The organism is Massilia oculi, from assembly GCF_017582745.1.
Lineage (GTDB): Bacteria > Pseudomonadota > Gammaproteobacteria > Burkholderiales > Burkholderiaceae_D > Telluria > Telluria oculi_A.
Genome location: NZ_JAFVIM010000014.1, coordinates 56,541 through 112,668 on the forward strand (window position 1 = coordinate 56,541; position 56,128 = coordinate 112,668).

At 66.5% G+C, this 56,128-nt stretch carries 58 protein-coding genes (2 of these 58 only partly in view); 39 read left to right on the forward strand and 19 right to left on the reverse strand.

Annotation, left to right across the window (positions count from 1 at the left end; all coding sequences use genetic code 11):
* From J3U95_RS16835 to J3U95_RS16875, 9 genes are all read left to right on the forward strand, one after another.
* Positions 1-14, forward strand: partial view of a WbqC family protein gene (locus J3U95_RS16835; RefSeq protein ID WP_208279831.1) — the 3' portion only. The gene continues 769 nt to the left of window position 1, outside the view; the window shows 14 of its 783 coding nt (coding positions 770-783); its start codon lies beyond the left edge, outside the window; the stop codon is at positions 12-14.
* Position 15: 1 nt separating this feature from the next.
* On the forward strand, positions 16-978 hold the full coding sequence (locus J3U95_RS16840; RefSeq protein WP_208279832.1) for a glycoside hydrolase family protein: 963 nt from the start codon (positions 16-18) through the stop codon (positions 976-978).
* A gap of 4 nt (positions 979-982) precedes the next feature.
* Entirely contained in the window at positions 983-1,939 is a 957-nt protein-coding gene (locus tag J3U95_RS16845) for a glycoside hydrolase family protein (RefSeq protein ID WP_208279833.1), read from the forward strand.
* Entirely contained in the window at positions 1,936-2,373 is a 438-nt protein-coding gene (locus tag J3U95_RS16850) for a GNAT family N-acetyltransferase (RefSeq protein ID WP_208279834.1), read from the forward strand. The genes J3U95_RS16845 and J3U95_RS16850 overlap by 4 nt, the downstream gene beginning before the upstream one ends.
* On the forward strand, positions 2,370-3,155 hold the full coding sequence (locus J3U95_RS16855) for a class I SAM-dependent methyltransferase (RefSeq protein ID WP_208279835.1): 786 nt from the start codon (positions 2,370-2,372) through the stop codon (positions 3,153-3,155). Before J3U95_RS16850 ends, J3U95_RS16855 begins: the two co-directional genes overlap by 4 nt.
* A complete protein-coding gene (locus tag J3U95_RS16860; RefSeq protein ID WP_208279836.1) occupies positions 3,152-5,338 on the forward strand; it encodes a tetratricopeptide repeat protein in 2,187 nt (728 codons plus the stop codon). The genes J3U95_RS16855 and J3U95_RS16860 overlap by 4 nt, the downstream gene beginning before the upstream one ends.
* Positions 5,335-6,537, forward strand: a complete 1,203-nt coding sequence (locus J3U95_RS16865) for a DegT/DnrJ/EryC1/StrS family aminotransferase (protein WP_208279837.1) — start codon at positions 5,335-5,337, stop codon at positions 6,535-6,537. Before J3U95_RS16860 ends, J3U95_RS16865 begins: the two co-directional genes overlap by 4 nt.
* 183 nt (positions 6,538-6,720) lie before the next feature.
* On the forward strand, positions 6,721-7,572 hold the full coding sequence (locus J3U95_RS16870) for a flagellin N-terminal helical domain-containing protein (protein ID WP_208279838.1): 852 nt from the start codon (positions 6,721-6,723) through the stop codon (positions 7,570-7,572).
* A gap of 88 nt (positions 7,573-7,660) precedes the next feature.
* Positions 7,661-8,521 (forward strand): hypothetical protein, encoded by an 861-nt coding sequence (locus J3U95_RS16875; RefSeq protein ID WP_208279839.1) that lies wholly within the window; start codon positions 7,661-7,663, stop codon positions 8,519-8,521.
* On the opposite strand, the gene J3U95_RS16880 is transcribed toward J3U95_RS16875, so the two are convergent.
* Genes J3U95_RS16880 through J3U95_RS16910 form a run of 7 tightly spaced genes read right to left on the reverse strand, consistent with a single transcriptional unit; the run spans position 8,518 to position 14,863 of the window.
* Positions 8,518-10,620 (reverse strand): flagellar biosynthesis protein FlhA, encoded by a 2,103-nt coding sequence (locus J3U95_RS16880; RefSeq protein ID WP_229519888.1) that lies wholly within the window; start codon positions 10,618-10,620, stop codon positions 8,518-8,520. The genes J3U95_RS16875 and J3U95_RS16880 overlap by 4 nt on opposite strands.
* Complete coding sequence (gene flhB / locus J3U95_RS16885) at positions 10,617-11,753, reverse strand: flagellar type III secretion system protein FlhB (RefSeq protein ID WP_208279840.1); 1,137 nt, start codon at positions 11,751-11,753, stop codon at positions 10,617-10,619. Before flhB ends, J3U95_RS16880 begins: the two co-directional genes overlap by 4 nt.
* Positions 11,743-12,534 (reverse strand): flagellar biosynthetic protein FliR, encoded by a 792-nt coding sequence (fliR, locus tag J3U95_RS16890; protein WP_208279841.1) that lies wholly within the window; start codon positions 12,532-12,534, stop codon positions 11,743-11,745. Before fliR ends, flhB begins: the two co-directional genes overlap by 11 nt.
* Positions 12,535-12,804, reverse strand: coding sequence for a flagellar biosynthesis protein FliQ (fliQ, locus tag J3U95_RS16895; RefSeq protein WP_109344744.1), 270 nt, complete (start codon positions 12,802-12,804; stop codon positions 12,535-12,537).
* Between the two features lie 21 nt (positions 12,805-12,825).
* The gene (gene fliP, locus J3U95_RS16900; RefSeq protein ID WP_208279842.1) at positions 12,826-13,590 is read right to left on the reverse strand and encodes a flagellar type III secretion system pore protein FliP; all 765 of its coding nucleotides are present in this window, start codon (positions 13,588-13,590) and stop codon (positions 12,826-12,828) included.
* On the reverse strand, positions 13,587-13,937 hold the full coding sequence (locus J3U95_RS16905) for a FliM/FliN family flagellar motor switch protein (protein WP_123069102.1): 351 nt from the start codon (positions 13,935-13,937) through the stop codon (positions 13,587-13,589). Before J3U95_RS16905 ends, fliP begins: the two co-directional genes overlap by 4 nt.
* Before the next feature lie 5 nt (positions 13,938-13,942).
* On the reverse strand, positions 13,943-14,863 hold the full coding sequence (locus tag J3U95_RS16910; protein ID WP_208279843.1) for a FliM/FliN family flagellar motor switch protein: 921 nt from the start codon (positions 14,861-14,863) through the stop codon (positions 13,943-13,945).
* A gap of 329 nt (positions 14,864-15,192) precedes the next feature.
* Here J3U95_RS16910 and fliE point away from each other — a divergent pair, with 329 nt between their 5' ends.
* From fliE to J3U95_RS16995, 17 genes are read left to right on the forward strand one after another with little or no spacing between them, the layout of a single operon-like run.
* On the forward strand, positions 15,193-15,546 hold the full coding sequence (fliE, locus tag J3U95_RS16915) for a flagellar hook-basal body complex protein FliE (protein WP_208279844.1): 354 nt from the start codon (positions 15,193-15,195) through the stop codon (positions 15,544-15,546).
* Positions 15,547-15,568: 22 nt separating this feature from the next.
* Complete coding sequence (gene fliF, locus J3U95_RS16920) at positions 15,569-17,272, forward strand: flagellar basal-body MS-ring/collar protein FliF (RefSeq protein WP_208279845.1); 1,704 nt, start codon at positions 15,569-15,571, stop codon at positions 17,270-17,272.
* A complete protein-coding gene (locus tag J3U95_RS16925; RefSeq protein ID WP_208279846.1) occupies positions 17,256-18,281 on the forward strand; it encodes a FliG C-terminal domain-containing protein in 1,026 nt (341 codons plus the stop codon). The genes fliF and J3U95_RS16925 overlap by 17 nt, the downstream gene beginning before the upstream one ends.
* Positions 18,278-18,952, forward strand: a complete 675-nt coding sequence (gene fliH, locus J3U95_RS16930) for a flagellar assembly protein FliH (protein ID WP_208279847.1) — start codon at positions 18,278-18,280, stop codon at positions 18,950-18,952. The genes J3U95_RS16925 and fliH overlap by 4 nt, the downstream gene beginning before the upstream one ends.
* The gene (fliI, locus tag J3U95_RS16935) at positions 18,949-20,265 is read left to right on the forward strand and encodes a flagellar protein export ATPase FliI (RefSeq protein WP_208279848.1); all 1,317 of its coding nucleotides are present in this window, start codon (positions 18,949-18,951) and stop codon (positions 20,263-20,265) included. The genes fliH and fliI overlap by 4 nt, the downstream gene beginning before the upstream one ends.
* The gene (locus tag J3U95_RS16940) at positions 20,262-20,744 is read left to right on the forward strand and encodes a flagellar FliJ family protein (protein WP_208279849.1); all 483 of its coding nucleotides are present in this window, start codon (positions 20,262-20,264) and stop codon (positions 20,742-20,744) included. The genes fliI and J3U95_RS16940 overlap by 4 nt, the downstream gene beginning before the upstream one ends.
* A gap of 32 nt (positions 20,745-20,776) precedes the next feature.
* Positions 20,777-22,171 carry a flagellar filament capping protein FliD gene (gene fliD / locus J3U95_RS16945; protein ID WP_208279850.1) on the forward strand — a complete coding sequence of 465 codons (1,395 nt, stop codon included), beginning with the start codon at positions 20,777-20,779 and terminating at the stop codon, positions 22,169-22,171.
* A gap of 15 nt (positions 22,172-22,186) precedes the next feature.
* Complete coding sequence (gene fliS, locus J3U95_RS16950) at positions 22,187-22,576, forward strand: flagellar export chaperone FliS (RefSeq protein ID WP_109344753.1); 390 nt, start codon at positions 22,187-22,189, stop codon at positions 22,574-22,576.
* Positions 22,569-22,886: a hypothetical protein gene (locus tag J3U95_RS16955; protein WP_208279851.1), complete on the forward strand. Its 318-nt coding sequence runs from the start codon at positions 22,569-22,571 to the stop codon at positions 22,884-22,886. The genes fliS and J3U95_RS16955 overlap by 8 nt, the downstream gene beginning before the upstream one ends.
* 8 nt (positions 22,887-22,894) lie before the next feature.
* Positions 22,895-24,091, forward strand: coding sequence for a flagellar hook-length control protein FliK (locus J3U95_RS16960; protein WP_208279852.1), 1,197 nt, complete (start codon positions 22,895-22,897; stop codon positions 24,089-24,091).
* A 3-nt stretch (positions 24,092-24,094) separates the two neighbouring features.
* Positions 24,095-24,547: a flagellar basal body-associated FliL family protein gene (locus J3U95_RS16965; protein WP_208279853.1), complete on the forward strand. Its 453-nt coding sequence runs from the start codon at positions 24,095-24,097 to the stop codon at positions 24,545-24,547.
* A gap of 28 nt (positions 24,548-24,575) precedes the next feature.
* Positions 24,576-25,307, forward strand: coding sequence for a FliA/WhiG family RNA polymerase sigma factor (locus tag J3U95_RS16970; protein ID WP_208279854.1), 732 nt, complete (start codon positions 24,576-24,578; stop codon positions 25,305-25,307).
* Between the two features lie 35 nt (positions 25,308-25,342).
* Positions 25,343-26,254 (forward strand): flagellar motor stator protein MotA, encoded by a 912-nt coding sequence (motA, locus tag J3U95_RS16975; RefSeq protein ID WP_208279855.1) that lies wholly within the window; start codon positions 25,343-25,345, stop codon positions 26,252-26,254.
* 3 nt (positions 26,255-26,257) lie between these two features.
* Positions 26,258-27,205 carry a flagellar motor protein MotB gene (locus J3U95_RS28755; RefSeq protein WP_208279856.1) on the forward strand — a complete coding sequence of 316 codons (948 nt, stop codon included), beginning with the start codon at positions 26,258-26,260 and terminating at the stop codon, positions 27,203-27,205.
* 29 nt (positions 27,206-27,234) lie between these two features.
* Positions 27,235-27,498 carry a flagellar biosynthesis anti-sigma factor FlgM gene (flgM, locus tag J3U95_RS16985; protein WP_109344760.1) on the forward strand — a complete coding sequence of 88 codons (264 nt, stop codon included), beginning with the start codon at positions 27,235-27,237 and terminating at the stop codon, positions 27,496-27,498.
* Positions 27,499-27,500: 2 nt separating this feature from the next.
* Entirely contained in the window at positions 27,501-27,929 is a 429-nt protein-coding gene (gene flgN, locus J3U95_RS16990) for a flagellar export chaperone FlgN (protein ID WP_208279857.1), read from the forward strand.
* On the forward strand, positions 27,916-28,677 hold the full coding sequence (locus tag J3U95_RS16995) for a glycoside hydrolase family 73 protein (protein WP_208279858.1): 762 nt from the start codon (positions 27,916-27,918) through the stop codon (positions 28,675-28,677). Before flgN ends, J3U95_RS16995 begins: the two co-directional genes overlap by 14 nt.
* Positions 28,678-28,681: 4 nt before the next feature.
* On the opposite strand, the gene flgA is transcribed toward J3U95_RS16995, so the two are convergent.
* Positions 28,682-29,344, reverse strand: coding sequence for a flagellar basal body P-ring formation chaperone FlgA (gene flgA, locus J3U95_RS17000; RefSeq protein ID WP_229519889.1), 663 nt, complete (start codon positions 29,342-29,344; stop codon positions 28,682-28,684).
* A gap of 113 nt (positions 29,345-29,457) precedes the next feature.
* Between flgA and flgB the strand changes: the two genes are divergently transcribed.
* The 13 genes from flgB (at position 29,458) to fliD (J3U95_RS17065) (ending at position 40,710) form a co-directional block, all read left to right on the forward strand.
* Positions 29,458-29,817, forward strand: coding sequence for a flagellar basal body rod protein FlgB (gene flgB, locus J3U95_RS17005; RefSeq protein WP_109344764.1), 360 nt, complete (start codon positions 29,458-29,460; stop codon positions 29,815-29,817).
* A 10-nt stretch (positions 29,818-29,827) separates the two neighbouring features.
* Complete coding sequence (gene flgC, locus J3U95_RS17010; protein ID WP_109344765.1) at positions 29,828-30,232, forward strand: flagellar basal body rod protein FlgC; 405 nt, start codon at positions 29,828-29,830, stop codon at positions 30,230-30,232.
* A 2-nt stretch (positions 30,233-30,234) separates the two neighbouring features.
* Positions 30,235-30,918, forward strand: a complete 684-nt coding sequence (locus J3U95_RS17015) for a flagellar hook capping FlgD N-terminal domain-containing protein (protein WP_208279860.1) — start codon at positions 30,235-30,237, stop codon at positions 30,916-30,918.
* Positions 30,919-30,928: 10 nt separating this feature from the next.
* Positions 30,929-32,107: a flagellar hook protein FlgE gene (locus J3U95_RS17020; RefSeq protein WP_208279861.1), complete on the forward strand. Its 1,179-nt coding sequence runs from the start codon at positions 30,929-30,931 to the stop codon at positions 32,105-32,107.
* Positions 32,108-32,118: 11 nt separating this feature from the next.
* Entirely contained in the window at positions 32,119-32,844 is a 726-nt protein-coding gene (locus J3U95_RS17025; protein WP_208279862.1) for a flagellar basal body rod protein FlgF, read from the forward strand.
* Positions 32,845-32,872: 28 nt separating this feature from the next.
* Positions 32,873-33,658 carry a flagellar basal-body rod protein FlgG gene (flgG, locus tag J3U95_RS17030; RefSeq protein WP_205289096.1) on the forward strand — a complete coding sequence of 262 codons (786 nt, stop codon included), beginning with the start codon at positions 32,873-32,875 and terminating at the stop codon, positions 33,656-33,658.
* Complete coding sequence (gene flgH, locus J3U95_RS17035; RefSeq protein WP_208279863.1) at positions 33,658-34,311, forward strand: flagellar basal body L-ring protein FlgH; 654 nt, start codon at positions 33,658-33,660, stop codon at positions 34,309-34,311. The genes flgG and flgH overlap by 1 nt, the downstream gene beginning before the upstream one ends.
* 10 nt (positions 34,312-34,321) lie before the next feature.
* Positions 34,322-35,431 (forward strand): flagellar basal body P-ring protein FlgI, encoded by a 1,110-nt coding sequence (locus J3U95_RS17040; protein ID WP_208279864.1) that lies wholly within the window; start codon positions 34,322-34,324, stop codon positions 35,429-35,431.
* The gene (locus J3U95_RS17045; RefSeq protein ID WP_208279865.1) at positions 35,431-35,775 is read left to right on the forward strand and encodes a rod-binding protein; all 345 of its coding nucleotides are present in this window, start codon (positions 35,431-35,433) and stop codon (positions 35,773-35,775) included. The genes J3U95_RS17040 and J3U95_RS17045 overlap by 1 nt, the downstream gene beginning before the upstream one ends.
* Before the next feature lie 115 nt (positions 35,776-35,890).
* Positions 35,891-37,270 (forward strand): flagellar hook-associated protein FlgK, encoded by a 1,380-nt coding sequence (flgK, locus tag J3U95_RS17050; protein ID WP_208279866.1) that lies wholly within the window; start codon positions 35,891-35,893, stop codon positions 37,268-37,270.
* Positions 37,271-37,280: 10 nt separating this feature from the next.
* The gene (flgL, locus tag J3U95_RS17055) at positions 37,281-38,192 is read left to right on the forward strand and encodes a flagellar hook-associated protein FlgL (RefSeq protein ID WP_208279867.1); all 912 of its coding nucleotides are present in this window, start codon (positions 37,281-37,283) and stop codon (positions 38,190-38,192) included.
* Positions 38,193-38,197: 5 nt separating this feature from the next.
* Positions 38,198-39,244, forward strand: a complete 1,047-nt coding sequence (locus J3U95_RS17060; RefSeq protein WP_208279868.1) for a hypothetical protein — start codon at positions 38,198-38,200, stop codon at positions 39,242-39,244.
* A 137-nt stretch (positions 39,245-39,381) separates the two neighbouring features.
* Positions 39,382-40,710: a flagellar filament capping protein FliD gene (gene fliD, locus J3U95_RS17065; RefSeq protein ID WP_208279869.1), complete on the forward strand. Its 1,329-nt coding sequence runs from the start codon at positions 39,382-39,384 to the stop codon at positions 40,708-40,710.
* A 102-nt stretch (positions 40,711-40,812) separates the two neighbouring features.
* Here the strand turns inward: fliD (J3U95_RS17065) and typA are convergent, their stop codons facing one another.
* From typA to J3U95_RS17120, 11 genes are all read right to left on the reverse strand, one after another.
* Entirely contained in the window at positions 40,813-42,648 is a 1,836-nt protein-coding gene (typA, locus tag J3U95_RS17070; protein ID WP_208279870.1) for a translational GTPase TypA, read from the reverse strand.
* Between the two features lie 214 nt (positions 42,649-42,862).
* Positions 42,863-43,789, reverse strand: a complete 927-nt coding sequence (gene truB, locus J3U95_RS17075) for a tRNA pseudouridine(55) synthase TruB (protein WP_208279871.1) — start codon at positions 43,787-43,789, stop codon at positions 42,863-42,865.
* Positions 43,786-44,205, reverse strand: coding sequence for a 30S ribosome-binding factor RbfA (gene rbfA / locus J3U95_RS17080; RefSeq protein ID WP_208279872.1), 420 nt, complete (start codon positions 44,203-44,205; stop codon positions 43,786-43,788). Before rbfA ends, truB begins: the two co-directional genes overlap by 4 nt.
* A 124-nt stretch (positions 44,206-44,329) precedes the next feature.
* Entirely contained in the window at positions 44,330-47,164 is a 2,835-nt protein-coding gene (gene infB, locus J3U95_RS17085) for a translation initiation factor IF-2 (protein ID WP_208279873.1), read from the reverse strand.
* Positions 47,165-47,208: 44 nt separating this feature from the next.
* Positions 47,209-48,774 carry a transcription termination factor NusA gene (nusA, locus tag J3U95_RS17090; RefSeq protein WP_005668556.1) on the reverse strand — a complete coding sequence of 522 codons (1,566 nt, stop codon included), beginning with the start codon at positions 48,772-48,774 and terminating at the stop codon, positions 47,209-47,211.
* Positions 48,771-49,259, reverse strand: a complete 489-nt coding sequence (rimP, locus tag J3U95_RS17095) for a ribosome maturation factor RimP (protein ID WP_005668553.1) — start codon at positions 49,257-49,259, stop codon at positions 48,771-48,773. The genes nusA and rimP overlap by 4 nt, the downstream gene beginning before the upstream one ends.
* Before the next feature lie 315 nt (positions 49,260-49,574).
* Positions 49,575-51,524, reverse strand: coding sequence for a 23S rRNA pseudouridine(2605) synthase RluB (gene rluB / locus J3U95_RS17100; RefSeq protein ID WP_208279874.1), 1,950 nt, complete (start codon positions 51,522-51,524; stop codon positions 49,575-49,577).
* Positions 51,511-52,251 (reverse strand): SMC-Scp complex subunit ScpB, encoded by a 741-nt coding sequence (gene scpB, locus J3U95_RS17105; RefSeq protein WP_109344784.1) that lies wholly within the window; start codon positions 52,249-52,251, stop codon positions 51,511-51,513. The genes rluB and scpB overlap by 14 nt, the downstream gene beginning before the upstream one ends.
* A 418-nt stretch (positions 52,252-52,669) precedes the next feature.
* The gene (locus J3U95_RS17110) at positions 52,670-53,683 is read right to left on the reverse strand and encodes a glucokinase (protein WP_208279875.1); all 1,014 of its coding nucleotides are present in this window, start codon (positions 53,681-53,683) and stop codon (positions 52,670-52,672) included.
* A gap of 191 nt (positions 53,684-53,874) precedes the next feature.
* Entirely contained in the window at positions 53,875-54,819 is a 945-nt protein-coding gene (locus tag J3U95_RS17115) for a VTT domain-containing protein (RefSeq protein ID WP_208279876.1), read from the reverse strand.
* A 91-nt stretch (positions 54,820-54,910) separates the two neighbouring features.
* A protein-coding gene (locus J3U95_RS17120) for an ABC transporter ATP-binding protein (RefSeq protein ID WP_229519890.1) crosses the window boundary here: on the reverse strand, positions 54,911-56,128 show its 3' portion. 483 nt of this gene lie beyond the right edge of the window; 1,218 of the gene's 1,701 nt are visible here — the last part of the coding sequence; its start codon lies beyond the right edge, outside the window; it ends in the stop codon at positions 54,911-54,913.

The window sequence follows — 56,128 nt, forward strand, 5'->3', positions numbered from 1 at the left end:
ATGAACTGCTCTGATATGTTCACCTGGAAGAAACTGGGGAAGGTCTTCACCCCGCAGGAAGTGCCCGGCCGTGACTGGCTGCGCGAGTTCGCCCAGGCCCCGGCGACCCTGGTGTTCGACGACTACGTGCGGGTGTACTTCTCGTGCCGCCCCGGTCCGGACGCCAACGGCCAGTACGTCAGTTATTCGGCCTGGGTCGATCTCGACCGGCGCGACCTCACCCGCGTGCTGCGCGTGGCCGAGCAGCCGATCCTGCCGCTCGGCGGCCTCGGTGAATTCGACGAGTTCGGCACCTATCCGGTGTCGGTGGTGCGCGACGGCGACCTGGTGCGCGCCTACTACGCCGGCTGGACCCGCTGCGAATCCGTTCCCTTCAACGTCGCCATCGGCATGGCCACCAGCAGCGACGGCGGCGCCACCTTCAGCAAGGCCGGCCGCGGTCCGGTGCTGTCCTATACCCGGCATGAACCCTTCGTGCTGAGCGGCCCCAAGATCCGCCGCTTCGACGACGGCTGGCAGCTGTTCTACATCGCCGGACGCAAATGGAAGCTGGTCGACGGCCGCGCCGAACCGGTCTACAAGATCCGCATGGCCACGTCCAGCGACGGCCTGCACTGGCTGCCCGCCAACCGCGACCTGATCGAGAGCCGGGTCGAGCCGGACGAAGCCCAGGCCAGCCCGGACGTGATCCACGCGAACGGCAAATACCATATGTTCTTCTGCTACCGTTACAGTAGCAATTACCGGGGCAAGGAATTCGGCTACCGCATCGGCTATGCATCCAGCACCGACCTGCTGCACTGGACGCGCGACGACGACAAGGCCGGCCTGGATGTTTCGGACAACGGCTGGGACGACGAAATGGTCAGCTATCCGCACGTGTTCGAGCTCGATGGCCGCACCTATATGGCCTACCTCGGCAACGGCGTCGGCCGCTACGGCTTCGGCCTGGCCGTGCTCGACGGCGAACTGGAGTGATGCGATGAAGTGGCGCAAAATCGGCAAGATCTTTGACCCCTCGCAGCATGCGCTGCCGAACGGCTGCGAGCTGTTCGCCCAGTCGCCGCAGGCGCTGGTGTGCGACGACCACGTGCGCATCTATTTCTCGACCCGCGCGCGCGACGCCAGCGGCAAGTTCCTGAGCCATGTCGCGTATGTCGACATGGACCGCAGTCTCGGGCGCATCCTGCGCGTGGCCGACCATACGGTGTTGCCCTTGGGCGAACTGGGCGCCTTCGACGAACACGGCATTTTCCCCATCAACCCGGTCCGCCATGGCTACCGGGTGCTTGCCTACACCACCGGCTGGAACCGCCGCGTGTCGGTCTCGGTCGACACCGCGATCGGCCTGGCCGTCAGCACCGATGGCGGACGCACCTTCGTCCGCGACGGCGTCGGACCGGTGCTGGCCCAGTCGCTGCACGAGCCCTGCCTGGTGGGCGACGGCTTCGTGCAAGTGATCGAAGGCGTGTTCCACATGTGGTACATCTTCGGCACCGGCTGGAAGCGTTATGCTCCCGACGCCGCGCCCGACCGCACCTACAAGATCGGCCACGCGACCTCGGGCGACGGCGTGCACTGGATCAAGGAAGAGGCACGCCAGATCGTGGCCGACCGCCTGGGTCCGGACGAAAGCCAGGCCCTGCCCACGGTGACCGAGATCGACGGCCGCCATCACATGTTCTTCTGCTACCGGCAATCGTCCGATTTCCGCACCAATGCCGGTCGCGGCTACCGCATCGGCCATGCCTGGAGCGACGACCTGCAGAACTGGACCCGCGACGACGACCAGATCCCGCTCGCCATCGAGCCCGGCGCCTGGGACGGCGACATGCAGTGCTACCCGCATGTGTTCAAGGTCGACGACCGGATCTGCCTGCTCTACAACGGCAACGAGTTCGGACGCCATGGCTTCGGCCTGGCGCTGCTGGAACGATGAGCGCCAGCGCCGAACAGGTCGCGCTCCTGCTGCGCGCGTGCGACGCCGGCTTCGTGCCGCCGCTGTCGGCGCGCGTGGACATCGACGCCTACGCCGCCAAGCTGGCCGCCCAGGCGGCCCTGGTCGAGGCCTGGGACGGCGACGCCCTGGCCGGACTGGTCGCGATCTATTGCAATAACCACGACACCGGCATCGCCTATGTCTCCAACGTCAGCGTCGCCCCCGGCCACACGCGACGCGGCATCGCCGGCCGCCTGCTGGGCGAGGCGCTGGCGCGCGCCCGGGCGGCCGGCATGCGCGGCGCGGCCCTGGCCGTCCACGACGCCAACGCCGCTGCGCTGGCGCTGTACCGCAAGCATGGCTTCATGCCGGCCGGCGCATCCGGCCCTGACCTGCGCATGGAACTGGCATTCACTTCGGAGCATCCACAATGAACGACTCCCGCGACTACAACGCCGAGGCCAGGGACGCCCTCGGCCACCGCTACGCCTACGGCTTCGACTTCGACGTCATGCACCCCTATTTCATCCGCAGCTTCGCGCCGTTCTTCCGGCCCGGCAGCCTGCTGGAGCTGGGCTGCTTCCAGGGCGCGCTGACGCGCCGCCTGCTCGAGCACTTCGACGACGTCACCTGCGTCGAGGCCTCGAGCGAGGCGCTGGGCGAAGCGCGCGCCGTGGTCGGCGAACGCGCCGAGCTGGTGCACGCCCGGTTCGAGGACGTGACGCTGCCGCGCCGCTACGACAATATCGTCCTGACCCATGTGCTGGAACACCTGGACGATCCGGTCGGCCTGCTGCGCCGGATCAACGACGAGTGGCTGGCGCCGGGCGGCCGCCTGTTCCTGGTGTGCCCCAACGCCAATGCGCCGTCGCGCCAGATCGCGGTCAAGATGGGCCTGATCACCCATAACGCCGCCGTCACGCCGGCCGAGGCCGAACACGGCCACCGCATCACCTACAGCCTCGACACGCTCGAGCGCGACGCCGTCGCAGGCGGCCTGGCGGTGCGCCACCGCTCCGGCATCTTCTTCAAGGCCCTGGCCAACTTCCAGTGGGACCGCCTGCTGCAGACCGACATCATCTCGCCGGCCTACCTGGACGGCTGCTACGCCCTCGGCCAGCAATACCCGGACCTGTGCTCCAGCATCTTCCTGCTGTGCGAAGCCGGCTCCACACGACTGACTGCATTTCCTCCATCCAGAACTGCGTACCCATGAATCAATCCGACTCCCCCGTAGCTGTCAAGGAAATCGAACAACGACGACGCGCTGTGCGCGCCAATCCGCGCAACGCGCAAGCCCATGCCATGCTTGGCATGGCACTGCAAAAACACGGCCACTTTCGTGAAGCAGTGAAAAGTCAGCGCCGTGCGCTCGAACTCGACTCCAGGCTGGTCGCCCTGCACGGCATCATGGCAGCGGCGCTGTACGAGATCGGCGAGTATCGAGCCGCGGCCGATCACTACAGCCAAGCGCTGAAAAATGAGCCGCACAAAGCGGACCTGCAACGCGGTCTGAGCGAAGCGCTGCGCATGTCGGGCGAATCGCGTGCCGCACTCGACGCCGCCAGGCAGGCCGCCGCATTGAATCCGGGAAATACCGATATTCTTATTGCCTTAAGCCAGGCTCAACTGGAGCAACGCGATTTCGAAGGCGCTATTGACTCCCTTCGTCAGGTCATCGAACTGGCCCCCGAGTATGCGGCGGCCTGGAGCGACATCGGCCGCGCTGAACATAAGTTGCAGCGCTACGACGATGCTATGCGCAGCTTTACGCGCGCCCTCAGCCTGGATCCGGACAATGCAAGAACGTTCAACTATCGCGGCATTTGCGAGCGCGACATGGGCCAACGCGCCGCTGCCGAAGCGAGTTTTCGCAGGGCGGCGGAACTCGAGCCGGAATCCGCCAAACACTGGCGCGAACTTGGTATCATCATGCAATTGGAGGAGCGGGGGGAAGAGGCGCTGGAGATCCTCCACCATAGTCAGAAGCTTGATCCGAACGACATTTCGACGCTACGGGCTCTGGCCTACAATCATTTCGAAACCGGCCACTGGGACAAGGCGCTCGACGTAACACGTCATGCGATGGCGTGTAATCCTGCGCCCGACCTCCACAGTTCACTACTGTTCATGCTCAGCCATACGACACTAGACCCTGAGGAACTCAAGCGCGAGCATTTCAATTATGCGACGCGCTGGGAAGCACCGCTTCGTTCGGCCTGCGCACCTCACCGGAACGACCGCGATCCGCAGCGCAAAATTCGGGTCGGCTTCGTCTCTGCAGACTTACGAAACCACGCGGTGGCCCGTTTCATTGAGCCGATTTTCGGCATGCTGTGCCAAAGCGATCAACTGGAGTTCTTCGTCTACTTCAATCACGTTCAAGAAGACGAAATGACCCAGCGCCTGCGTTCGTACATGCCGAACTGGCGCAATATCGCGGCACTCTCGGATAGCCAGGCTGAAAGCATGATCCGCGCCGATGCGATCGACATCCTGATCGACCTGTCCGGCCATTCCGGAAGTAACCGCCTGCCGCTGTTCGCCCGGAAGCCGGCGCCCATCCAGGCAAGCTGGATCGGTTACGCCGGCACCACCGGATTACAGGCGATGGACTACTACATCAGCGACCAGTTTCACCTGCCTGAAGGACGCTACGATGACCAGTTCACTGAAAAGATTGTGCGCCTGCCTCTGAGCGCGCCATTCCTGCCACCACCGGTTGCACCGGACGTCAACTTGCTTCCGGCATTAACCAACAGTTACATCACCTTCGGCAGTTTCCACCGTTCAAGCAAGATCAGCCGTGCAACCATTGCCCTTTGGGGCAAACTGCTGCGCAGTGTACCCACATCCAGGCTCCTGCTCGGCGGCCAGCGCTCCGGCACTGACCAGAATTTGCTGGCTTGGCTGGACGAAGAGGGTATCGACCGCGACCGTATCATGATCCGCCAGCGTGCTCCAGTCCAGGAGTACATGGCACAGCACCGCGAGGTCGATGTCTGCCTCAGTCCTTTCCCCTACTCGGGATCGACGACCATCTGCTACGCTTTGTGGATGGGAGTACCTACGCTGGTGACGATCGGACCGACCAACCCCAGCCACTCCGCAGTCTGCTATCTTGCTCACCTTGGCTTGAGCTCATTCCTGGCCGATGACGATGCCAGTTTTGTCGCATTGGGCAGTTTCCTGGCACAGAACCCAGATGCGCTGGCCGCACTGCGCAGCACGATGCGGGAGCGCTTCAACAATTCAGTGGTTGGCTATCCCGGCGTCACCGCAGTCAGCCTGGAATATGCGTTTCGCCAGATGTGGCGGCACTGGTGTGCGGGCGATCCTGCTGCCCCCCTACGGGTGCGCCTCTCCGACCTAGCTGGAGGCGCCGAGGAAAGCACATGAAAACTATCCGCACCGACGCCGACCTTGCGATCAACGGAGCCGCGCCGGCATTCGAAGCCCCCCTGCACGTCGGACGTCCGAACATTGGCGACAGGCAGGCCTTCCTGGCGTATGTGGACCAGATCTTCGAGCGCCGCTGGCTCAGCAACGACGGCCCGCTGGTCCAGGAGTTCGAGGCGCGTGTCGCGGCCCACCTGGGGGTGCGCCACTGCGTTGCCATGTGCAATGGCACCATCGCGCTCGAGATCGCCATCCGCGCCACCGGCATGGAGGGCGAAGTCATCGTTCCCTCGTATACCTTCGTCGCCACCGCCCATGCGTTGCAGTGGCAGGGCATCACGCCGGTGTTCGCCGACATCGATCCGCGGACCCATACGCTCGACCCGGACGCGGTGCGACGCATGATCACGCCGCGCACGACCGGCATCATCGGCGTGCACCTGTGGGGCCGCGCGGCGCCGGTTGACGCGCTGCAGGCGCTCGCCGACGAGCACGGTCTGAAACTGGTCTACGACTCGGCCCACGCGTTCTCGTGCAGCCATGGCGGCCGCATGATCGGCCACTTCGGTAACTGCGAGGTTCTCAGCTTCCACGCCACCAAGTTCTGCAACAGCTTCGAAGGCGGCGCGGTGGTCACCAACGACGACGCGCTGGCCGACCGCATTCGCCTGATGCGCAACTTCGGCTTCTCTGGCCTGGACCAGGTCAGCCACCCGGGCACTAACGGCAAGATGATCGAGATCGCCGCCGCCATGGGCCTGGTCAATCTGGATGCGATGGACCGCGTGATCGGCGCCAACCGCACCAATTACGAAGCCTACCGAGCGGCACTGGCAGGCATCCCCGGCATCAGCCTTGTCGAGTACGATCAGGCCGAGCGCAACAATTACCAGTATGTGATCGCCGAAGTCGGCGCCGGCTGCCCGGCATCGCGCGATGCCATCGTCAATGCCCTGCGCGCCGAGCGGATCATGGCTCGCCGCTACTTCTGGCCCGGCTGCCACAGGATGGAGCCGTATCGCTCGCTATTCCCCCATGCCGGCCTGATGCTGCCACACACCGAGCGGGTCGCCGCTAGCGTCATCGTGCTTCCGACCGGCGAAACTATGGATGCGCGGCGCATTGCGACCGTAGCCGAGGTGATCCGGGTCGTGACCGGCGCCGCCAATGGTCCCCCAACATACGAGCCAAGCTCTTGATTTCCAGAAAAGGTTTTGGGGCGCTGCGGCGTCTCTTGTCATGGGTCCGGACAAACAGGGATAAACAAATTGAAAAAATTTCCGTGCGGCACTTAATGCCGGCGCAGCGGTGGTCGCCTTGTACTGATGAGATCGAGTAAAACGCTCGATTGACCAAGTCACCCACACCAGGAGTTTTAAAAAATGCTGAGCCTGCATACCAACGTCGCCGCCCTGTCGGCACAGAATTCGATCTCGAAAACCCAAAGCAACCTGTCGACCTCGCAAACCCGCCTGTCGACCGGCTATAGAATCAACTCGGCAATGGATGACGCTGCCGGCCTGCAGATCGCCTCGCGCCTGAAAGCACAGACGTCGGGCATGACCGTTGCAATGCGTAACACCGCGAACTCGACCTCGATGCTGCAGACTGCCGAAGGCGCGCTGGACGAAGTGTCGAACATGCTGATCCGCATGAAAGACCTGGCAACCCAGGCCGCCGATGCCTCGTCGACCGCCAATGACAAAACCGCAATGCAGTCGGAATATGACGCATTGGGCAAAGAATTGGGCAACGTCCTGAAGAACACCACCTTCGGCGGCACCAAGCTGCTGGTCGGCGGTACCGTGGCTGCTGCCATGACCTTCCAGATCGGCGCTTCGTCGAGCGAAACCATGTCAATCAACCTGAGCGCAGATGTCGCCAGCGTCGTTACTGATGTGACCGCAGCAACCTCCAACTATGCTGGTGCCGCAACCGGCACCGAGCTGACCGGTGCAGCCAACACCGCTATCGGCAATCTGGAAACCGCACTGGCATCGGTCAACAAGGTCCGTTCGGGCCTGGGCGCTGCCGCCAACCGTCTGGAACACGTGTACAACAACCTGGCCAACATCAGCACCAACACCAAGGCTGCAACCGGCCAGATCATGGACGTCGACTTCGCCAGCGAAAGCGCGAACATGACCTCCAACCAGATGCTGCTGCAAGCCTCGACCGCCATGTTGAAGCAGGCAAACAGCCAGTCGTCGATGGTCATGTCGCTGCTGCAATAATTCTGGCCACGCCCGGACCTCACTCCGGGTAAGCTTCGAAAGGCCAGCCTCGCGGTTGGCCTTTTTTCATTCCTGATCGGGATCCCTGATGGCCAGCATTTCCTTTCCCCCCCTCCCGCCGGCGCCGGCGACGCCGCTGCAGGTCGGCGTCGTAGCCGCCGCCGCGCCGGCCGCGCTGCTGGCCAACAGCGGCAATGCGCCGGCGCTGCCGTTCTCCACGCCGCTGGCGGCCACTACCGGCGCCCCGCCCCAGGCCGCAGCGGACGGCGCCGCCGAAGGCGCGGCCATGCGTCCCGACCAGGTGCTGATGGCGCGCCATCTGGCCTATCCGCAACAGGACGCGTTAAGCCTCGCGCGCGCCTGGCGCACCCAGGTGCGCAACCACGGCAGCCAGCTCACCAGCCGCGCGCTGGCGGCCAGCGCCGGCCAGCTGTCGCCGGCCCAGCTGATGGCGGCCCAGCAGGGCCAGGTGGCGCGCCAGCCCGAACTGCTCGCACACCAGGATGCCTGGCGCTTCACCGTGCACGCCGGCGGCACTGCTGCCCAGCATCTGGAAGTCATGGCCGAGGAAGCCGACAAGCCGCCCGGCCGCCGGCGCCGCCCGCGCGCGGCGCTGCGCCTCGAACTGCAGCTGGCCGACGGCTCGGTGGTGGTGATCCAGGTCGAGCCACTTCCGCAAGGGGTGTCGATCGAGATCTGCGCGCCTGACGCGCGCGCGCTGACGCGCCTGCGCTGGCTGCAGCCGGAACTCGAAACGGTACTGGACAAGGCCGGGGTGAAGGTACTGCGCTGGCAATACCGCGACCGCCTGCCGGCCGGGGCCAGCCACGCCATGATCGCCAACGCCGAAGCGGCGGCGCAGGCGCTCACGCCGGCGGTGTTCAGGACGGTGGCCGAACTGGCGCTGCTGCTGCCGGCGCAATCGGCGCCGGAGCCGCGCGAAAGTTAACCCACGGTTCCGACGATCGACACATCACGGTTCTCTGGAATCTCGTTATACGACAGCACGTGCAGGCCCGGCGCGAACAGGCGCGCATAGCGCGCCAGCAGCGGGCGCACCTGCGGCAGCACCAGCAAGAGCGGCGGCGTGTGCTGCTGCTTCATCTGCTCGCGCGCCACCGGCATATTGATCTGCAGTTGAGACAGCAGTTGCGGATCGATCGGGTAATTATCCAGCACGACCTTGCCGCCGCCGGCCTGGCGCGCCTGGTTCAAGGAACCGAGCAGCATGTTCTCCAGTTCGGCCGACAGGTTAAACGCCGGCATGTCCTTCTTCTTGCCGAACAGGCTGGAGACGATCTGGCGCCGCAGCGCGCAGCGCACCTCGGCCGCCAGCAGGATCGGATCCTTGGTCGTCTCCGAGCTGTCGAGCAAGGTGGTGGCGATCACCACGATGTCCTTCAGCGACACGCCCTCGGCCAGCAGCACGCGGAACACGCGCAGCAGCTGCGTATGGGTCAGCGCCTTGTCCAGCGCCGCCGCCAGCTTGGGCGACAGTGCCGTCAGGCGTTCCAGGATCGCCGGCACGTCCTCGTGGCGGAACAGCTCGTGCAGGTATTCGCGCACCACCTTCGAGACGTGGGTCGCGATCGCGCTCGGCACCTCGACCACCTGATAGCCCAGGCCCAGCGCGTGCGCCTTCTGATCCGGCTCGATCCAGGTGATCGCCATGCCGTAGGCCGGCTCGATGCCGGGCACGCCATCGAGCTCGCCGTACACGTTCGGCGACGGGATCGCCAGCAGGTGGTCGGGCATCACCTCGGCCTCGGCCACTACCGTGCCGGACAGGCTGATCGCATACTGGGTGGGGCGCAGCGCCAGGTCGTCGCGCACCGCGATCGCCGGCAGCAGCATGCCCATCTGTTCCGACAGGCTCTGGCGCACGCCCTTGACGCGCTTGTTGAGCGGCTCGCCCTGGGCGCGGTCCAGCATGCCGACCAGCTTGTAGCCCACCGCCACCGTCACCGGCTGCACCACCGGCAAGGCCTGCCAGTCGAGGTCGGCCACGCGCTCTTCGCGCAGCGCGGCCTCGATCTTGGCCACCCCGGCGTTGTCGGGCGCCAGCACCCGCTGGCCGACCTTCCAGCCGGCGAAGGCCAGCACCGCCGCCGCCAGCGCGAAGAACAGCCACGGCATGCCGGGCACCACCGCCATCAGCAGCATCACGCCGGCCGCCGAATACAGCACGCCCGGCTGGGCCAGCACCTGATGGCCGACCTGCTGTTCGAGGTCGCCCGATTCGCCGATGCGGGTGACCAGGATCGCGGCCGCGGCCGACAGCATCAGCGCCGGGATCTGGGCCACCAGGCCGTCACCGATGGTCAAGAGCGCGTACACGCGGAAGGCGTCGCCCAGGGCCAGGTCGTACATCAAGGCGCCGATCGCGACGCCGCCCACCAGGTTGATGATCAGGATCAGGATCGAGGCGATCGCATCGCCGCGCACGAATTTCGAGGCGCCGTCCATCGCACCGTAGAAGTCGGCTTCGGCGGCGACGTCCTTGCGCCGCGTGGTGGCCTGCTCCTGGTTGATCAGGCCGGCGTTCAGGTCGGCGTCGATCGCCATCTGCTTGCCCGGCAGCGCATCGAGCGTGAAGCGCGCCGAGACTTCCGAGATCCGCTCCGCGCCCTTGGTCACGACGATGAAGTTGACGATCATCAGGATGATGAAGATCACCAGGCCGACCACGAAGTTGCCGCCGATGACGACGTTGCCGAAGGCTTCGATCACCTGGCCGGCGGCATGCGTGCCTTCGTGGCCATGCAGCAGCACCACGCGGGTGGAAGCGACGTTCAGCGCCAGGCGCATCAGGGTCGCGCCCAGGATCACGGTCGGGAACACCGAGAAGTCGAGCGGCCGCTTGGCCGTCACCGCGACCAGGATCACGATCAGCGACAGCACGATGTTGAAGGTGAACAGCACGTCCAGCAGCACTGGCGGCAGCGGCAGCATGATCATGCCCAGCAGCGCGATCAGGAACACCGGGGCCGCGAACTTGTGCCGTCGCAGCTCGCCGACGAAGGCGTTGATGGTATTCGTAAAGTTCATGCTCTTGCCTCGCTCAGGTGAGGTGGAACGTCCACCTCGTTGGGGAACCGCGGGGGCGCCTGGCGCCGGCCCGTACGGAACGCATTCAGTTGCAGGACGTAGTTCAGCACCTGCGACACCGCCTGGTACAGCTGTGCCGGGATCTGCTGCTGGACCTGGCTGGTGTTGTAGATGGCGCGCGCCAGCGGCGGCAGGGTGAGGGTCTCGACGTTGTTCTCGCGCGCCACCTGGCGGATGTAGAGCGCCATCTCGTCGACGCCCTTGGCCACCACGAACGGCGCCTCGGCGCGCGCGGTATCGTACTTCAGCGCCACCGCATAGTGTTCGGGGTTGACGATCACCACGTCGGCGGTCGGCACCGTGCTGCGCACGCTGCGCCGCGCCAGCTGCTGCTGCAGCTGGCGGATGCGCTGCTTGACCTCGGGCCGGCCCTCGTTGCTCTTGTGTTCATCCTTGATGTCCTGCTTGCTCATGCGCTGGTTGCGCATGAACAGGTAGTGCTGCACCGGCACGTCGATCACCGCGAACACCACGAACACCGCCACCAGCGCCATCAGGGCGTCGAAGGCCAGGCCGGCGCCGGTCGTCACGGCGTCGGCCAGCGGCATGCGCTGCAACTCGACGTAGGCCTTCATGCTGGCGCGCGAGACCATCCACAGCACCACGCCCAGCATCACGGCCTTGGCGAACGAAGTCAGGAAGCCGACCCAGTGCTTCTGGGTGAACAGGTTGCCCAGGTTGGTGATGGGGCTGAAGCGGCTGAACTTCGGCTGCAGGTTCTTGCCGCTGGCGATGAAGCCGCCCGGCACCGCGCCGGCGACGACGATCGCGAACGGCACCGCCAGCAGCGGCAATACCATCTGCGCCAGCAGCACCACGGCGGCGCCGAACACGGTCGACAGGGCGTTCTCCATGGCGCCCTCGGCGCCCAGCGGCGCGAACACCAGCCGGAACAGGTGGCGCATATCTTCCAGGTAGGTCGGCGCCATCAGCGAAAACAGCTTGAGGCTGATCAGGATGCCGACCGCGGTCGCCAGGTCGCGCGAACGCACCACCTGCCCTTCCTGGCGCGCCTTCTTGAGCTTCTGGGCTGAGGGCTTTTCGGTCTTGTCGCCGCTGCTGTTATCCGCCACGGGCCATCCTCATCTGCTCGTTGATCATCTCGAGCACCTGGTTGGTCATCGCGACGTAGTGCTCGGGGATGAAGCGCACCAGCTGCACCAGCATCAGCAGGCCAAAAATGGTCACCAGCGCAAAGCCCAGCGAGAACAGGTTCAGGCTGGGCGCGACCCGGTTCAGGAAACCGAAGCCCATCTGCACCACGATGGTGGAAAACACGATCGGCAGCGCCAGCAGCATCGCGGCGGCGAACACCCAGCTGACATTGAACGCCACCGCCTCGAGCAGCATCGGCTGGAAGCCCGAGCCGACCGGCCAGGCGTGGAAGCTCTGGCCCAGCACCGCCACCAGCACCAGGTGGCCGTCGATGGCGAAGAACACCAGCATCGCCACCAGCGACATCAGGCCCGAGATCACGTCCGAAACCTGGCCGTTGATCGGATCGTTCATCTGGGCCATCGAAAAGCCGATCTGGCTCGAGGCCAGGAAGCCGAGCATGGTCACCGCCGCCATCGCGAACTGGAGGGCCAGGCCCAGCACGCCGCCGATCACGGCCTGCTCGAACATCGCGACCACGCCGGCCAGCGAAAACGGGTCTAGCATGGCGCCGCCCGCGCGGCTGGTCAGGGGCAGCATCAGGAACGACAGCACCAGCGCCAGCAGCGCGCGCACCGGCATCGGGATCGCGCCGTCGCCCATCACCGGGGCGGTGACCATCATCGCCATGATGCGGCAGAACGGCCACCACAGGGCGCCGATCAGCGGCAGGAGGAAGCCGAACAGCTCGATGCCCATTCAACCCACCAGGGTCGCGGCGCGCTGGAACACCGACACGCAGTAATCCATCAGCTTGGAGGTCATCCAGTGGCCGGCCAGGATCACCGCCAGCAAGGTCACCAGGAGGCGCGGCAGGAAGCTCAGGGTCTGCTCGTTGATCTGGGTCGCGGCCTGGAACAGCGCCACCACCAGGCCCATGATCAGGCCCGGGATGACCAGCACCATCACCAGCAGCATCACGATCTGCAGTGCCTCGACCACCAGGTCGACGGCGATATCGGGACTCATGTCTCGTTTCTCCCGGATGCGCTAATAGCCGTGGATGCTGCCGACCAGGGTGCTGACGGTGAGCGTCCAGCCGTCGACCAGTACGAACAGCAGCAGCTTGAACGGCAGCGAGATCACCAGCGGCGACAGCATCATCATGCCCATCGCCATCAGCACCGAGGCCACCACCAGGTCGATGATCAGGAACGGGATGAACAGCATGGCCCCGATCTGGAACGCGGTCTTCAGCTCGGACAGCACGAAGGCCGCCAGCTTGACCGGGAAGCTGTGCGCCTGCGGCTGGGCGTGCAGCGGCTCGCCCGCCAGGCGCGCGACCTGTGCCAGCGAAGCCTTGCTGGTCTGGGCCAGCATGAAGCGCGAGATCGGCCCCTCGGCGATGCGCAGCGCCTGCTCGAGGCCGATACGGTCCTGGTCGTAGGGAAGGAAGGCTTCTTTCCAGACCTGCTCGCCGACCGGACGCATCACCAGGATGGTCAGGATCAGGGCGATGCCGGTGATGATCCGGGTCGGCAGGCCCTGCTGCAGGCCGAGGGCCTGGCGCAGCAGCGACAGCACGATGACGAAGCGGGTGAAGCAGGTCATCATCATGATCATCACGGGCAGCAGCCCGAGCAGGGTCATGATGACCAGGATCTGCGACTTGACGGTCATGCCGGAGCTGGTGGCGTCTGCACCGGGGATCACCCCGGCCAGCAGGTCCTGGTTCTGGGCCAGCGCCGGCACCGACAGCAGCAGGCCGCCCAACAGCAGCGCAGCCGTGGCCGCGCCGCGGGTGCTGCGCGTCATGGCGCGAGCATGTCCAGGTTCAGGCCGTCCAGGTCGATCACCTTCAGGCCGTACTGCTCGCCCGCGACCACCACCTCGGCGCGCCCGATCGGGGTGCCGTTGACCTTGATCACCAGCGGCTCGCCGGCCAGCGAATCGAGCGGCAGCACCGACGACGGCTGGATCTCCATCAGTTCCTGAAGCGAGACCCGGGCCGACCCGACCTCGAGGGTCAGGGTCACCGGGATGCGCCGCATCATCTGCGGCAGCTGGCGTGCGCCAGTGCGGCCGGCCGTGGAGGTCGCCTGCTCGGCGGCGTCCAGATCGTCGATGATCACGTCGCCAGCCAGTTGCTCGTTGAGGTTCATGTCCATTATTCGGCGTCTTCAAATGAGGTTAAACACAGCTTGCCCTTGTGCTCGGCCACCGCGGCCGTGAACAGGCGGGAATCGTCGAGCAGCACGTCGGCGCGGCCGACCGAGACCGGGATCACGTCGCCGACCTTCAGGCCAAACAGCGTGGCCAGGGTCACTTCCTTGCTCACCAGGCGGCCTTCCAGCTTCACCTGCAGGTGCGTGGCCAGCGGCTCGCGCGCCATGCGCACGGTCCCGCGCATGCCATTGCGCTCGGCCATCAGGCCCTGCAGGACGTGGGCCATCAGGCCGTGGTCGGGGCTGATCCACAACTGTCCTTCCGGCGCCGCCAGGCTGGGGTCGTCGGTATCGCGCCGTCCATACTGGGCGCGCAGCACGGCGCGGATCACCCAGCCGGCCTTGCCGGGGGCGCCCGCCGGCACGATCGAGGCCCCGGCCTTCGCCTGCTGTGGCGCGGCCGCTACAGCAGCACCGGCCGCCAGCAGTCCTTCGGCCACCTTCTGGTCCAGCAGCGCCGCCACTTGCTGGGCCAGGGTCGCGCCCAGCCGCTCCTCGGTCGCGGTCACGCGCTCGAGGCCTGGGTCACGCTGCGGCGCAGCGTTCGGGCCCTGGGTGCGGCGCGCATAGCGGCCCTCGAGCAGGCCCAGCAACAGACCGCGCTCGAACGCGACCGCGGCCAGGCCGTAAGGACCGTTCACGCCCAGCCAGCGCAGGCTGCGGTCGTCGGGAGCGCGCTCGAATGCGAGGCTCTCGAGGCGGAACGCGCCCCAGTAGCGGCGGCCTCCGGGCGAGGCCATCGCCGCTCCCAGCGCCTCGGCCAGGCGCGCCGCGAAGGACGGCAGCAGGTGTACCGGACGTCCCAGCAGGCAGGGGTCGAGCACCTGGAAATCGCGCGCACGATCTGGTTGATTAATCGACATGTTTGTTGACTGAAAATTACGTTTCGATGACAGCTTTTCATTCCCCACGGCAACAATTATACAGGGAACTTACCCGCTGAGACTTTGACATTCTTCTTTGATTTCCAACTTGCCGTACGGTAATATCGTGCTGTCGCACCGCAACAACTGACCCGCCTCCCTCTGGGGACAACGGCAAAAACAGTAGCTTGACGGAAGTCAGACGGCAAAAACAAACGTTCGTTCGTTGATCGGCTTTCAAGGTTTTCTTACTAAGAGCCGTTGTAAAAAGACGAAAAACGGTAACTTTTTGTCGCTCTCAAACAACAACGTTTTAAATGGGAACCACGATGGCAACTGAACTTGCCGGCCTGATCCGGGCCGACCTGGCGCAACTGACCAACGACGCGAACCGCCTGGCGATCGCTCCCGCCGCCAATTCGTTCGCAGAACTGGGCGCCCATGGGGCCCAGGCCGACGCAGGTTTCTCGTTCACCCAGGTCATGAAGCAGGCCCTGGACAACGTCAACGCCCAGGACCAGGCCGCCGGCGCCCGCGTGGCCGCGGTCGAATCCGGCAAAAGCGACGACCTGGTCGGCGCCATGCTGGCGAGCCAGCAGGCCAGCCTGTCGTTCTCGATGCTGATGCAGGTTCGCAACAAGGTCATGACGGCGGTCGACGAACTGATCAAGCTCCCGGTCTGAACCATTCGAAAAGCGACATCCCGTGATCTCCTCCCTCAAGTCCGCCGTCGGCGGCAAGCTGGCCCTGCCCTCGCTGCCACCGGCGCTACGCAACAACCTGCCGCTGATGCTCGGCCTGGCCGTGGCGCTCACCGCCGCCATCATGATGTACCTGTGGCAGGACCAGTCCAGCTACAAGCCGGTGTTCGGCGCGCGCGAAAAAGTCGTCGCCGCCGACATGATGACGGTGCTCGAAGCCGAGCAGATTCCCTATCGCGTCCACCCCGACAGCGGCCAGGTGATGGTGCCGGCGTCCGCGCTGGGCAAGGTGCGCATGCTGCTGGCCGCCAAGGGTGTGACCGCCCAGCTGCCGGCCGGCCTGGAACTGATGGACCGCTCCGACCCGCTGGGCGTGTCGCAATTCGTGCAGGACGTGCGCTTCCGGCGCGGCCTGGAAGGCGAGCTGGCGCAAAGCATCCTGACCATGGACGCCATCGCTTCGGCGCGGGTTCACCTGGCCATCGCCAAGACCAGCTCCTTCGTCACCGCCAATACCGACGGCAACTCGGCCTCGGTGATGGTCACCGTCAAGCCGGGCCGCGCGCTGTCGAACGAACAGGTGGCCGCCGTCGTCAACCTGGTCTCGGGCAGCGTGGCCGGCCTCAAGCCGCAGCGCGTGTCGCTGGTGGACCAGGCCGGCAACCTGCTGTCGGCGCGGGTCGACCTGGCCGACGGCTTCGAAGGCGCGACCCAGGGCGACGCCGCCTCCAAGCGCTATACCGACGAGGTGCGCGCCAACGTCAACGACCTGCTGGCGCCGATCCTCGGCGTCGACAACTACAAGCTGAGCGTCACCGCCGCGGTCGACAACGACCGCATCGAGGAAACCCAGGAAAAATACGGCGAAGCGCCGAAGGTCACCAGCGAAGCGATGCGCGAAGAGATGGAGAAGAACCGCATGGCGCTGGGCGTGCCGGGCACGCTGTCGAACCGTCCTCCGGTGCCGGCCACCCCGGATGCCGAAGGCGACGCGCCGCAAGAGAACAACGACGACGGCAGCGCCCGCAAGAACGCCACCACCCGCCAGTATGCCTATGACCGCGCGATCACCCAGATCAAGCGCGAGCGCGGCCGCCTGAAGAAGCTGTCGGTGGCGGTGGTGCTGAACAATGCCAGCGCCGCCAACGGCCAGGCCTGGACCCCGGCCGAGCTGGCCAATATCGAGAAAATCCTGGCCGGCGGCCTGGGCATCGACGCCGCGCGCGGCGACGTGCTGGCCGTGTCGAGCCTGAAATTCCCGGCCGCGCCGGTGGCCCAGGAATGGTGGCAGGAACGCGACAACGTGGTCGACATGACCACCTACGCCCTGTGGGCGCTGGGCGCCCTGCTGGCCTACTTCCTGCTGGCCCGCCCGCTGCTGCGCGCCGTCACCACCCGCCTGGCGCCGCAACAGCCGCCGCTCGTGCCGGCCGCTCCGGCCCTGCCGGGCAGCGGCGCCGCGGCTGCCGCCGACGCCGCAGACGCGACCCCGGCCGGCGTGGCAGCCCTCGGCGCGCCGGACGGCGCGGCCACCGCCGCCCGCCCCGGCGCCGTGGTGCCGCTGCTGGAAAACTACGACCTGCCGCCGAGCGGTTCGGCGGTCGACGTGATGGTCGATCATTTGAAAGTCCTGGCCGGCAAGGAGCCCGAGCGCGTTGCCGAAGTCGTCAAACAATGGGTACAGAAAAAACATGGCCGACCAGAATAATTTCGAGGACGACGACGGCGTCGCCCTGACCTCGGTCGAACAGGCCGCGATCGTGCTGCTGTCGATCGGCGAGGAGCAGGCGGCCGCCGTGCTGCGCTGCCTCGAGCGCGACGAATTGATGGAGCTGACCCAGGTGATGTCGCGCATGAGCGGCATCAAGGTCGACGCCGTCAAATCGGCGCTCCAGTCCTTCTTCGACGACTACCGCCAGCAAAGCGGCCTGCACGGCGCCTCGCGCAGCTACCTCAAGCGCTCGCTCGACCTGGCGCTGGGCAGCGACATCGCCAACAGCGTGCTCAACACGATCTATGGCGACGCGATCCGCCCGATGATGGCGCGCCTGCAGTATGCCTCGCCGCGCTGGCTGGCCGAATTCGTCTCGAGCGAGCACGTGCAGATGCAGGCCGTGTTCCTGGCCTTCCTGCCGCCGGCGCTGGCGTCTCAAATTTTGGAGGCGCTGCCGCTGGAGGGTCGAGAGTTAGTATTGCTGAACATGGCGCGCCTGGACGAGATCGACCGCGACGTGCTGCACGAACTCGAAGAACTGGTCAACCGCTGCCTGGCCGCGCTCGACACGCAGAGCGCCAGCGTCGAGGGCGTGCGCCAGGTCGCCGACATCCTCAACCGCCTGCAGGACAACCGCGCCGGCATGGTCGAGCTGCTGCGCGCCCACGATCCCGAGGTGGTGACGCAGATCGAGATGTCGATGTACGACTTCTTCATCCTGTCGCGCCAGACCGAACAGGTCATCACCCGCCTGCTCGACGACGTGCCGCTGGAACAGTGGGCGATCGCGCTCAAGGGCGCCGAAGCGCCGCTGCGCGACGCCATCCTGGCCGCCATGCCGCGCCGCCAGGCCCAGAGCTTCGAAGACCTGATGCGCCGTTCGGGCCCGGTCCCGATGTCGCGCATCGAACAGACCCGCCGCGAGATCATGGCCACCGTCAAGGAACTGGCCGACGCCGGCGAAATCGACATCCAGCTGTTTGCCGAGGCGACCGCCGAATGAAGCCGTTCAGGTCCTTTCACTTCCCGCCGCTGCACCAGGTCAGCAAGGCGCGTCCGGCCGGTTCGGACGGCGTCGGCTCGACCGAGGAATGGCAGAGCGCGCTGGCCGACGGCTACCGCCAGGGACAGCGCGAAGGCTATGAGGCCGGCCTCGACCAGGGCCGCGCCGAAGGCTACCCGCGCGGCGAGGCCGAGGGCCGCGAGCGCGGAATGGAAGAAGGCCGCGCCAGCGCGCTGGCCCGTTTCGACGAGCTGGCGCGCCCGGTCGACGCCATCCTGGAAAGCCTGGGACAGCTGAAGGCCGACCTGCGCGCGGCCCAGCGCAACGAGGTGGTCGAACTGGTCGGCAAGATCGCGCGCCAGGTGATCCGCGCCGAGCTGGCGCTGCAGCCAGTCCAGCTGCTGGCCCTGGTCGAAGAAGCGCTGGCGGTGATGCCGCCGTCGCGCGACGACGTCGAAGTGTTCATGAATCCCGAAGAACTGCGCCGGGTGCAGGAACTCGATCCCAAGCGCGCCCGCGCCTGGACCCTGCTGCCCGACCCTGCCCTGGAGCCGGGCGAATGCCGCGTGCGCTCCGGCGACAATGAAGTCGACGCCGGCTGCCAGGGCCGCCTGAAGGCGGTGATGGAGCAGGTCCACGACCAGCTCATGACGGAAGAGCCGACGCCATGATGGCCCTGGCCGATTCCTTGCGCGCGGTCGACATCGGCGCAGTGCCGGTGGCGACGCCGACCGGGCGCCTGGTCGGCGCCCAGGGGCTGCTGCTGGAATCTGTCGGCTGCCGCCTGCACACGGGCCAGCGCTGCCGCATCGAGAAAGTCGACGGCGAGTGGCTCGACGCGCAAGTGGTGGGCTTTCGCGAAAAAGTGTCCTACCTCATGCCGTTCAAGAAGGCGACCGGCCTGGCCACCGGCGCGCGCGTGCTGCCCACGCCGGACAAGAGCGACCTGATGATCGGGCCTTCGTGGCTGGGCCGCATGGTCAACGGCCTGGGCGAGCCGATCGACGGCCTGGGCCGCCTCGGCGGCGACCAGCCATTGTCGACCACCCCGCCGCGCGTCAATCCCCTGCGCAAGGCGCCGGTCGAGGAACCGCTCGACGTCGGCGTGCGCGCCATCAACGCCATGCTCACCATCGGCAAGGGCCAGCGCGTCGGCCTGATGGCCGGTTCCGGGGTCGGCAAGTCGGTGCTGCTGGGCCTGATCACGCGCCAGACCGTGGCCGACGTGATCGTGGTCGGCCTGATCGGCGAACGTAACCGCGAAGTGCGCGAATTCGTCGAGCGCTCGCTCGGCCCCGACGGCCTGAAACGCGCCGTGCTGGTGGTGGCGCCGGCCGACGAAAGCCCCCTGATGCGGGTGATGGCGACCGAGATGTGCCATTCGATCGCGGCCCATTTCCGCGACCGCGGCCAGAACGTGCTGCTGCTGTGCGATTCGCTGACCCGCTACGCGATGGCGCTGCGCGAAGTGGCGCTGTCGCTGGGCGAGCCGCCGGCCACGCGCGGCTATCCGCCGTCGGTGTTCTCGAACATGCCGCAGCTGGTCGAATCGGCCGGGAATGGAGAACAGGCGCGAGGCAGCATGAGCGCCATCTATACGGTGCTGGCCGAGGGCGACGACCAGCAGGACCCGGTGGTCGACTCGGCGCGCGCGATCCTCGACGGCCACATCGTGCTCACGCGCGAGCTGGCCGAGCGCGGCCACTATCCGGCGATCGACGTCGCCCAGTCGATCTCGCGCTGCATGGCGCAGGTGGTGCCGCAGGAACACGCGCTGGCCGCGCGCAAGCTGAAGGCCGCGATGGCGCGCCATGCGCGCGTGCGCGACCTGATCCCGCTCGGCGCCTATGTGCCGGGCGCCGATCCCGAAACCGACCGCGCGGTGCAGCTACAGCCGCAGATCGAAGCCTTCCTGTGCCAGGGCACCCGCGAGGAAGCCCCGATGGATGGCTGTGTCGATGCCCTGAAAGCGATGACGGAATGAAGCGAGAACACACGATCCGCAGCATCGGCACCCTGGTGCAACTGCGTTCGACCCAGGTCGACCGCCTGCAGGCCGACCTGGCCAGCCAGGAAGCGACCCGGCTGCGCTACCAGAACAACCTGGAGCGGCTTACCGCGCTGGCCGAAGGCAGCGGCGCCTCCGGCAATGCGCGCGGCGCCAGCGGCGCCGCACCGCTGCTGTCGCCGGCGCTGGCCCTGAACTGCGGCGCCTACAAGCAGGACGTGCTGGCACTGGCCGACAGCCACCGCACCGACCTGTCGCTGCACGAAGCGAATATGGCGGTGGCCCAGGGCCGCCTGAAGGATGCCTGGGTGCGGCGCGAGCTGCTGGGCAAGGTGCTGGTGCGCGAGCAGGATGCGCATGCGGCGGACAAGGAACGCGCCACCAGAAAGCGCGAGGACGATATCGCCACCCAAGCATGGATGGCCGGAAAAACGGGCGGCCAGGCCGCGGCATGAACGAATATATAGCGCATACACAGGAGTAATCCATGGCAACCGCAATCACGGCACCAACCTTCGATCCAGTCCCGACCGCCAACGACCTGGCGGACAAGTATATCGCATCGCGCCAGCAGATCCTGAACACCCAGACCAAGGCCGCTGCCGCCACCGAGAAGGGCTTGACCGAGCTGAACTCGGCGCTGTCCGCGTTCCAGGCCAGCCTGGCCGCGCTCACCGGCCTGAACAAGACGATGTATTCGCAGTCGGCCGTCTTCAGCGACACCACGCTCGGCAGCGCCACCGCGACCAGCACCGCGGCCGGCGGCACCTATGCCTTCTTCGTCAAGCAGCTGGCGGTCGCCAGCCAGGTGTCGTACACCGGCCTGACCGACAACGCCGGCGTGGGCGGCAAGCTGACCGTCAACATGGGCGGTTCGACCGCCTTCGAGGTCAATATGGCGGCCGCCGACGCCGACGGTAACGGCACCCTGAGCACGCGCGAGCTGGCCGCCGCGATCAATGCCGCCTCCGGCAATGACGGCAAGATCACCGCCTCGGTCATCAACACCGGCGGCACCGCCGAGCTGGTGCTGACCTCGAAGGAGACCGGCGCCAATACCGCGATCACGCTCGACACCAGCCTGGTGACCGGCGGCTCGAGCCTGGCCGCCGCCAACGCCGATCCGGCGCGGCGCCGCGTGCTGGCCCTGGCCCAGGATGCCGAGATCCGCGTCGGCTCCGAGAACGGCACCGCGATCGTCCAGGCCAGCAATACCTTCACCGCCATCGACGGCGTCAAGATGACCTTCACCAAGGTCCAGGCCAGCGGCGACAACCCGTTCACGCTGACCGTGGGCCAGGACGACAAGGCCACGACCGCCAATGTGCAGGCCTTCGTCGACGCCTTCAACAAGCTCAGGACGGTGCTCAGCGGACTGACCAAGCCCGGCGATACGGCCAACGGCGTGGCCGGCGGCGCCTTCTCCCACGACGGCGGCGTGCGCGCGCTGAACGACCGTCTGACCGCCCTGCTGCGTCCGGGCACCGGTGAGTCGCTGGCCACCTACGGCATCATCGCCACCCGCAGCGGTACGCTGGAACTGGACGAGGACCGCCTGCTGGCCCAACTGGCGCGCAACCCCCAGGGCCTGGACGCAGTCATGGGTACGACGGCAGCGGCGTCCCCGAGCGGCATCGCGGGCGGCCTCGACCAGTACCTGAAAACCTGGAGCAACAGCGTCGACGGCCAGATCAAGCAGCGGCGCGAACAGACAAGCACGCTGCAGACCCGACTGGCCGACCGCCAGGCCAAGCTCGATGAGCAGCACAAGGCCGCCTACGACCGCTATCTGCAGCAATACACGCAGTTGCAGACCATGCAGGCGCAGATGAACCACAACGTCAGCCTGTTCGACGCCCTGTTCGGCAACGACAAAGATTAAGAAAGCCCCATCATCATGTCCTATCAGGAAGCCTACGGCAGCTACCACGCCGTCAACCTGGACGCGCAGACCTCGCGCGCCTCGCCGGTCGAGCTGGTGCTGCTGCTCACCGACGGCCTGCTCGACGAGCTGGCGCGCGCGCGCGCCCACATCGTCGCGCGCCGCTACGAAGCCAAGGGCAAGAGCATCGACAAGTGCGTCGAGATCATCAACGGCCTGTCGAGCTCGCTCGACTTCGAGAGCGGCGGCGAGACCGTCGCCAACCTGGCGAACATCTACGAGTTCTGCGCCATCCGCCTGCACGGAGCCAGCATCAAGCTCGACCCGGTGATGATCGACGAAGTGGTGCAGATCCTGACCACCATCCGCCAGGGCTGGAAAGGCGTGCAGGAACGCAATGGATAGGACGCCTACCATCGAGCGCCTGGCCGCGCGCCTGCGCGACGCCAGCGCGCGCGCCGACTGGGACCTGCTCGAGCTCGCCGTGCGCGAGCTCGGCCCCCAGCTTGAGGTGCTGGCCGCGCGCGGCGGCTGGAGCGCGCGCGAACGCGCGGCCCTGGCCGGCCTGCGCGCCGCCCACGATGGGGCAGCCCAGGCGAGCGCCGAGGCCGCCGCCGTCCTGCAGGAACTGATGGACGATTTGCACGACAACCAGGAAGGCCGCATGGCCTATGCCCTCGCGGGCGAACTCGAACCGGGCAGCATCACACAATGAATTTCTCCATGAATAGCGCGATGAATGCCATGAATGCCGCCGGCAATACCGCCGCCAGGGCCACCGTCAACGGCGCCCCGCTCGATGCGGCCCCGGCGCCCGTGGACACGGCAACGGCGGTGCCGGGGGCGGCCCTGCCGCAGCCGGCCGCCCAGGCGCTGCCGTTCCAGCACTGGATCGCGGTCGACGGCGCCCTGCCGGCGCTGGACGCGACCGCGCCAGGCGACGCCGCCGCGGCAGATGCCACGCCCGACGACAGCGCGTCCGAGCAGGCCGACGACGTCCTCGTCGCGGAGCAGGCCGTGGCGATCGACGCCGCGCTGGCCGCGATGACGCCGCAAGTCGCGCCGGCCGCGCTGCCGGCCATGATGATGGCGATGCCGGGCGCCAAGCCGGCCGCCAACGACGGCGCCGCAACGGTCACGGCGGGCCCCGCTGCGGCCGTGGCCGCCGTCACCGACGCGCTCGCAGCGTCCGAGGCCCAGCCTGCGCTCGCGACCCGCGCCGCGCTGGAAGCCCCGGTCGTGCCGCTGGCGGCGACCACGCCGGCCGCGCCACGCACCGACGCCGCCGCCCAGGCCTTGCCGGCGGCACCGGCAGCGGCCCCGACCGCATCGAACGCGCCGGCCGCCGCGCTGGCCGCCGACACAGCGCGCGACGGCGCCGACAGCACCCCGACCACCGCCGCCGCCGGCGTGACCGCCCCGAGCCAGCCGGCCACCGCGCGCGGCGCCGGCAGCGTGGTCCTGGCCGGTCCGCCGACCGCCTGGCGCCAGACCCTGCAGGAAGCGCTGGGCGAGCGCCTCCAGGTCCAGCTCGGCCGCGGCGCCGAACAAGCGACGATCCGCCTCGAGCCGCCGATGCTGGGCCGGATCGACATCTCGGTGCGCCACAGCGGCGGCAACCTCGAGGTGCACATCGCCGCCACCAATACCGAAGTGCTGCGCCAGCTGAACACCGTCAGCGACAACCTGCGGAGCGACCTGGCCGGACGCCAGTACAGCAACGTCTCGGTCAATGTGAGCGAGACCCCGCGCGCCCAGGCCACCGCCCAGGCCGGCAACCAGCCGTCCGGCCAGCCGGGCGCCGACGCCCAGGGCCGCGGCCGCCAGGAAGAGCAGCAACAGCGCCAGCGCACGCCCGGCCTGGCCCTGAACGATGCCGGCGACGCCGGTTCCCTGTTTTCGATGAATGACCGCGACTAGACCATGAAAGCAAAACTGATCATCGCATTCGCCGGCGTCGCAGTAGCGGCGGCAGCCGCCGCCGGCGGCGCCATGTGGTACATGAATCCGGCCCCCGCCGCCGGCGCCGTCGCCGCCAAGCCGGCCCCGGAGAAAAAGCTGACCAAGTACGTCACCCTGGACAAGGTGATCGTCATGCTGCGCCGCGCGCCGAACGAGCAGGCCGCGCACTACCTGTCGGTCGACCTGGTGCTGGCCACCACCCCGGCCGAGGAAAAGGAAACCAAGGAGCAGCTGCCGCTGCTGCGCAGCATCGCCGTGTCGGCGCTGTCGGCGCGCACCCTGGCCGAAGCCTCGAGCATGTCGGTCGACCAGTACGCGTCCGAGCTGAACAAGGTATTCAACGCCAACTATGAAAAGGAAAACCACGTGAAGCCGTTTTCCGAAGTCATGGTCGGCAAGCTGATCATCGAGTGACGCGTCCCCTGGTGACCAAGTGGCCTATATGAGCGACTACCTCGACGTTGCCGCCGCCGCCGACTACGGCGATGCGGCGACCAGCGCCGGCATGAGCGCGCAGGAGGAAGGGCGCCACCTGCTGGCCTACGCGCCGCTGGTCAAGCGCATCGCGCGCCAGCTCGGCAGCCAGGTCTCGGGGGCGCTCGGGCGCGAGGACATGGAACAGATCGGCCTGATGGGCCTGCTCGAAGCGCTGCGCCGCTACGGCCAGCCCGATACCGGCTTCTCGAGCTATGCGGCGCTGCGCGTGCGCGGCGCCATCCTCGACGAGCTGCGGCGCCAGGACTGGCGTCCGCGCGCGGTGCGCCAGGAAAGCCATCGCCAGCGCGATGCCCTGCGCGCGCTGACCCGCAGCCTGGGGCGCGAGCCGAACGAGAAGGAAGCGGCCGGAGCCCTGGGCCTGTCCGCGGAAGAGTATCAACAGTATCTGCTCGACGACAGCGCCGAGGAAATGCTGAGCTTCGATGAAGTATTGCAGGAAGCGGTCGCCGAAGCCCATCACACTCCCGGCCCGGAAGAACAGTTCATGGTGCGGCGCAGCCTGGAACAGGTGCTGACCACCCTCAACGAAAAGGAGCAGCGCGTGATCCAGATGATCTACGAGTTCGAACTGAGCTACAAGGAAATCGCCGCCGTGCTCGACCTGTCCGATGCCCGCGTCTGCCAGCTCAACAAGAGTGCGCTGGCCAAGATGAAGGCCGCGCTCCAGCGCGACTGAACCGAACAACAGAAAACGCCAGAAAGGCTTACGTCATGCAGCAACTACTCGGTATCGCCATCGTGCTCGGCGCCGTCTTCGGCGGTTTCACGATCATGGGAGGCACCTTCTCCGCGATCTTCCATCCGGTCGAGATCCTGATCATCGGCGGCGCCGCCTTCGGCGCCCTGGTGCTGGGCAACCCCAGGCACGTGCTGTCCGAGATGGGCCACCAGCTCAAGAAGGTCGCGGCGCGCAAGAAGCACGACTCCGAATTCCAGCGCCAGCTGCTGCTCCTGATGTACGAACTGCTGCAGACCGCCGCCGGCGGCCTGAAGGCCCTGGACGCCCACGTCGAGGCGCCCGCCGAAAGCCCGCTGTTCCAGCGCTATCCGCTGATCCTGGAAGAGCCGAAGCTGCTGGCCTTCATCGTCGACAATTTCCGCCTGATGGCCATGGGCAAGATCAACGCCCACGAGCTGGAAGGCGTGCTGGAGCAGGAACTGGAAGCGATCCACGAAGAGCTGACCCAGCCCTCCAAATCGCTGCAAAAAATCGCCGAGGCGATGCCGGGCTTCGGCATCCTGGCCGCGGTGCTGGGCATCGTGATGGCCATGTTCTCGGTCTCGGGCGGCGCCGATTCGGGCGAGATCGCCGAGAAGGTCGGCGCGGCCATGGTCGGCACCTTCATCGGCATCTTCTTCTGCTACGGCGTGCTCGAGCCGCTGGCCAACCTGATGAAGCAGACCGTCAATTCGGACGCCTCGACCATGGAGACCGTGAAGGTGGTGCTGTGCACCCACGTCGCCGGCAAGCCGGCCCTGCTGGCGATCGACGCCGGCCGGCGCCTGATCCAGCTGAACACCAAGCCCAGCTTCGCCCAGCTCGAACAGTGGATCAACGCCATGGGCGGCGAAGACGAATCGCAGAACAAGCGGCGCCGCGGCAGCGACCGCATGACGGGGTAACACGTGTCGAAACCGAACGACAAGCACGAATCGACCATCGTCAAGCGCGGCGGCGGCAAGCACCAGCATGACGAGCACGGCGGGGCCTGGAAAGTCGCGTTCGCCGACTTCTGCCTGGCCCTGATGGCGCTGTTCCTGGTGCTGTGGCTGATCGCCGCGCGCGAGCAGCAGAACCTGAAGGCGATCGTGCGCGACGCAACCGACTCCGGCATGCTCGAGGGCCAGGGCCAGAAGCCGGCCATCGCCACCGAGCCGAGCGGCAGCCTGATCGAGCGCTTCGAAGTCCCGCGCACCGGCAATGCCGGCACCAGCAACCCGGGCAGCCCGAGCGCCCCGCGCACCGCCTACGAGACCCCGGCCGACCTGGCCGCCCTGTCGAAGGCCCTGACCGAGCTGTCGGAGAGCGCCGGCCTGGCCTCGAACCTCTCCACCGTGGTCACGCCCTACGGCCTGCGCGTGATGCTGCACGACACCGACAAGCAGGGCATGTTCATGCGCGGCAGCGCGCTGCCCACCGGCCGCTTTGCGCGCCTGCTGCAGAAGATGGGGCCGCTGTTCGCCCAGATGCGCAACCAGATGCTGATCATCGGCCATACCGATTCGAGCCGCTACGCCGGCTCCGACAAGGGCGGCTATTCGAACTGGGCGCTGTCGACCGACCGCGCGCTGGCCGCGCGCGCCCAGCTGCTCACCGGCGGCATGCAGAGCACTACCGTGCTGCAGGTGGTCGGCATGGCCGACCGCGGCCCGCTGCACCCGGAAGCCCCGCTCGACGGCATGAACCGCCGCATCGAACTCCTGATCCTGACCAGCGCCCAGTCGCGCGCGGTGGCGAACATGTTCGGCGCACCCGGCAGCCACGGCACGGCGCTGGGCAGCGGCGCCTCGGTCACCATGCCGGGCGCCGCGGACCTGGAACAACTGCGCGGCCAACTGCCGACTTCGCCATGACGATCCAACCGAAATCCCGAGGTAACCGCATGAAAATCACCGGCTCGTCCGTATCCACCGTCACCATCGGCGCCCAGACCGTCTCGGTGCCGGTGCAGGCCGAGGCGCCGGCCGCGCCGGCCGCCGCCCTGCAATCCGAAGTGCTGAAGCCGGCCGCCGAAGCGATGCGCGCGATGCCCGATTTCGACGCCGCCCGCGTGGCCGAGCTGCGCGATGCGCTGGCGCGCGGCGAGCTGCCCTTCGATCCGGGCCGCCTGGCCGGCCTGATCCAGAAATTCCACGGAGGGCGCTGAGCATGGCCACCCTCACCCGCCAGCAGGCCAACACGCTGCTGCTCGAAGACGTCCGGAAGGACCTGGCCGAAGCGGCCACCATCCACACGCTGCTGGAACAGCAGTTCGAGGCCGCCGTGCGCCACCGCAGCGCCGAGCTGACCGCGCTGGCCGAGCGCCTGGCGCCGCTGCTCGAGGCGATGGAAGCGCGCCGCCAGCAGCGCGTGCAGCTGGTGCGCGCCCTGCTCGGCCCGGACGCCTCGATGGCGCAGTACGGCGCCAGCCTGGCCGCCGGCGCCCGTGCGACCTTCGACGCCGCCTGGGCGGAGCTGGAAACCATCGTGGTCGCCTGCAAGGAAGCGACCACGCGCAACGGCCGCCTGCTGGCCGAGCAGTATTCCGTGATGCAGCGCGTGCTGCACGGCGAGGACGAGATCTATGCGCCACGCTGATATGTCGATCGCGTCGACGGCGCCGACCGCGGCCACCAGCGCTACCCGTCCCACCGCAGGTCTCGGCGGCGGCGGCGACGCCAGCTTCGGCCGGCTGTTCAGCGAGCTGCAGGGCGAAGTGACCGCCTACATCCAGCATGGCGATGCCGGCGCCGACAGTGGCGCGGCCAGCAGCCTCTCCGCGGAAGGCGCCCTGCTGCGCCTGCGCGCCAGCGGCCTGATCATGGGTGAAGAAGACCGGGTGGACGCGGCCACGGCCAGCGGCGGCGCGGCCGCCAGCACGCCCGAGCAGCAGGCTTTCCTGGACAGCATCGCGCCATGGGCGCGCCAGGCCGCCGAGCGCCTGGGCGTGGCGCCGGAACTGGTGCAGGCCCACGCCGCGCTGGAATCGGGCTGGGGTCAGCGCCCGCTGCGCACCGCCGACGGCGCCAGCAGCCACAACCTGTTCGGGATCAAGGCCGGCGCCGGCTGGAATGGCGCAACCGGCGACTCGAGCACCACGGAATATGTAAACGGCGCCGCGCTCAAGACGCGCGAACGCTTCCGCGCCTATCCGGACGCGGCCAGCGCCTTCCAGGACTACACCCGGGTATTGATGGACAACCCGCGCTACCGCGGCGCCCTGAATACCGGCAGCGATGCCCAGGCCTTCGCCCAGGGCCTGGCACGCGGCGGTTATGCGACCGACCCCGGCTACGCCGCCAAGCTGGCCCGCATCGCGGGCGGCCTGCAGGGATCGAAGGAGTGAAGTCTTATTCGCCCAGCGGCATGTCGATCGGCTGCACGGCGCCGGCGCCCAGCACCCGCATGCGCACCACCTGGCCGCTGGCGCTGTTCTTGACCCGCACCACGGCGCCGCGCGCGCCGGCATCGAGCGCCTCGCCCGCCATGCTGACCTCGATGCCGTCCTGGCGCGCCGTCATGACCACCGTCTCGCCGCGTTTCACCACGATCGGCGCCACCAGCTGGCTGGCGCGCAGGACCTCGCCCGCGCGCAGGCTGCGCCGGCTGGACTGGCCGACGGCTTCGTCGAGCATGCCGATCGGATCGCGCACCTGGGTAATGTCGCGCCGCTCGAGCGTGACGTCCGCCTCGCTCAGCTCGCGGTTGGCCGCCACCGGCGCCGCCGTCACCGCCACCAGCGCCGAGATGCGGGCCCGCACCACGAAGTCGTGGCGCCAGCCATTGCCGTCGGGGCAACGCGCCACGAAGCGCATGCGCGCCGGCTGGCGCGTGTCGATCGCTTCGACCGTGACCGGCCCCTTGCAGGCCGGCGGCGGACGGCTGCTCGACACCGTCAGGTCGAACTGGGGATCGCCCAGCCCGATGGCGTCGGCGCCCTTCTCGAGCTGTTCGCGCGCCGCTTGTTCTATCTCTACGGAAAGAGTTTGTGCCGCCTCTGCTGTGGTGCACAACAGACAGGTTACAATACTAAGAGTTGCCTTACGGAAAGCAATCATTGGAAAATACGGGTCAGGCGGAAAGGCCCATTCTAACCAAACTCACAGCAGTCCACTGGAGAATCGCCATGTCGATTAATTTCAAGGAAGCTCTCGGCGTCAGCGCCGATGCGCTCCAGTTGCGCGCCGAACGCACCCGCGTGCTGGCAGCGAACATCGCCAACGAGAGCACGCCTGGCTATACGGCACGCGACCTCGATTTCGCCGCCGTGATGCAGGCCCGGATGGATGCCGACGACGGCGCGCCGACGCTGTCGGAAGATGGCCCCTTGTTCCGCGTCCCCTACCATCCGAGCGCCGACGGCAATACCGTCGAGATCGGCATCGAGCAGGCCGCCTTTTCGCAGAACGCCTCCGATTTCCAGACCAGCCTGACCTTCATCAATATGAAGCTGCGCGGCCTCAACAAAGCCATCACCGGCCAATAAGGAGCGCTGAATGAGTTTCAAAGACATTTCCCTGATCGCCGGCTCGGCCATGGCGGCCCAGACCGTGCGCCTGAACACGATCGCCAGTAACCTGGCCAACGCCAATGCCGCGGCCACCACCGAAGCCGAGGCCTACCGCGCGCGCAAGCCGGTGTTCGCCGCCATGCTCGACGGCGAAGGCGTGGCCAAGGTCAAGGTGCTGGACGTGGTGCAGTCGAGCGAGCCGCTGCGCCGCATGCACGAGCCGGACAATCCGCTGGCCGACGCCGACGGCATGGTGTACTACGCCAACGTCAATGAAGTGGCCGAGATGGCCGACATGATGGCCGCCTCGCGTGCCTTCGAAACGAATGTCGAGGTCATGGGCCGCATCAAGTCGATGCAGCAGTCCCTGATCCGGATGGGAGAAAGCTGATCATGGTTACCACCACCAATAATTTCGGTTTCAGCAGCAATTACAGCAACACCAGCAACAGCCCGGCCGGCGTGCCGATGAGCGAGAACAAGGACATGTTCACCAAGCTGCTGGTGGCGCAGATCCGCAACCAGGATCCGCTGGCACCGTCCGATCCGGCCACCTTCGTCAACCAGCTATCGCAGCTGTCGCAGACCGAGGCGCTGGAAAACATGACCCAGACCACCGCCGCCAGCGCCGCCATGCTGCAGAGCCTGCAAGTGCTGGCGATGGGTGGCCAGGTCGGCAGCCAGGTCTCGGTCGAGACCTCGCGCGTCGAGCTGGGCGACGGTTCGATCACCGGCAGCGTGCGCCTGGAAGGCGCCAGCACCCTCACCCATGTGATCCTGACCGACGTGGCCGGCAAGCAGACCAGGATCGAACTGCCGCCGCACGGCATCGGCGGCCAGGAATTCACGATCGACCCGGCCAAGCTTGGCCTGCCGGCCGGCAAGTACAGCATCGCCGCCGAATCGTCGGACGGCACCAAGCCGGCGATCGAGATCAACGGCCGCCTGAACAGCGTGCGCCTCGATTCGACCGGCGGCATCCTGATGCAGGTGGCCGGCGTCGGCGAAGTCGAGCCGGGCTGGATCACGGGTTTCAATGGCAAAAACACTTCCGCCGACCTGGCGTTCACCAACTAAAGGATTCCCCATGAGCTTCAATATCGCCCTGTCGGGCATCCAGGCCATCAACGAGCAGCTGAACACCCTGTCGAACAATATCGCCAACGCCGGCACCTATGGCTTCAAGAGCAGCCGCGCCAACTTCGCGTCGGTGTATGCGGGCGACATGGCCAACGGCGTGCAAGTCGGTTCGCTGACCCAGAACATCGGCCAGAACGGCAGCCTGCAGACCACCGGCCGCGGCCTCGACGCCGCCATCCTCGGCCGCGGCTTCTTCACCAGCCGCGACGCCCAGGGCGTGGTCTCGTATTCGCGGGTCGGCATCTTCAACACCAATGCCGACGGCTACCTGGTCGATGCGACCGGCAAGCGCGTGCAGGGCTATGGCCCGACCGTGAATGGCGTGCTGGGCACCATGGGCGACATCGAGATCCCGACCGGCCAGATCCCGGCCGTGGCCTCCACCCGCGTGGCCTACACCGGCAATATGTCGGACGACTGGCAGACGCCGGCCGCGGCCTTCAATATGAACGACCAGAACACCTACAATATGGTCAAGCAGTCGGTGGTCTACGATTCGCTCGGCAACCAGCACACCGTGTCGCAGTACTTCGTCAAGACCAATCCGACGACCGTCAGCGTGTACTACAGTGTCGACGGTGGCGCAACGGGCGCCGCGCATCCGCTGGTGTTCGGCACCAATGGCCAGATCACTACCGGCGTCACCAGCCCTGTCATCACCGTTCCGGCGGCAGGTGCGGCCCCGCTGACCATCAATATCGACTACACCAGCACCACCAAGTTCGCCGGCGAGGCGACCACCACCACCAACCGTCCGAACGGCTACGCCTCCGGCACCTTCGTCGGCGTGGAACTGGCCGAAGACGGCTCGATCGTCGCCAAGTACAGCAACGAACAGCAACAGGTCGTCGGCACCGTGGCGATCGCCACCTTCCCGGACGAAGGCAGCCTGGTCCCGACCAGCGACACCACCTGGGTCGCCAACGCCAACTCGGGCGCGCCGCTGTACACCACTCCTGGCGTCGGCCTGGGCGGCAAGCTGTCCAAGGGTTCGCTGGAAGGCTCGAACGTGGACATCACCTCGGAACTGGTCGGCCTGATGACCTCGCAGCGCAACTACCAGGCCAATTCGAAGGTGATCACCGCCGAGAACCAGATGATGCAGTCGCTGATGCAGGCGCTGTAAGCGGTTAAAGCATGGACAAGTTCATCTTCACCGCCGTCAGCGGCGCCGAACGCACCCTGCGCGCGCAGCAGGTGCGCGCCAACAACCTGGCCAACGCCGACACCCCAGGCTTCCGCGCCAATATCGAGCTGGCCTCGGTGCAGGCGCTGGGCGGCTACGGCTACGACGACGTGCACCTGTCGCGCAACCAGGCCGACGCGGTCTCAAGCCGCAACGGCGCGGTGCGCGATACCGGCCGTTCGCTCGACGTCGCCGTCAACGGCAATGGCTACCTGGCGGTGGAGTTCGGCGAAGCCGAGGCCTACACCCGCGCCGGCGCGATCGACATCGACGCCAACGGCGCGCTGTCGGTCAATGGCCGCCCGCTGCTGGGCGAAGGCGGCGCCATCGTGCTGCCGCCGCACACCGCGGTCGACATCGCCAATGACGGCACCATCTCGGTGATGCCGGAAGGCGGCACCGTGACCCAGATCATCGACCGCCTGCGCCTGGTGAGCGCCGACGGCGCCGAGCTGACCAAGAACGAAGCCGGCCTGATCGTGACGCGCGACGGCCAGCAGCTGGCGGCCGACCCGAACGTCACCGTGCGCGGCCGCGCCCTCGAGGGCAGCAATGTCTCGGCGGTGGAAGAAATGGTTGCCGTGATGAGCCTGAACCGCAGCTTCGAGCTGCAGATGAAGATGTTCAAGGCCAGCGACAGCATGAACGAGTCGGGCAACCGGCTCCTCGGTGCGTAAGCATCGGCACACTCAATAGGGAGCAAGCATGAATCCAGCAATGTGGATCAGCAAGACCGGCGTGCAGGCACAGGATGCCAAGCTGCAGGCCATCGCCAACAACCTGGCCAACGTCAACACCGTCGGCTTCAAGCGCGACCGCGTCGTGTTCGAAGACCTGTTCTACCAGGTCGACGCCCAGCCGGGCGCCCAGAACGCCGACAACACCGTCAATGGCGGCGTCCAGCTCGGCAACGGCGTGCGCGTGGTCGGCACCCAGAAGGCCTTCACCAACGGCAGCCTGCAGACCACCAGCCAGCCGCTCGACGTCGCCATCTCGGGCGCCGGCTTCCTGCAGGTGCTGCGTCCAAGCGGCGAACCGGCCTATACCCGCGCCGGCCAGCTGAAGGTCGACCCGAACGGCACGCTGACCAATGCCCAGGGCCTGGCCATCGTGCCGCAGATCACGATTCCGCAGAATGCCAGCGGCGTCACCATCGGCGAGAACGGCGTGGTCTCGGTGACCTTCCCGAACCAGCCTGCGCCGCAGGAAATCGGCCAGATCAACCTGACCGCCTTCATCAACCCGACGGGCCTGCTGGCCCTGGGCGACAACCTGTTCCAGGAAACCGCCGCCAGCGGCGCGCCGAACGAAGGCCGTCCGGGCGACGCCGCCTTCGGCACCCTGAAGCAGGGCGCACTGGAAGGCTCGAACGTGCAGGTGGTCGAAGAGATGGTCGACATGATCGCCGCCCAGCGCACCTACGAGATGAACACCAAGGTGCTGTCGGCGGCCGACAATATGCTGCAATACCTGTCGCAGGCGGCGCGCTGATGAAGACCCTGGCCGCCCTGCTTGGCATCGTCCTCCTGGCCGGCTGCGCCACGCCGGCGCAGGTCGCCATGCGCGACGACGATGACGACCACATGCCGCTGCAGCGCATGGCGCGCGGCGGCGTCTCGGGCGGCGTATTCACCGCCGACACCGTCTCGCTGACCTCGGACAGCCGCGCCTACCGCGTGGGCGACGCCGTCACCGTGATCCTGCAAGAGACGACCCAGGCCAGCAAGCGCGCCGGCACCAGCATCTCGAAGGGCTCGTCGGTCGGCATTTCCCCGCTCGCCGCGCTGGGCAAGGTCTACGACAAGGTGGCGGTCGACATCACGGCCGACCGCGACTTCCAGGGCGACGCCACGAGCACCCAGCAGAATGCACTGTCCGGTTCGCTGACCGTGATCGTGCAGGAAGTGCTGCCCAACGGCCTCTTGCGCGTGGCCGGCGAAAAGAACCTGATGCTGAACCAGGGCGAGGAATTCGTGCGCCTGAAGGGCTTCGTGCGCGCGGCCGACGTCGACGCCGACAACCGCGTGTCCTCGCTGCGCGTGGCCAATGCCCGCATCGCCTACTCGGCGCGCGGCGCGCTGGCCGACGCCAACCAGCCTGGCTGGCTGACGCGCTTCTTCAACAGCCCATTGATGCCGTTCTGAGGATTCCATCATGAACCTGCGCCGGATTGCGCCAATCTTCTTCGCCGCCCTGCTGGTCGGCGCCGCCCTGCCCGCCACGGCGGCGCAGGCCTTGCGCAACCTGGTCAGCGTCGAAGGCGTGCGCGAAAACCCGCTGGTCGGCTACGGCCTGGTGGTGGGCCTGAACGGCTCGGGCGACTCGACCCAGGTGAAGTTCGCCAGCCAGTCGGTCATCAATATGCTCAAGCAGTTCGGCGTGCGCCTGCCGGAAGGCGAGGATGCCAAGAACAAGAACGTGGCCGCCGTCATGGTCTCGGCCACCTTCCCGCCCGGCTACCGCCGCGGCCAGAGCATCGACGTCACCGTCTCCTCGCTGGGCGACGCCAAGAGCCTGCGCGGCGGCACCCTGCTGCTCACGCAGCTGCGCGCGGCCGACAACGAGATCTACGCCCTTGCCCAGGGCAATGTGGTGGTCGGCGGCCTGAGCGCCACCGGCCGCAGCGGCTCCTCGGTCACCGTCAACACCCCGACCGCCGGCCGGGTGCCGAACGGCGCCATGATCGAGCGCGAGATCGCGACCGATTTCGCGACCCGCCCGCAAGTGCTGCTGCGCCTGCGCCAGCCGCACTTCGAGACCGCCACCAACGTGGTCAACGCGATCAACAAGCGCTACGGACCGATCGCCACCACCCTCGACGGCACCAGCGTCGAAGTCATCGCCCCCGAGAACCCGACCGAGCGCGTGGCCTTCGTGGCCAGCCTGAACGCCATCGGCGTGGAAGCCGGCATCGAGGTGCCGAAGGTCGTGTTCAACTCGCGCACCGGCACCGTCGTCATCGCCGACGGCCTGCGCGTGAAGGCGGCCGCCGTGACCCACGGCTCGCTCAAGGTGATCATCTCGGAAAGCTCGCGCGTCAGCCAGCCGGGCCCGTTCGCGCGCGGCCAGACCGCGGTGACGCCGGAATCGAAGCTGTCGGTCGACCAGGGTTCGGGCCAGATGTTCCGCTGGCCGCCGGGCGCGCGCCTGCAGACCATCATCGACACCGTGAACAGCCTGGGCGCCTCGCCCGACGACATCATGGCGATCCTGCAGGCCCTCGACCAGGCCGGCGCGATCGAAGGCGAACTGGTGGTGATCTGATGCGCATCGACGACCTGCGCAACGACGCGCTCAAGACCGCAACCGAAGCGCCGGTCGCTCCCGCCGCAGGCCAGCCGGAGCCAGACCCGGCCTACGTGGCGAAAGCCACCCAGGCCGCAGTCGAGTTCGAACGCTTCTTCATCAGCCACATGCTGCGCACGATGCGCGCCTCGACCCGCGAAATGGCGAGCGAGGACAGCGTGTTCAACAACCGCGTCAACCAGGACATGCAGGACATGGCCGACGACCTGGTCGCCGGGAACATGGCCGGCCAGCGCGCCTTCGGCATCGCCGACGCCATCCTGCGCCAGCTGGTACCGGGCGCCGGTACCGGCAAGCGCTAGCGATACCGCAAACGGATCGGATCCCGGGTGCGATCCGATTTATACAAAAAACTTAATAGACAGCAATAATCGGTCGCCTTTACAGGTTAACCTGTCTCGAGGACGAATTCGCACCATGACGATCATCAATAATGCCCTCTCGGGCGCCCTCGCCGCCCAGATCGCCCTGTCGGCCAGCAGCCACAACATCGCCAACCTGCAGACCAAGGGCTATACCCGCCAGTCGGCGCTCTTGATGGCGGTCGGTCCGGATGCCAGCGGCCGCTCGGCCGGCAACGGCGTGCAGGTGACCTCGCTGCTGCGCTTCTCGGACAACTACAAGACCCAGGCGATGTGGCGCGCCAATTCCGACCAGGGCGTGTACTCGCAGTCGCAGCACTACCTGACCCAGTTGGAGAGCGTGATGGGCGACGCCTCGGCCAGCCTGTCGGCCGGCATCGACGATTTCTTCAAGGCGATCAACGCGGTGGCGGGCGATCCGGGTTCGACCCCGCTGCGCCAGCAGGTGCTGACCGCGGCCGGCCTGATGGCCGAGCGCTTCAACGGCCTGAACAATGTCTTCAACACCCAGCTGACCTCGGTGCGCCAGCAGCGCAGCGCCCTGGTCGATGCGGCCAACGTCGACATCGCCACCATCGCCCGCCTGAACCAGCAGATCATCGAGACCCAGGCCGGCGGCGTGTCGGCCTCGAGCCTGATCGACGCCCGCGACCAGGCCATCGACGACCTGTCGTCCAAGATGGCGCTGGAAGTGTCGGACAATGGCGACGGCAGCCGCGACGTCTCGCTCAAGAGCGGCCAGGCGCTGGTGATCGGCAGCATGCACGGCACCCTCAAGGCGGCCGCGACCGCCGATTCGCCGCAGGCATTCTCGATCACCTTCGCCAACTCGACCTTCACGCTCGACGCCAGCAAGATGGGCGGCCAGCTCGGCGGGCTGACCCAGTTCGAGATCAATACCCTGCTGCCGCTGCAGGAGGATGTCGACGCCCTGGCGCAAGAAATCGTTACCCGCGTCAACGACCAGCTGCGAGCAGGCTTCAATGCGCCGGGTGCGTTGCCGAACGGCGTTCCGCTATTTGTCTATACCCCAGGCAATGGTTCGAACATGATCAAGACGGTTGCCGGCTTCAAGGCCGAAGACCTGGCGTTCTCGAGCGATGGCACGCCGGGCGATACCGGCAATCTGCAAAAGCTGGCCGCGCTCAAGTCCGCGTCGATCGACCTGCCCAATATCGGCAGCGTACTGCTGAGCGATGCCGACACCCAGATGCTGGGCAAGCTGGCCGTGGACAGCAAGATCAACAAGGCCGCCCTGAAGACCGCCGAGACCGTGCGCGTCCAGTCGATCAACGACTGGCAGTCGACCAGCGGCGTCAACGAAGACGAAGAAGCGGTCAAGCTGGTGGAATTCCAGCGCATGTACCAGGCCAATATGCAGGTGATCACGATCGCCAATTCGCTGTTCGACGCCACCCTGGCCATGATGCAGTAAGGAGAACATGATGCGTATCGCCACCGCCCAGTACCAATCGACGATGAACCAGTCGCTCCAGAACAACCAGGACCGGCTCAGCTACATCATGCGCCAGCTGGATACCCAGAAGCGCATCCTGCTGCCCTCGGACGACCCGGTCGACAGCGTGCGCCTGTCGCGCCTGGCGCGCGAGGAATCCGCGGTCAACCAGTACCGCAGCAATATCGCCTCGCTCCAGCTGCGCCTGACCAAGTCGGAAGGCTACCTGAGCAATATGGTCAACGAGATGATCCCGGGCCGCGACCAGCTGGTCTGGGCCCTGGACGGCGCCAATACCCCGGACGACCTGAAAGCCATGATCGCGCCGCTGCAATCGCTGCGCGACAGCCTGTTCCATACCGGGAACACGATCGACGAGGAAGGCAACTACCTGTTCTCCGGCACGCTGACCAAGACCGCGCCGCTGGTCTACGACGAGACTGCGGACCCTGGCGAGCGCTACAGCTTCGCGGGCAATACCAATACGCAGAACGTCGTGGTCGGCAATGGCCTGACCCAGCCTGCCAACGAGAACCTCAAGGAGCTGGAGAAACTGCTGAACCAGATCGACGCCACCATCGACGTGATGTCGCAGCCGGGCGCCACGCCCAACGATCCGGCCATACGCGCCGTGCTGACGGCCAACCTGGACGGTTTCGACACCGCGCAAGCGCTGATCTCGAGCAAGATTGCCGACCTGGGCGGACGCCAGAACATCATCAAGACCCTGGACGACAACCACACCAACATCAGCCTGTCGAACAAGATCGCGATCACCGACATCGGCGCGCTCGACGTCGGCATCGCCGCCACTGAGCTCAACGGTTATTCGGCTGCCCTGCAGGCGACCTACAAGGCCTACGCCAAGATCGGCAACCTGTCGCTGTTCAATGCGATCTGACGGCCATGGAAGCACTCTCCAGACCAGCCGCCGCCGGCCCGACCGCTTCCAGCGCCACCGCTAACAGCGCCGTCGTCAGCGGCAACACCGGCGCCCAGAGCACCTCGGCCACCGGGAGGGCCCACGCCGTGCCACCGCTCGACGCCGACAGCCGCGCCATTACCCGCACTCCACCGACCTCGAGCCCGCTGCGGCGCGGCGTCGGCATGAACCTGAACCTGCAGAGCGAGGTCGCGCGCGCCCAGCAGGCGCTCGATTACCTGGCCCGCATGGCCAGCCAGCTCGAGGCGCTCAAGGCCGACCTGAGCACGCGGCTGTCGAGCCGCGGCGCGGCGGCCTCGCGCGATCTCGAAGCGCGGGTGCGCCAGCTCACGGCGGCGCTCGAGAATCGCCGCCAGCAGGCCGGCGATGGCCTCGACGCCGCGCTCGACTTCGACGCCGTGGCCGGCGCCCAGCAGCGTTTCCGCATCCAGGGCCTGGACATTGCCACGCTGCGCAGCGGCGGCACGCAAACCATGGGCTTCTCGGTCGGCAGCGCCGGCGGCCCGCAGCTGGCGGCCACGATCGAGCCGGGCATGACGCCCCAGGAAATCGCCCAGCGCCTCGACCGCACCCTGGCTCCGGTCAAGGTGCGCGCCGGGCTGGACCAGGAAGGCGAGCTGGTGTTCACCACGCGCGAATCGACCTTCACCGGCATCAAGGACGCGATCGCGGTGACCGGTCGCGGCCGGGTCGACACGATGCCGCTGCCGGCCGCCCTCGATCCGAAGAACTGGGAGCTGGGCAACCCCGACGCCCTGCGCCAGAGCCTGCGCGAAGTGGTGCAGGCGCTGGCCCGGGTGCGCCGCTCCCAGGATGCGGCCTCGGTGGCGCTCAGCACCGCCATGGCGCGCAACGCCCAGCCCGCGATCCCGAGCGCCGAACTGGCCATGATCGCCCAGGACTTCACCGCCACCGCCGCCAGCCACGACTACGATTCGCTGCTGGCCATCACCTCGGCCCTGGTCGGCGTCAGCCGCGAACGGGTGACCGCCCTCCTCGGCCTGCGCTGAGACGGCCCCGGTGGCCGGGACGTTGACCGTTCCGGCCACCGATACAATCGATGACTGTTCACGATCGCATTTTCATGCGATAAAGCAAGGGTAGCAACCTTCGGTTGCACGACATTCCCGACCAGGATTATCGAGCCATGCTGACAACTTCCACCACGGGACTCGCGTCCCAGCCCGCCGCCCGGCAATACGGCGACATCCGCACCAACCTGACGCAGTCGCTGCTGGCCCAGAACCCCGGGCTGAAAGTCCTCGACGCCCAGGTCAAGCGCGACGATGCGCGCCTGTCGTCCATCGGCAAGATGGCGCTGGCGCTGGACGCCTTCCGCTCGGTCGCGGCCGGCCTCACCGGCGGCAAGCTCGACATGCTCGCGAACGCCAGCGGCAGCGCCCTGTCGGCCAAGCTGAGCGCCGCTTCCGCCACGCCCGGCAAGTATGCGGTCGACGTCCAGCAACTGGCCCAGGGCCAGAAACTGCAAACGAAGGCGGTGGCCGACAAGGATGCGGCGCTGGGCAGTGGCGGCGCCAGCACGATCACGGTCGAAACCGGATCCGGCGCCAATGCCAAAAAGACCACGGTGCGCATCGATCCGGGCGACACCAGCCTCGAAGGCATCGCCAAGGCCATGCGCGAGGCCGGCCTGGATGCCGAGGTCGCCAAGGATGGCAAGGGCTACTCGCTGAGCCTGACCGGCGAGACGGGCGCCGCCAACGGCATGCGCATCAGCGTCGCCGGCGACCCGGTACTGGGAGGGCTGCTCGCCTACCAGCCGGGCAAGGAAGGCGGCATGCAGCAGGTGGCCGAGGCCAAGGATGCGCGCGTGGTGGTCGACGGCAAGACCGTCACCTCCGCCACCAACTCGGTCACCGAGGCCATCCCCGGCCTCAACCTGACCCTCGAGGAGACCGGCAAGAGCGAGGTCGAGGTGCGCAGCGATCCCGCCGCGATCGCCGGCAACGTCAAGGATTTCGTCAAGGCCTTCAATGACCTGAACACCCAGCTGGGCAAGCTGGAAACGGGCGACGACCGCTCCGACACCACCTTGCTGCGCATGAAGGCCCAGATCGGCAACATCGTCAACAGCAGCAGCCTGCGCGACCTGGCCGGTTTCGGCATCACGCAAAAGGATGGCGCGCTGGTGCTGGACGAGGACAAGCTCAAGGCGGCCATCGCCGCCGATCCGGCGCGCGCCAACAAGGTGTTCAGCGACAAGGGCGGCCTGGCCGATCGGCTGGTCGGCCAGGTCGACAAGCAGATCGGCGTCAGCGGCAGCCTGGGCGTCGAGGCAGCCAGCGTGATGCGCGAGCGCGACCGCCTGCTCGACCAGCGCGACAAGGTGATCGACACCGTGACCCGCCAGGCCACGCTGATGGCCCAGCAATACCAGCTGGCCGGCAGCGGCAACGGGCTGTTGTTCGGTGGGGGCGCGGGGCGGCCGATGTCGCTGTTCGATTACATGGCGTAAGGCGCCGACAGGCAGGGAAACAGACGAAAAAAATCCCGCTGCATGCAGCGGGATTTTTTTTCGCCCCAGGACGGCGCACGCCGTCCCGAGCCATCACATTGCTTACGCGCCTTCGCGGCTGGCCTTCTTGCGCTCGTGCTCTTTCAGGAAGCGCTTGCGCAGGCGGATCGATTTCGGGGTGATCTCGACCAGTTCGTCGTCCTCGATGAACTCGACGGCGTATTCCAGCGACATCTGGATCGGCGGCACCAGGCGCACCGCTTCGTCGGTGCCCGACGAACGCACGTTGGTCAGCTGCTTGCCCTTGATCGGGTTGACGACCAGGTCGTTGTCGCGCGAGTGGATGCCGATGATCATGCCTTCGTACACCGGGGTGTTGTGCTCGACGAACATGCGGCCGCGATCCTGCAGTTTCCAGATCGCGTAGGCGACGGCGGCGCCATCGTCCTGCGAGATCAGCACGCCGTTGCGACGGCCAGCCAGGTCGCCCTTGCTGTTGTCGACCGCTGCGTACTCGTGGAACACGTGGCTCATCAGGCCGGTGCCGCGGGTCAGGGTCATGAACTCGCCCTGGAAGCCGATCAGGCCACGCGCCGGGATCAGGTATTCCAGACGCACGCGACCTTTACCGTCGGATTCCATGTTCTGCAGGTCGCCACGGCGGCGGCCCAGTTCTTCCATCACGCCGCCCTGGTTGGCTTCCTCGACGTCGACGGTCAGGTTCTCGTATGGCTCCTGGCGCACGCCATCGACCATCTTGTAAACAACACGTGGACGCGACACCGCCAGCTCGAAGCCTTCGCGACGCATGTTTTCCAGCAGGATCGTCAGGTGCAGCTCGCCGCGGCCCGACACTTCGAAGGTGGTGTCGTCGTCGGTCGGCGCCACGCGCAGCGCCACGTTGGCCTTCAGTTCGCGCTCGAGACGCTCGCGCAGCTGGCGGCTGGTGACGAACTTGCCTTCGCGGCCGGCCAGCGGCGAGTTGTTGACCATGAAGTTCATGGTCAGGGTCGGCTCGTCGACGGTCAGCATCGGCAGCGCTTCCGGGGTGTCCACCGCGCACACGGTCGAACCGATGCCGATTTCCTCGATGCCGTTGATCAGGCAGATGTCGCCGGCGACGGCTTCGTCGACCAGCACGCGCTCCAGACCCTTGAAGTTCAGCACCTGGTTGATGCGGCCCTTGATCGGGGTCGAGTCAGGACCGTTCAGCACGATCACGTCCTGGCCGGTCTTGACGCGGCCACGGTTGACGCGGCCGATGCCGATCTTGCCGACGTAGGACGAGTAGTCCAGCGAGGTGATCTGCATCTGCAGCGGGCCGTCCGGGTTGTCGTCACGCACCGGCACGTATTTCAGGATGGCGTCGAACAGCGGCTTCATGTCGCCGCCGCGCACGCTTTCGTCCATGCCGGCGTAGCCGTTCAGGCCCGAAGCGTAGACGATCGGGAAGTCCAGCTGCTCGTCGGTCGCGCCCAGCTTGTCGAACAGTTCGAAGGTCTGGTTGATGGCCCAGTCGGCGCGCGCGCCCGGACGGTCGATCTTGTTGACGACGACGATCGGTTTCAAGCCGAGTGCCAGCGCCTTGCGGGTCACGAAGCGGGTCTGTGGCATCGGGCCTTCCTGCGCATCGACCAGCAGCAGCACCGAGTCGACCATCGACAGCACGCGTTCCACTTCGCCGCCGAAGTCGGCGTGGCCCGGGGTATCGACGATGTTGATGTGCGTGCCTTCGTATTCGACGGCGCAGTTCTTCGACAGAATGGTAATGCCGCGCTCTTTCTCGAGATCATTCGAGTCCATGACGCGGGTGTCCACGGCCTGGTTTTCACGGAAGGTGCCGGACTGGCGCAGCAGCTGGTCGACGAGCGTGGTCTTGCCGTGGTCAACGTGGGCAATGATTGCGATATTACGAATCGCGCGTTTGGTGTTTGACATGATTTTTGAGAAGTAGCGTGGTGTACGAAGATGTACTGGAACTGCAAGTCCGATACTGCTGATTTCGGAAACCGACTAGTATAGCATGGGAAGCGGCCCAGTCTGAATTTCGCCGCCGAAAGGCACGATTTTTCAACTGGACTTCAACAGCTTGTCACGGCCGGAGCTTAACCCCCGTCCGTGACAGCCGCGTGACATGCGCGCCAGAAACGGATCAGGCGGCCGGCGCGGTCGAGATCAGGCGCTCCGGCGCCAGGATGGCGTACTCGCCCAGCTGGCCGGTGCCGAGCAGGCGGCCGTCGTGGTAGATGCGCACCCTGCCCTGCTGTTCCGGCACGGCGACGTCTTCCTTGCCGAGCGCCAGGCGTTGGCCTTGCAGGAAACGTCTGGCCAGTTCGGCGTTCAGTTCGATCGACGGGAAGGTCGACAGCAAGGCATCGACCGGCCGCAGCAGCGAGCGCGGATCCGGGTGCGCCAGCAGCTCGTCCAGCGTGATCATGCCCGTGACGTCGAGCGCACCGACCTCGATCCGGCGCAGCGCGTTCAGGTGCGCGCCGCAGCCGAGCGCGGCGCCGATGTCCTCGCCCAGCACGCGCACATAGGTGCCCTTGCTGCAGGTGACGCGGATCTTCAGGAATGGCGCCTGGTAATCGATCATCGACAGCGCGTGAATGGTCACCGGCCGCGCCTCGCGCTCGAGCGTGATGCCCTCGCGCGCATATTCATACAGGGCCTTGCCGTCGCGCTTGAGCGCAGAGTACATCGGCGGCACCTGCTGGATCGGACCGCGGAAACGCGCCAGCGCCGCCTCGATCTGCTCCACGGTGACGTCGACCGGCAGGGTCTCGATGGCCTCGCCCTCGGTGTCGCCCGTATTCGTCATGATGCCCAGGTGGACCGTGGCCTCATAGGTCTTGTCGGCCTCGAGCAGGTCTTGCGAGAACTTGGTCGCTTCGCCGAAGCACAGCGGCAGCAAGCCGGTGGCGAACGGGTCGAGCGTGCCGGTGTGGCCGGCCTTCTTCGCGTTCAGGACGCGCTTGGCCTTGATGAGGGCGTCGTTCGACGACAGGCCGACCGGCTTGTCGAGCAGCAGCACGCCGTCGACCAGGTCACGCGGCTTTCGTGCGGGACGTCCGTTCACTCTTTCTCCGCCGGGTCGGCTGCTTCCGGCGATTCGGGATCGTCCTTGGCGCGCGTCGCATTGGCCTGGTCGATCAGGGCCGACATCTGCATGCCGCGCACGGTCGAGGTGTCGTGCACGAAGTGCAGCGACGGCAGCGTATGGATGTGCAGGCGCTTGCCCAGCATATTGCGCAGGTAGCCGGAGGCCTTCGTCAGGCCCTCCAGCGTCTGGCGCACTTCTTCCGCGCTGTCCTTGAGCAGGGTGAAATAGATCTTGGCGTGGGCATAGTCAGGGGTCAGCTGGACTTCGCTGATGGTGACCATGCCGACACGCGGGTCCTTCAGTTCGAAGGCGATGAGTTCCGACAAGTCCTTCTGGATCTGGTCGGCCACGCGCAGGCCGCGCTGTGGGATGCTTTTACTGTGTTTGGCCATAATGTCTTGCTTGTTCTTTAGCTTCTATTCCGTACTCAGGTCGGGGGCCTGACGGAAAAAAGGCCAGGCCCCCGCGGCATTGCCGCGAAGCGTCCTGGCCCCCATGGTACGCCAACGGCGTGGCTTACAGCGTACGCGCCACTTCGGTGACTTCGAACACCTCCAGGACGTCGCCGACCTGGATTTCGTTGTTGCCCTTCAGCGACAGACCGCACTCGAGGCCGGCGCGCACTTCTTTCGCATCGTCCTTGAAGCGTTTCAGCGAATCGATCTCGCCGGTCCAGATCACGATGTTGTTGCGCAGCAGGCGGACCGAGGAGGTACGCTTGACCACGCCATCGGTGACCAGGCAGCCCGCGATCGCGCCGACCTTCGACACCAGGATGACCTGGCGAATCTCGACCTGGCCGGTGACGGTCTCGCGCTTCTCCGGCGCCAGCATGCCCGACAGTGCGGTCTTGATCTCGTCGATCGCATCGTAAATGATGCTGTAGTAACGGATGTCGACGCCGTTCGCCTCGGCCAGCTTGCGCGCCTGGGCGTCCGCACGGGCGTTGAAGCCGATGATGACTGCCTTCGATGCGGTCGCCAGGTTGACGTCCGACTCGGTGATGCCGCCGACCGCCGCATGGACGACCTGCACGCGCACTTCCGAGGTCGACAGCTTCTGCAGCGAGCCGACCAGCGCTTCCTGCGAACCCTGCACGTCGGTCTTGACGATCAGCGGCAGGTTCTTCACCTCGCCCTCGGCCATCTGCTCGAACATGTTTTCCAGCTTCGCGGCTTGCTGCTTGGCCAGCTTCACGTCACGGAACTTGCCTTGACGGAACAGGGCGATTTCACGCGCCTTGCGCTCGTCGGCCATGACCATCACTTCTTCACCGGCGCTCGGCACTTCGGTCAGGCCCTGGATCTCGACCGGAATCGACGGACCGGCCGAGGCGATCGATTTGCCGTTCTCGTCCAGCATCGCCCTGACTCGACCAAATGAGGAACCCGCCAGCACGACGTCGCCGCGCTTCAGGGTGCCCGACTGCACCAGGATCGTCGCGACCGGGCCGCGGCCCTTGTCCAGACGGGCTTCGACCACCAGGCCACGGGCCAGCGATTCGGTCGGCGCCTTCAGTTCCAGCACTTCGGCCTGCAGCAGCACGTTCTCGAGCAGGTCGTCGATGCCGGTGCCGACTTTCGCCGACACTGGCACGAATGGCGACTCGCCACCGTATTCTTCAGGCACCACGCCTTCGGCGACCAGTTCCTGGGTCACGCGATCCGGGTTGGCGCCCTGCTTGTCGATCTTGTTGATCGCGACGACCAGCGGCACGCCGGCGGCTTTCGCGTGAGCGATCGCCTCTTTCGTCTGCGGCATCACGCCGTCGTCGGCCGCCACCACCAGGATGACGATGTCGGTCGCTTTCGCGCCGCGGGCACGCATCGCGGTGAACGCCTCGTGGCCCGGGGTATCCAGGAAGGTGATCATGCCGCGCGGGGTATCCACGTGGTAAGCACCGATGTGCTGGGTAATGCCGCCGGCTTCGCCCGACGCCACCTTGGCGCGGCGGATGTAGTCCAGCAGCGAGGTCTTGCCGTGGTCGACGTGGCCCATGACGGTCACGACCGGCGCACGCGGCACCGATTCGAACTCGGTGTGCTCGCCCTGGTCGGCCAGGATCGCTTCCGGGTCGTCCTCGGCGGCGGCGAAGGCCTTGTGGCCCATCTCTTCCACCAGGATCATCGCGGTCTCTTGATCCAGCACCTGATTGATGGTGCACATCTGGCCCAGCTTCATCAGCTGCTTGATGACCTCGGATGCCTTGACCGACATCTTGTGCGCCAGTTCCGCAACCGTGATGGTCTCCGGGACGTGCACGTCCTTCACGATCGCCTCGGTAGGCGCCTGGAAGTTCGATTCACGATCGTCGCCATGACCGCGACGGCCGCCACGGCCACCGCTGCGCCAGCCGTCACGGCCGCCGCCTGCAGGTGCGCCACGGGTCTTGAGACCCTGGCCGCCACGCTTCTTGGCGTCGTCCGACCAGGTCGACGACACATTGGCCGACTTGATCGACTTCTTGTCGCCCGGCTTCTTGGCGTCGTCCTTCTTGACTTCGCCCGGCTTCTTGTCCGCAGGCTTGTGCAGCGTACCGGCGGCAGCGGCCGGCGCCGCTGGCTTCGGCGCCGGTTCCGGCGCCTTGATCACGCGGCGTGGCTGGCTCATCATGAGCTTGATCTGCGCCACTTCGTCGGCCACGGCCTTGCGTGCACGCTCGGTGGCGGCAGCGCGTTCGGCGGCTTCCTTGGCGGCGGCCTCCTTGGCGGCCTTGGCGTCGTCGGCGGCCTTCTTGGCGGCCTCGTCGGCGCCAGCAGCGGCATCCTTGCCGGCAGCGGCAGCTTCCTTGGCGGCAGCGGCGGCGGCGGCCTTCTCGGCGGCGTCGCGCTTGGCCTGTTCCTCGGCTTCGCGCTTGGCCTGCTCTTCAGCCGCCTTGGCTTGAGCCTTTTCTTCGGCTTCCAGCTTGGCCAGGCGTTCCTGCTTCTCGCGCAGATCGGCCTCTTGGCGGGCGATCAGCTCGGCCTGGCGGCGCGATTCTTCCTCGCGGCGCGCCTGTTCGGCGGCGTCGATCACCGGCTCCTCTGGCGCCTTGGTCGTGACCAGGTCGTCGCGCTGCACGAAGGTGCGCTTCTTGCGGACTTCGACCTGGATGGTGCGCGATTTGCCCGACGAATCAGCTTGCTTGATTTCGCTGGTTTCCTTGCGCGTCACCGTGATCTTCTTCTTCTCGCCGGTATCGGCGGCGCCGTGGGTACGGCGCAGATGGTTCAGCAGCTTGTCCTTATCATCTTTCGACAAGGGATCTGACGTCGAGCTTTTCTCGACGCCGGCCGAACGCAGCTGGGTCAGCAGCAGGTCTGCAGGCATCTTCAGCTCGGTGGCAAATTGGGCTACGTTGTTACTCGCCATTCAGTCCTCTTTTCTACGTGTCGCGACAGATGATAAAGAAATGCTCAAGCCTTGGCCGTTTCAGCCAGGCTCCAGGCTTTCGCCTGCAGTGCTTTCGCCCGGTCGTCGTACTTGCTATCGACCAGTTTCATCTCGTCGTCGGTCACATCATTAAATTCACTCTTGATCAGGTCGCGGGCGCGGTCCGACGACAACGCCAGGATGGCGCCGAATTCGTCATAGGCCAGTGCCGCGAATGCTTCGACCGTCTTGATGCCAGCCAGGCCAAGCTTGCCGGCAACGGTACGGTCCATGCCTTCCAGATTGACCAGAGCTTCTTCCATGCCTTCGAGACCTTCCTCGGAAGCGATCGCCTCGGTCACCAGCGCGTCACGGGCGCGGGTGCGCAGTTCGTTGACGGTGTCTTCGTCGAACGATTCAATTTCCAGCATCTCGGAAATTGGCACGTATGCGATTTCTTCCAGGCTCGAGAAGCCTTCTTCAACCAGGATATCGGCCACTTCCTGGTCGACGTCCAGTTTTTCCATGAACAGCGCGCGGATCGCGGCCGTTTCTTGCGCCACCTTGTTCGCCGATTCTTCGGCGGTCATGATGTTGATCTTCCAGCCGGTCAGCTCGGACGCCAGGCGCACGTTCTGGCCCGAACGGCCGATCGCGATGGCCAGGTTTTCCTCGTCCACGACCACGTCCATCGCGTGCTTTTCTTCGTCAACCATGATCGACGAAACGTTCGCAGGAGCCAGGGCGCCGATCACGAACTGGGCCGGATCGTCCGACCACAGCACGATGTCCACGCGCTCGCCGCCCAGCTCGCCGGTCACGGCCTGCACGCGCGAACCGCGCATGCCGACGCAGGTGCCGATCGGGTCGATGCGCTTGTCGGCCGTGAACACGGCGATCTTGGCGCGCACGCCGGCGTCACGGGCCGCCGATTTGATCTGCAGCAGACCTTGTTCGATCTCTGGCACTTCGAGTTCGAACAGCTTCATGATGAACTCTGGCGCAGTGCGCGACAGGATCACCTGCGGGCCGCGCATATTGCGGTCCACGCGCAGGATGAAAGCGCGCACGCGGTCGCCGATGCGCAGGTTTTCTTTCGGGATCATCTGGTCGCGCGGCAGGCGCGCCTCGATCTTGCCCGACTCGACGATCGCATCGCCGCGCTCCATGCGCTTGATGGTGCCGGTCACCAGCGAATCGCCGCGCTCCAAAAAGTCTTGCAGGATCTGCTCGCGCTCGGCATCGCGCACGCGCTGCAGCACGACCTGCTTGGTGTCCTGGGCAAAACGACGGCCGAACTCGACCGACTCGATCGGCTCTTCGATGTACTCGTCGACTTCGATGTCAGGGATTTGCTCCTTGGCTTCGAAGTGCAGGATTTCCTGGTCAGGCAGCTGCAGGCCCGCTTCATCCGGCACCACGTGCCAGCGGCGGAAAGTCTCGAATTCGCCGGTGTCGCGATCGATCGACACGCGAATGTCGACTTCGCCTTCATAGCGCTTCTTCGTGGCCTGTGCCAGCGCGAACTCGAGCGCACCGAAAACGACTTCCTTGTCGACGTTCTTTTCGCGCGCAAGCGCATCCACCAGCAATAAAATTTCGCGACTCATGCTTTGCGACTCCTAAAATCCACCTGTGGCACCAAACGTGCCTTGTCCAATTCGGCCAGCGTAAATTCCATCAACGCCGGGCCATCTTTACTGTCAAATTCCAAACCGACCTTGTCGTTCTCGACGCCGCGCAGGATACCGGTATAGGTTTTCCGGTTCGCGCTGCCCGGCACCGCGACGCGCAGCTTGACCGTGCACTCATGGCCGGCGAAGCGCGCAAAATCGGCGAGGGTCCGTACCGGGCGGTCGAGGCCCGGCGACGAAATTTCCAATCGTTCGTAATCGACGTTTTCCACGGTCAGCACGTGCGACAGCTGGTGGCTCACCTTGGCGCAATCCTCGACCGTGATCGGGCCCTTTTCGTCCGCGTCGGCAGCCGGGAAATCGATGTATACACGCAGGATCCCGCGCTCGCCTCGCTCCACATCGACGAGGTCATAGCCGAGTCCACTGACTGTCGTGGCGATTAAGTCAAACTGCTGCACGGCACTTCTCCAGGGCTTTAAAACGATTTACCAAAAAAAAAATGGGCATCTGCCCATCTTTTTGTACTTACAACCCAACCAGATGAAAGCACTTGCACCAGTTCACGCGCATCACGACTCGCGGATACAACGTTCGGGAAGGACTTCGATTAGGCTGCAAATTATACTGCTTTTCCGACTCGCTCGCAATCGCCATACCACAAATGAGATTTTAAACAACAGTTGGCAGGTTGCCATGGGCTGCGAAACATTTTACGCCGTTCTTCGGGAGCGCGTCCGACCTGCGCACTTGCACAGGCCGGTCATGCATGGTGCTCAGCCGCGACGACCGCGGCGCGGCAGGCCGTGCTCCGAGCCGCGCGGGCCCTGGCCGCCGCGACGGCCGCCGCCGGTGCCGGCGAAGCCGAAGGTGGTCTGCAGCGGGTCCGGCTGGCGCGGACGACCGCTGCCGCCACCGCCACCGCCCTTGCCGCCAAAGGCGTTGGCGCCGCGGCCCTTGCCGCCGCCCTGGCCACCCTGGCCGCCGAAACCGCCCTGGCGGCCGCCGGCTGGCTTGCCTGCAGGCACTGGACCGTTCAGGATGCCCTGGCCGCGCGCCGCGCCGACGCGCGCCACCGGCGGACCGAAGGGATCGACGTTGCGGTTGGCGTCGGCACGGTCGATGCGGTTGCCATCGCTGCGGTCGACGCCGCGATTGCCGTCACCCCGGCCACCCTTGGCCTTGGCGCCGCCCTTGACCTGCTTGTCGGCGGCGCCGCCCTTCTTCTCGACGCCGAAGGCCGTCATCAGGGCGCGCACGTCGTTTTCTTCCAGCTCTTCCCAGCGACCGCGCTTGAGGCCGGTCGGCAGGGTCATGGCGCCGTAGCGGGTACGGATCAGGCGCGAGACGGTCAGGCCGACCGCCTCGAACATGCGGCGCACCTCGCGGTTGCGGCCCTCGCCGATCACCACGCGATACCAGCGGTTGATGCCTTCGCCGCCGCCGTTCTGGATCTTCGAGAACGCGGCCTTGCCGTCGTCCAGCTCCACGCCGGACAGCAGCTTCTGGCGCATGCCTTCTTCGAGCTCGCCCAGGGTGCGCACCGCGTACTCGCGGTCGATATTGTAGCGCGGGTGCATCAGCCGGTTGGCCAAGTCGCCCGAGGTCGTAAACAGCAGCAGGCCTTCGGTATTGAAGTCGAGGCGGCCGACGGCCAGCCACTTGCCTGCCTTCATCGTCGGCAGGCGGTCGAACACCGATGGACGGCCTTCCGGATCGTCATGGCTGACGATCTCGCCGGCCGGCTTGTGGTAGACCAGCACGCGCGGCGGCTTGCTGCTCACGCGGCGCTGGATCAGCTTGCCATTAATGCGGACCGCGTCGGTCGGCAGGATGCGCTGGCCGATATGGGCCGGCTCGCCATTGACCGAGACGCGGCCGGCGACGATCAGCTCTTCCATGTCGCGGCGCGAACCCAGGCCGGCCTCGGCCAGCACCTTGTGCAGCTTCGGCGCATCGTCGTCGGCGGTCAGGTCGCGGCGCACCGGTTTCGCCTGGGCGTTGCCGCGCGCGCCGTCGTTGGCGTCGAAGTCGCTCGACGTCACGAAGGAAAACACATTGTCGGCTTCGTTGCCCGGCTGCTGCTTGCCGCCCCTGCCCTGCGGCTGTTGCTTGCCGCCGCGGCCGATCTGCTTGGCCGGACGTCCACCTTCGGTCGGGCGAGCGCTTTGCTGGCCCGGACGGCCGCCTTGCTGGCCGCGCTTGCCCTGCTTGTGCTGGCCGCGGCCGCGCGCATCTTGTTTACCTTCCTGCCCGTCTTCCGGCGCGGGCTGAGCGCCAGCCTCGGGCGCCGGAGCGGCTTGCTCGGCGACAGCCGGCGCGGCGGCCTGCTGCAGCGCTTCGCGCTCGGCGCGCTTTTCGCGCATCTGGCGCGGGCCGCGCGGCTTGCGCGCTTCCTGGGCCGGAGCGGCTTCGACCGCGGCCGGCGCTTCGGCTGCCGCGGCTGCGACCGACTCTTCTTTCGCGGCCTTGGTGGCGCGCGGCTTGCGGGCCTTCGGCGCAGGCGCGTCAAGGGCTGGCGCAGGCGCGGCCGGCTCGGCGCTCACCGGCTCGGCGGCGACGGCCGCCTTGCGGGTGCGCTTCGGCTTGGCCGGCGCGTCGGCCACGACGGCCTCGACCGGCGCGGTGTCGGCAACGGCAGCCGCCTTGCGCGTACGCTTCGGCTTGGCTGCTGCTGGCTCGCCTGCGTCCACAGGCTTGGTCTCGTTTTGTTCAGTTGGGTTCATCGTTCGTGTCTTTATTGTGCTGACCCGCCTCGGCAATCCCGTCATCAAGCGTGTCGCGGATCGGAACTTCAACGGGTGAAGTAGCTAAATCTGGTTCATCGGCAGATGCGGAAGCATCCACCTTGTCAAAATTGTCATTCAATGCCGCCTCGAGGGCTTCCAGGCTGCGGCTGTCGGGGCCTTCGGCCAGCGGCTGCAACGGCGGCAGCTGGGACAGCGCCGCCAGGCCCAGGTCGTCCAGGAACTGGCGCGTGGTGCCCAGCAGCGCCGGCCGCCCCACCACTTCGCGGTGCCCGACGACGTCGATCCAGCCGCGGTCTTCCAGCATCTTGATGGTCTGCGAATTGACCGCGACGCCACGGATCTCTTCGATGTCGCCGCGCGTGACCGGCTGGCGGTAGGCAATGATCGCCAGCGTTTCCAGCGTCGCTCGCGAGTACTTGGGCGGCTTTTCGGGCGACAGGCGGTCGAGGTAGGGCTTCATCTCGGGACGGCTCTGGAACCGCCAGCCCGACGCCAGGCTGACGATCTCGATGCCGCGCCCATCCCAATCCTGGCGCAGTTCTTCCAGCAAGATCTTGATCGTATCGGCGCCGACGCCGGCGCCAACCTGCCGTCCTTGCGCGTCGACCTCGGCGAAGAGTTTCTTCATGCCGTGGATCGACATCGGCTCGCGGGCGCATAGCAAGGCGGTTTCGAGGACTCTCTTGGCCTCGTCAGTATTCATATCGCGATGTCGTCAATCAAACAATTCGGCCAATCGGGGTCGGGACAGCATCGATGCGACTGGCGCGCATGCCCGCGTGCCATGCGCCGGGCCTGCCTGCGCTCTGCTGCCTGAAACCGGAATCCGTGGGCCCGGCGCGCTGAGTGCCGGAGCTATTACATGGCGGGCAAGGAACCCGCCAGGGGCAACCCGCCTGCGCGACGGGCCGCTAGTTGATCTTCATTGCGAAACGTGGAACTCGGCGGAACTCTATCTCTTAGGCACGCCCGCGATCGGGGCGCCGCCGGGGAGCGACTTGTTTGGCAAGAGAGTGCGGCACGCGAGCGGACGACGTCGTTTCTTCCAACTGGCGGCCATTGTAACCGATAAAACCCCGCAGCGGACAAGGGGGCGGCGCTGCGATGCGCGCCTATTTGCGTCAGTCGGACAGTTTTTCCGACAAAATCGCCGATACGCCAAGGAATGCGGGGTACTCGGCGGTGATCACATAGGTCGGCACGTCGGCCAGGTAGCCGGCGAAACGCCCCTTCTGTTCGAAGCGGCGGCGGAACGAGGAACGGTCGAAGCGCTCGCCGAGGCGCGGCACGATGCCGCCGCCGATGTACACGCCGCCCTGGGCGCCCAGGGTGACGGCCAGGTTGCCGGCCACGGTGCCGAGCATGCCGCAGAAGGCTTCCAGGACGTCGTCGCACAGCGCGCATTCGCCGGCGAGCGCGCGGCGCGAGATCTCGGCGGCGCCGAGGCGCTCGCCGGGGCGGCCGGCGCGGTCGGCCAGCGCGCGGTAGATGAGCTCGACGCCGGCGCCGGACAGGAAGCGCTCGAACGAGACGTGTTCGAATTCGCGCCAGGCATATTGCAGGATCGCGATTTCCTGCTCGTTCACGGGAGCGAAGCTGACGTGGCCGCCTTCGCTGCGCAGCGCGGTCCAGCTGTCGCCGCACGGCACCAGGCCGGAGACGCCGAGGCCGGTGCCGGCGCCCAGCAGGCCCAGCGCCGCATCCGGCTGCGGCGCGCCACCGCCCACCTGGCGTTTTTGCTCGCCCAGGTGCGGCAGCGAACGCGCCAATGCCGAGAAATCATTGACCACCAGCAGGATCTCGAAACCGCATTCTTGCCGCAAGGCTTCAGTGGAGAATTCCCAGTGATGATTGGTCATGCGCACATAGTCGCCGTTCACCGGGTTGGCGATGGCGATCGCGGCATGGCGGATCGGCGCCGCGCAGAAAGCCTTGACCGCCGCGCTGCCCAGGTAGGCGCGCATGGCCTCGCCCAGGGTGGCATGGTCGGCGCAAGGCAGCACCGCGACCGCCTCGAGCCGGCCCGGCCCCAGCTCCAGCACGAAGCGGCAGTTGGTGCCGCCGATGTCGGCGAGCAGGCGGGCGCCGCCGCGGTGGAAGTGGTCGGTGGACGGGCTGAGCGGGGAGGCAGTCATGGTGGTACGCGTAGAAGAGACGCCCAAGCTTACTAAATTCTTTGCCCTGACGACAAGTGTTTTCTGTAGTTTAGGTACATACCCCACAACAAAACGGATGCGGACACCCGACCACCGACCCATGCGGGCGTAGTAGAACTACTTTTTAACAAGACGGAGTGAGTCGGGCCGCCTGCCGGCCGGCATGCCGCTCAGCAGGTCGCCGGATCGAGCTCGGGATCGTTGCCGCGCTGGGCGTTCCAGGCGTCGAGCCCGCCCTTGAGCGGCCGGGCGCGGTGGAAACCGTTGGCCATGAACTGGCGCGCCACTTCGGCGGCGGTGACGTCGTCCGGACAGCTGCAATAGACGACGATGTGGCGGTCGCGGTCGAGCGAGGCCATCAGGTGTTCGGGCTGGCAAGCCTTGAAGATCACGGCGCCCGGGATCGCCGCTTCCATCTGTTGCGCGCTCAGGCTGCGCGCATCGATGATCACCGGATCATGGCCGGCGTCGATCAGGGCCAGCACCTCGTCGATGTCGATGCGCTCGATCGCGCTGCGCGAGCGGTGGCGGCGGCGCTCGGCATACTTGAAGGCGATGAACAGGGCCAGCAGGCCGGCCACGATGGTCAGCGCCGTGCTGCCCATGGTCGAGAGCGTATCGAGCACGCCGTCGACGCTGTTGTGGAACCAGACGCCGAGCAGGATGCCGGTGCCGCTCCAGAGCGCCGCGCCGCTCACCGCATACAGCAGGAACAGGCGCGGGTTGACGCCCATCGCGCCCGACAGCGGCGCCGCGATGGTGTTGAAGCCGGGGATGAACTTGGACACCAGCAGCGACTTGACGCCGAACTTGCTGAAGCGGTCTTCGGTCTGGTTGACGCAGGAATCGGGGGACAGCGAAATCTTGCACAGCAGCCGCAGGATGCGCTTGCCGTAGAAGCGGCCGGCGCGGAACCAGAAGGCGTCGCAGATCAGGCAGGCCAGGATGGCCGCCATCCATACCAGTTGCCAGCTCACGTCGGCGGTGACCGAGAGCGCGCCGGCCACGATCAGGACCGGGTAGGCGGGTATGGGCAGACCGAACTGTTCGACGAGGACGATGCCGAACACGATCAGCACGCCATAGACTTGGAGGAGTTCGGCTAGCTGGGGCATTTTTGTATATTAGCGCAATTGTGTGGTCGGCACAGGAACACCCCCTATTCCTTTTGGCGTAAGCGCAACGCCAGGGGCGGATGAGCGGTTTTTACAAGACGCCACGTGGAATCGCCGCCAGCAGCGAGCGCGTATACGGATGCTGCGGATCGCGATACAACGCGTCGGAATCCGCCATCTCGACCACGCTGCCGTGGTGCATCACCATCACCTGGTCCGAGATGTACTTGACCACCGACAGGTCGTGCGAGATGAAGATATAGCTCATGCCATATTCATCCTGCAGGTCTTGCAACAGGTTCAGCACCTGGGCCTGCACCGAGACGTCGAGCGCCGACACCGATTCGTCGCACACCAGGATCTCGGGCCGCATGGTCAGGCAGCGCGCGATCGCGATGCGCTGGCGCTGGCCGCCCGAGAACTCGTGCGGATAGCGGCCATAGGCGGCGTCCGGCAGGCCCACCCGCCCCAGCAGCTGGCGCGCCAGCGCCGCGCGCTCCATCTCATTGGCGCCGATGCCATGGATGCGCATCGGTTCCAGCAAGATCTGGCCCACCGTAAAACGCGGATTGAGCGAGGCATAGGGATTCTGGAAGATGATCTGGATCCGGCGTTTATAGGCCTGGTATTCGCGGTCGGACATGGCCAGCAGGTCGCGCCCCTCGAACAGCGCCGAGCCACCGCTCGCGCGGTGCAGGCGCAGCAGGGTCAGGCCCACCGTGGTCTTGCCCGACCCCGACTCGCCCACCACGCCCAGGGTCTTGCCGCGGCCCAGGGTGAAGGAGACGTCCTTGACCGCCTTGAATTCGCGCTTGCCGAACAGGCCGTCGCGCAGCCAGAAGCTCTTGGCCAGGTTATTCACCACCAGCACCGGCTCGTCGTCCGGCGTCGTGCCGCGCACGCGCTGCACCGGTGCCCCGTCGGGCTCGATGCGACCGCTCAGCACATCGTCGATCACCGGCAGGCGCAGCGGCCTTACGTCGAGCGACGGCCGGCAATGCAGCAAGGCCTTCGTATACGCGTCGGCCGGCGCCCCGAACACCTGGCTGGCCGCGCCCTCCTCGCGCACCTCGCCGTGGCGCATCACGATCACGCGGTCGGCGATCTCGCCCACCAGGCCCAGGTCGTGGGTAATGAACAGCACCGCCATGCGGCGCTCGCGCTGCAGGCGCGCGATCAGGTCCATGATCTGCTTCTGGATCGTCACGTCCAGCGCCGTGGTCGGCTCGTCGGCGATCAGGAGGCGCGGCTCGCAGGCGATCGCCATCGCGATCATCACCCGCTGCTGCTGGCCGCCCGACATCTGGCT

Coding starts and splice junctions, on each gene's coding strand:
- J3U95_RS16840 (WP_208279832.1), top strand. CDS start 16: ATGTTCACCTGGAAGAAACTGGGGAAGGTCTTCACCCCGCAGGAAGTG.
- J3U95_RS16845 (WP_208279833.1), top strand. CDS start 983: ATGAAGTGGCGCAAAATCGGCAAGATCTTTGACCCCTCGCAGCATGCG.
- J3U95_RS16850 (WP_208279834.1), top strand. CDS start 1,936: ATGAGCGCCAGCGCCGAACAGGTCGCGCTCCTGCTGCGCGCGTGCGAC.
- J3U95_RS16855 (WP_208279835.1), top strand. CDS start 2,370: ATGAACGACTCCCGCGACTACAACGCCGAGGCCAGGGACGCCCTCGGC.
- J3U95_RS16860 (WP_208279836.1), top strand. CDS start 3,152: ATGAATCAATCCGACTCCCCCGTAGCTGTCAAGGAAATCGAACAACGA.
- J3U95_RS16865 (WP_208279837.1), top strand. CDS start 5,335: ATGAAAACTATCCGCACCGACGCCGACCTTGCGATCAACGGAGCCGCG.
- J3U95_RS16870 (WP_208279838.1), top strand. CDS start 6,721: ATGCTGAGCCTGCATACCAACGTCGCCGCCCTGTCGGCACAGAATTCG.
- J3U95_RS16875 (WP_208279839.1), top strand. CDS start 7,661: ATGGCCAGCATTTCCTTTCCCCCCCTCCCGCCGGCGCCGGCGACGCCG.
- J3U95_RS16880 (WP_229519888.1), bottom strand. CDS start 10,620: ATGAACTTTACGAATACCATCAACGCCTTCGTCGGCGAGCTGCGACGG.
- fliR (WP_208279841.1), bottom strand. CDS start 12,534: ATGGGCATCGAGCTGTTCGGCTTCCTCCTGCCGCTGATCGGCGCCCTG.
- fliQ (WP_109344744.1), bottom strand. CDS start 12,804: ATGAGTCCCGATATCGCCGTCGACCTGGTGGTCGAGGCACTGCAGATC.
- fliP (WP_208279842.1), bottom strand. CDS start 13,590: ATGACGCGCAGCACCCGCGGCGCGGCCACGGCTGCGCTGCTGTTGGGC.
- J3U95_RS16905 (WP_123069102.1), bottom strand. CDS start 13,937: ATGAACCTCAACGAGCAACTGGCTGGCGACGTGATCATCGACGATCTG.
- J3U95_RS16910 (WP_208279843.1), bottom strand. CDS start 14,863: ATGTCGATTAATCAACCAGATCGTGCGCGCGATTTCCAGGTGCTCGAC.
- fliE (WP_208279844.1), top strand. CDS start 15,193: ATGGCAACTGAACTTGCCGGCCTGATCCGGGCCGACCTGGCGCAACTG.
- J3U95_RS16925 (WP_208279846.1), top strand. CDS start 17,256: ATGGCCGACCAGAATAATTTCGAGGACGACGACGGCGTCGCCCTGACC.
- fliH (WP_208279847.1), top strand. CDS start 18,278: ATGAAGCCGTTCAGGTCCTTTCACTTCCCGCCGCTGCACCAGGTCAGC.
- fliI (WP_208279848.1), top strand. CDS start 18,949: ATGATGGCCCTGGCCGATTCCTTGCGCGCGGTCGACATCGGCGCAGTG.
- J3U95_RS16940 (WP_208279849.1), top strand. CDS start 20,262: ATGAAGCGAGAACACACGATCCGCAGCATCGGCACCCTGGTGCAACTG.
- fliD (WP_208279850.1), top strand. CDS start 20,777: ATGGCAACCGCAATCACGGCACCAACCTTCGATCCAGTCCCGACCGCC.
- fliS (WP_109344753.1), top strand. CDS start 22,187: ATGTCCTATCAGGAAGCCTACGGCAGCTACCACGCCGTCAACCTGGAC.
- J3U95_RS16955 (WP_208279851.1), top strand. CDS start 22,569: ATGGATAGGACGCCTACCATCGAGCGCCTGGCCGCGCGCCTGCGCGAC.
- J3U95_RS16960 (WP_208279852.1), top strand. CDS start 22,895: ATGAATAGCGCGATGAATGCCATGAATGCCGCCGGCAATACCGCCGCC.
- J3U95_RS16965 (WP_208279853.1), top strand. CDS start 24,095: ATGAAAGCAAAACTGATCATCGCATTCGCCGGCGTCGCAGTAGCGGCG.
- J3U95_RS16970 (WP_208279854.1), top strand. CDS start 24,576: ATGAGCGACTACCTCGACGTTGCCGCCGCCGCCGACTACGGCGATGCG.
- motA (WP_208279855.1), top strand. CDS start 25,343: ATGCAGCAACTACTCGGTATCGCCATCGTGCTCGGCGCCGTCTTCGGC.
- flgM (WP_109344760.1), top strand. CDS start 27,235: ATGAAAATCACCGGCTCGTCCGTATCCACCGTCACCATCGGCGCCCAG.
- flgN (WP_208279857.1), top strand. CDS start 27,501: ATGGCCACCCTCACCCGCCAGCAGGCCAACACGCTGCTGCTCGAAGAC.
- J3U95_RS16995 (WP_208279858.1), top strand. CDS start 27,916: ATGCGCCACGCTGATATGTCGATCGCGTCGACGGCGCCGACCGCGGCC.
- flgB (WP_109344764.1), top strand. CDS start 29,458: ATGTCGATTAATTTCAAGGAAGCTCTCGGCGTCAGCGCCGATGCGCTC.
- flgC (WP_109344765.1), top strand. CDS start 29,828: ATGAGTTTCAAAGACATTTCCCTGATCGCCGGCTCGGCCATGGCGGCC.
- J3U95_RS17015 (WP_208279860.1), top strand. CDS start 30,235: ATGGTTACCACCACCAATAATTTCGGTTTCAGCAGCAATTACAGCAAC.
- J3U95_RS17020 (WP_208279861.1), top strand. CDS start 30,929: ATGAGCTTCAATATCGCCCTGTCGGGCATCCAGGCCATCAACGAGCAG.
- J3U95_RS17025 (WP_208279862.1), top strand. CDS start 32,119: ATGGACAAGTTCATCTTCACCGCCGTCAGCGGCGCCGAACGCACCCTG.
- flgG (WP_205289096.1), top strand. CDS start 32,873: ATGAATCCAGCAATGTGGATCAGCAAGACCGGCGTGCAGGCACAGGAT.
- flgH (WP_208279863.1), top strand. CDS start 33,658: ATGAAGACCCTGGCCGCCCTGCTTGGCATCGTCCTCCTGGCCGGCTGC.
- J3U95_RS17040 (WP_208279864.1), top strand. CDS start 34,322: ATGAACCTGCGCCGGATTGCGCCAATCTTCTTCGCCGCCCTGCTGGTC.
- J3U95_RS17045 (WP_208279865.1), top strand. CDS start 35,431: ATGCGCATCGACGACCTGCGCAACGACGCGCTCAAGACCGCAACCGAA.
- flgK (WP_208279866.1), top strand. CDS start 35,891: ATGACGATCATCAATAATGCCCTCTCGGGCGCCCTCGCCGCCCAGATC.
- flgL (WP_208279867.1), top strand. CDS start 37,281: ATGCGTATCGCCACCGCCCAGTACCAATCGACGATGAACCAGTCGCTC.
- J3U95_RS17060 (WP_208279868.1), top strand. CDS start 38,198: ATGGAAGCACTCTCCAGACCAGCCGCCGCCGGCCCGACCGCTTCCAGC.
- fliD (WP_208279869.1), top strand. CDS start 39,382: ATGCTGACAACTTCCACCACGGGACTCGCGTCCCAGCCCGCCGCCCGG.
- typA (WP_208279870.1), bottom strand. CDS start 42,648: ATGTCAAACACCAAACGCGCGATTCGTAATATCGCAATCATTGCCCAC.
- rbfA (WP_208279872.1), bottom strand. CDS start 44,205: ATGGCCAAACACAGTAAAAGCATCCCACAGCGCGGCCTGCGCGTGGCC.
- infB (WP_208279873.1), bottom strand. CDS start 47,164: ATGGCGAGTAACAACGTAGCCCAATTTGCCACCGAGCTGAAGATGCCT.
- nusA (WP_005668556.1), bottom strand. CDS start 48,774: ATGAGTCGCGAAATTTTATTGCTGGTGGATGCGCTTGCGCGCGAAAAG.
- rluB (WP_208279874.1), bottom strand. CDS start 51,524: ATGAACCCAACTGAACAAAACGAGACCAAGCCTGTGGACGCAGGCGAG.
- scpB (WP_109344784.1), bottom strand. CDS start 52,251: ATGAATACTGACGAGGCCAAGAGAGTCCTCGAAACCGCCTTGCTATGC.
- J3U95_RS17110 (WP_208279875.1), bottom strand. CDS start 53,683: ATGACTGCCTCCCCGCTCAGCCCGTCCACCGACCACTTCCACCGCGGC.
- J3U95_RS17115 (WP_208279876.1), bottom strand. CDS start 54,819: ATGCCCCAGCTAGCCGAACTCCTCCAAGTCTATGGCGTGCTGATCGTG.